This window comes from Streptomyces sp. NPDC056224, assembly GCF_042267665.1.
Lineage (GTDB): Bacteria > Actinomycetota > Actinomycetes > Streptomycetales > Streptomycetaceae > Streptomyces.
In genome coordinates, this window is the sequence record NZ_JBHJTK010000049.1 from 6,055 (window position 1) to 50,701 (window position 44,647).

Below are 44,647 nucleotides of genomic sequence, written 5' to 3' on the forward strand. Positions count from 1 at the left end.
TCCCCCCCAACACTCCCAAACCCAGTCCTGGTGTTTGTGGTGGGTATTTTTTTTTTTTTTACCCCCCCGGTCCCTGGGGGGGGGGTGTTGGTTTTTCCCCCCCCCCCCACTGTCGTATCCGGGTCTTTTAGGCGACCCTAACTTTGGGTACGGTTAGGTAAGCCTCACCGCACCGGGGACGGCTGCAGAACCATCCGCTCAGGAGGTGAACCGCGTGTACGTCTGCTCTTGCTTCGGCATCACCGACAAGCAGGTCAAGGAACACGCGGCCGCCGGGGCCTGTACCCCCCGCCAGATCGCCTCGGCCACCAAGGCCGGCACCGAATGCGGCTCCTGCGTGCGCGCCATCCAGGGCCTCCTCGGCCGCGGGGCGTGCCCGCGCCGGGAGCTGCTGGAGAAGGGCGGCGCGGCGGCCGTGCTCGCCGCCGAACCGCGGCCCGTCCCCGAGCCCGCGCTGGCCGGAGCGGCCTAGCCCTCCGGCTGCTCGATCTGCTGCGCGATGTACAGCGGCTCCCCGATGCTCTCGATGAGCTCCAGCTGGGTGTCGAGGTAGTCGATGTGGTGCTCCTCGTCCGCCAGGATCTCCTCGAAGAGCCGGGCCGAGGTGACGTCGCCCTTGCCGCGCATGACCTCGATGCCGCGCTTGAGCCGGTCGATCGCCTCGACCTCGACCTGCCGGTCCGCCTGGAACATCTCCGTGAGCGTCTGGCCGACGCGCACGTGGAAGAGGCGCTGGTAGTTCGGCAGGCCGTCGAGCATCAGGATGCGCTCGGTGAGCTTGTCCGCGTGCTTCATCTCGTCGATGGACTCTTCACGCGTGTACTTCGCGAGCTTGGTCCAGCCCTTGTTGTCCTGGATGCGGTAGTGCAGCCAGTACTGGTTGACGGCCGTCAGCTCACCGGTCAGCTGCTCGTTCAGAAACTCAAGGACCTCGGGGTCGCCCTGCATCGCAGAGGCTCCTTCCAGGCAATGTCAGCCACGTGACGGGATAGGTGGGCGCATCCTTGCACCGCCGTGAGGGGCAGTCCAGTAAGTGCCTCCTTAGTGGGAGTTACCGTGACTTGCCCGAATCGGCCGGGAGCTGGTCATGACCATCCCGCCACGTCTGTCACCATGGAGTCATGGGTCAGCCGGAAAGCCGGGAATCTCCGGGAGCAGAGCAGCTGGAGCTTCCACCGGGGCAGCGGTTGCAGCGGGGCTGGCCGGTCACCCACTACGGTCCTGTGCCCAAGTTCAAGCCGGACCGCTGGGAGTTCCGCGTCTTCGGCGCGACGGCCGACGGTGAGAAGCACTGCTGGAACCACGAGGAATTCGCGGCCCTGCCGTTCGAGTCGGTCGTGGCGGACCTGCACTGCGTCACGAAGTTCAGCATGACGGGCGCCGAATGGGGCGGTGTGCTCGCTCGTACGGTCCTCGCCCTGGCACCGCCGGCGCCGCAGGTCACGCACGTGATGGTGTGGGCCGAGTACGGCTTCAGCTCCAACATGCGGCTGGCCGACTTCTCCTCCGAGCGGACCGTCTTCGCCACCCACCAGGGCGGTGAACTGCTCACCGCCGAGCACGGTTTCCCGCTGCGGCTCGTGGTGCCGCACCTCTATGCCTGGAAGGGCCCCAAGTGGGTCCGCGGCGTCGAGTACATGACCGCCGACCGCCGGGGCTTCTGGGAGGAGCGGGGCTACCACAACATCGGCGACCCCTGGCGCGAGCAGCGCTACTCGTACCAGGAGGAGCCCGGGGACGGCCCCGAGCTCTGAGGCGCCGGGGCCCCCGGCCGCCGGTGCCTCAGCGGTACTGGTGGTACTAGTGGTACTGGTGGACGACCGCGTGACCCTTGCCGCGGCCGATCATCCACTTGTTGACCGGGGTCGTGATCACGAAGGCGGCCGCCAGCGAGATCGCCAGGACGATCCAGAACAGCGGTTCCGACAGGTGCGCGTCCATCGCGCCCGGCCAGAAGGCGATCACGCTGTTGTCGATCAGCTCCATGACGGCGATCGAAAGGGTGTCCGCGGCGAGGGCCACCCGGACGGCCGGACGGAGGGCGACGCCGGCCGCGAGGAGCCCGCGCAGGGTGAGCGCGTAGCCGAAGAAGAACGCGAGGACGATCGCCGTGATCATCGTCGCGGCGTTCCCCCAGCCCAGCGCGGTGCCGATGACCATGCCGAGCACCTCGCCGATGGCGCATCCGGTGAGGCAGTGGAGGGTGGCCCCGGCCGCCATGGCCCAGCCGGCCCCGCCGCCGTGAGTGTGCTCGTGGTGCTCGCCGCTGTGGTGGTGCTCGTGCGCGTGGTCCATGGCTAACCCCCTGGGAAAACGCCGAGTAACGGTTCCGCCGACATGACGGGAACCGTATACCCCCTAGGGGTATTCCCTCAAGCGCGCAGCCGCTTCAGCAGCGCCACGTCCGCCGCATGTCCTTCCTTGCCGCCGGGCGTCTCGGTGATCAGCGGTACGCCCGCCATCGCCGGATGCGTGAACAGCTCGGCGAAGGCCTCCCGGCCGATGTGACCCCGGCCGATGTTGGCGTGCCGGTCCTTGTGGGCACCGACGCCCTCCTTGGAGTCGTTCGCGTGGACCAGTTTCAGCCGGCCCTCGCCCACCGTGTCCACCAGCAGGTCCAGCGTCAGCTTCGTACCGCCCGGCTCCGCCAGGTCGTGTCCGGCCGCGAAGATGTGGCAGGTGTCCAGGCAGACGCCCAGCTTCGGGTGGTGGTCGAGCGCCTCGAAGTACGGCCCGAAGTCCTCGGCCCGCGAACACAGCGAAGAGCCCTGCCCGGCCGTGGACTCCAGCAGCAGGAAGGGGTCGTCGTCATGCGTCAGCTCGTCCAGCAGGGGCAGCATGTACTGCCTGACCTGCGCGTACGCCGCCTCACGCGGGCGGCCTCCGGTGGCCGATCCGGTGTGCACGACCACCCCGAGCGCGCCGATCTCCCGGCCCCGGCGCAGCGAGTGGCGCAGGGACTCCACCGACTTCTCGACGGTCGCCGCGGTGTGCGAGGCGAAGTTGATCAGGTACGGGGCGTGTACGTAGGCGGGTACGGACCCGGCCGCGCACTGGGCCCGGAAGAGCTCGTCCTGCGCCGGATTGCCCACCGGAGTGGCCCAGCCGCGCGGATTGGCCACGAAGACCTGGACCGCCTCCGCGCCCATCTCCCGGGCGTACGCCAGCCCGACCGAGGCGAGCCCGCCCGCGACGGGGACGTGCCCGCCCACGGGATTGCGCACGGCCCGGGCCGTGCGGTCCTGCTCCACGTGCTCCACGTACTTCTACAGCCCCTTGGTCCTGATGACGATCGTGGTGCCCTCGGGGGCGGTCTGGCCGCCCGGCACCGACTGGAACTCCACGGTCTTGCTGAAGGAGAGGAACGGCCGTTCCGCCTTCACCCTGAAGCCCGCGACTTCCAGCGCCTTGCGGGCCGCGTCCACCTCCTGGCCGGTCACGTCCGGTACCGGAAGCTGGCGGGGGCCCTTGGAGAGGGTCAGCGTGACGGTGTCGCCGGCCGCGGCCTGGGTCCCGGCGCCGAGCGACTGGTTGGCGACCGTACCGGCCGGCGAGGGACTGTTGACCTGCTCGGGGGCCGTGGCCACCTTGAGGCCCAGGCCCTCCAGGGTGGAGCGCGCCTGCTCGAACGCGACCCCGGCCACGCTCGGGACCGGCACCGGGCGGCCCTTGCTCACGACCAGCGCGACCGCCGTGTCGGGGGCCCGCTTCTCGCCGCCGACCGGGTCCGAGACGATCACCGAGCCCTGGGCCACGTCCTGGCTGAAGGCCTGCGTGACGATCCCGGGAGCCAGCCCGGCCTTCGTCAGCTCGGCCTTGGCCTCCTGCAGCGGCCTGCCCTTCAGGTTGGGCACGGCCACGACCTCGGGGCCGCGGGAGATCGTGAGCGTCACCGTGCCGTTTCCGCGGATCCGCCGGCCGCCCGCGGGATCGGTGTTCATCACCGTCCCGCGGTCGAAGGCGTCGCTGAACTTCCGGTCGACCCGCTTCACGCCGAGGCCGGCCGCGGACAGCTGGGACTTGGCCTGCTCCTCGGTCTTGCCGAGGAGGTTGGGCACCTTGGTGAACTGGCCGGAGTTGATGTACCAGACGCCCGTGCCGAGGCCGAGGGCCAGCAGGACGCCGGCGACGGCGAGGAGCGTGCCGCGGCGCGGCCCGCGCGATGCCGGGGCCGGCGCCGGGGCGGGGGGCGGCGGAGGGGGCATCTCCAGCCGGGAGGTGTGCTGCACCGCCTGCTGCGCGCCCACCGGGCGCGGGATCACGCCGGTGCGGTCCTCGGCGGCCGACCGCTCCCCGGCGCGGGCCTGCGGCGGTACGGCGTCCAGCTCGGCGTCGCTGAGCCGCATGCGGGCCTCGAGGGTGAGGCCGAGCAGGGCGGCGGCGTCGGAGGGGCGCAGCTCCGGATTGCGCGCGGCGGCGGTCGCGACCAGCTCGTCGAGACCGACGGGGAGCCCGGGGACGACGGCCGAGGGCGGCGGTACGTCCTCGTGGAGGTGCTGGAAGAGCACCTGGGCGGGGGTGCCGCCGGTGTGGGGCTTGGACCCGGTGAGCATCTCGTACAGGACGACACCGCAGGCGTAGACGTCGACGCGGGTGTCGGTGACGCCGTTGTCGATCTGCTCGGGGGCCAGGTAGGAGACGGTGCCGAGGACGGACCCGGTGGTCTGGGTGACGGAGTCCACCGACCGGACCAGCCCGAAGTCGGCGACCTTGACCCGGCCGTCGTCGCCTATCAGGACGTTCTCGGGCTTCATGTCGCGGTGCACGAAGCCGGCCCGGTGGGCGGCGCCGAGAGCGGCGAGCACCGGCTCCAGGATGTCGAGGGCGGCCCGGGGCTGGAGGGCGCCGCGCTCGCGGAGCACGTCGCGCAGCGTGCAGCCGGAGACGTACTCCATGGCGAGGTAGACGTACGGCCCGTCCGTGCCCTGGTCGAAGACGGCGACGACATTGGGGTGGGCGAGCCGGGCCACGGACTTCGCCTCCCGGATGAACCGGTCGACGAAGGCGGCGTCCGCCGCGAGGGCCGGGTGCATCACCTTCAGGGCCAGGACGCGGTCGAGTCGGGTGTCGACGGCCCGGTAGACCGTGGCCATGCCGCCGGCCGCGATGCGGGCGTCGATGCGGTAGCGGCCGTCGAGCACGCGCCCGACGAGGGGGTCATCCAGGGTCGTATCCACGCCGCGATTCTACGAGGGGCGGGTGCGGGCACGGCCCGCTGCCCGGCGCCTTGCAGCGCAGCTGTGACGTGGCCGCCCGCGGACCGCTGCCGGGGGCCGGCCCCCCGGACCCCCGCGCCCCGGACGCCGGCCGAATCCGGCCCCGCCGGTGTCCGGGGCGCGGGCGCGGGGCGCCGTCCGGGGTCCGGGCCGCAGTCCCGGCAGCGGAGCCGCAGGTCAGAACGCCGGGTGCTCCGGATCGAGGGTGGCGCGGCCGTCCGCGGGAGACGAGGCGTGCGCGAAACGGCGCTGCGGGATGCGCCCCGCGCGACGGGCGAGGCGGCCCGCCGACACGGCGTCGCGCATGGCCGCGGCCATCAGCACCGGCTCCTGCGCCCGCGTCACGGCGGACGCGAGCATCACCGCCGCGCAGCCGAGCTCCATCGCCAGGGCGGCGTCGGACGCCGTGCCCGCACCCGCGTCCAGGATGACGGGGACGGACGCCCGTTCCGCGATCAGTTCGAAGTTGTGCGGATTGCGGATCCCCATCCCCGACCCGATGGGGGACCCGAGCGGCATGATCGCGGCGCAGCCCACGTCCTCCAGCTTCCGCGCCAGCACCGGGTCGTCGTTCGTGTACGGGAGGACCGTGAAGCCCTCGTCCACGAGGGTCTCGGCGGCGTCCAGCAGCTCGACGCCGTCGGGCAGGAGGGTCCGCTCGTCCGCGACCACCTCCAGCTTGATCCAGTCGGTGCCCAGCGCCTCCCGGGCGAGCCGCGCCGTCAGCACGGCCTCGCCCGCCGTGAAGCAGCCGGCCGTGTTCGGCAGGACCGCGATGTCCAGCTTCGCGAGCACGGACAGGACCGAGCCCTGGACCGTCGGGTCCAGCCGGCGCATGGCCACCGTGGTGAGTTCGGTGCCGGACGCGACCAGGGCCCGCTCCAGGACGTCCAGGCTCGGGGCGCCGCCCGTGCCCATGATCAGGCGGGAGGAGAAACTGCGGCCGCCCAGGGTGAAGAGGTCGTCAGCCATGCCGCTCAGCCTCCCTGGACCGCGGTGAGGACCTCGACCCGGTCGCCCTCGCCCACCGGCGTGAGCGGCCACTGCCCGCGCGGGACCACGGTCTCGTTGAGCGCGGCGGCGACTCCGGCCGGGGCCGCGGTCAGGGTGGCGACCACCGCGTCGAGCGTGGTGCCGGCCGCGACCTCGCGCGGCTCGCCGTTGACGGAGATGGTCATGCGTACGACTCCTGACGTGCGGCGGAGAACCGGCGGGGGGTGAAGGGGCGTGCGATCGCGGGCAGTTCGCCGGTGGTCAGCAGCTCCGCCATCACGTCGCCGGTCAGCGGGGTCAGCAGTACCCCGTTGCGGTAGTGCCCGGTGGCCAGGTGCAGGCCCGGCAGGTCGGTCGGGCCGAGCAGCGGGGCGTTGTCCGGGGAGCCCGGCCGCAGCCCCGCGCGGGTCTCGGTGAGCGGGAGTTCGGTGATGCCGGGCACCAGCTCGTGGGCGTCGCGCAGGAGTTCGTAGACCCCGCCCGCGGTGACCGTGGTGTCCCAGCCGAGTTCCTCGCTGGTGGCGCCGATGACGAGTTCGCCGTTCTCGCGCGGGACCAGGTAGACGTGGCTGCCGCGCACGACCGCCCGTACCGTCCGGGACAGGAACGGCGCGTGGGCGGCGGGCACGGCGAGGCGCAGCACCTGCCCCTTCACCGGCCGTACGGGCGCCACCAGCTCCGGCGGCACCCCCGCCAGCCGGCCGCTGAGCGAGCCCGCCGCCAGCACGACCTGGTCCGCGCGCAGTTCCGTACCGTCCTCGAGCCGCGCCCCGGCCGCCCGGTCGGCGGTGACCAGCAGCCGCTCCGCCGCCGACCGGTGGACGGCCACCCCGGACCCCTCGCAGGCGGCCAGCAGGGCGGCCGCCAGCCGCCGCGGGTCGACCTGGTGATCGCCGTCCACCCGCAGGCCGCCCCGGACGCCCGGGGCCAGCATCGGCTCCAGCCGGCGACACTCGCGGCCGGTCAGCCACTCGGACTCCAGCCCGCAGCGGCGCTGCAGGGCGTGCAGCTCCCGCAGGTGGAGCCGGTCGTCGGCGTCCAGGGCGACGGCGAGGGTGCCGCAGGCGCGGTAGCCGACGTCCAGGCCGCCGGCGGCGTCGGCGAGCTCCGCGACGAACTCGGGATAGCGCGCGGCGGAGGCGAGACCCAGCCCCAGCAGGGCCTCCTCGCCGTAGTGCAGCTCCGTCACGGGCGCGAGCATCCCGGCCGCGACCTGGGCGGCGCCGCCGCCGGGGGCGGGGTCGGCCAGTACGGTGCGCAGCCCGCGCCGGGCCGCCCGCCAGGCGGTGACGAGTCCGATGATCCCGCCCCCGATGACGAGGACGTCGGACCCCTTCCGGGACGTCCTGGACGGTCGGGACGTTCGAGATGAGTGCATGGGCGTCCAGCCCCTCCCTTCGCCGGCATGACCCGGATCAGGTTCGTACGGTCGGAGGCCGGCCAGCCTCCCTCTCAGCCCGGTGCGCCCGGACTCCCGCGATAGGTACGGTGGCCAGACTAACCCCGGTGCGCACAGCCGGTAAGGCGGCACCTGTTCCTGGCGGCCCGTCAGATGATTAGGGTGGCCGGGTGAGTGAGCAGACGGAGCAGAACCCGAGCGGCGTCGTGATCGTGGGCGCCGGAATGGCCGGCGTGCAGACCGCGGTCGCCCTGCGGGAGCAGGGCTTCACCGGCACGGTGACCCTGCTGGGCGCCGAGCCCCACCAGCCCTACGACCGGCCTCCGCTGTCCAAGGCGGTGCTGCTCGGCAAGGCCGAGGACTCCGCCTTCGACGTGGACTTCGAAGGCCTCGGCATCGATCTCAGGCTCGGCACGGAGGTCACCGCGCTGCGGGCCGCCGAGCGCGAGGTGGACACCGAGGCGGGACCGGTCCCGTACCGGGTCCTCGTGCTGGCCACCGGCGCGCAGCCGCTGACCCTGCCCGGGACGGAGGGCGTCCCCGGCGTGCACCTGCTGCGCACGCTGGACGACGCGGCGCGGCTGCGCCCCGTCCTGGCCGGGGCGCCCCGGGCGGTGGTCGTCGGCGCGGGCTGGATCGGCGCGGAGTTCGCCACCGCGGCCCGCGAGGCGGGCTGCGAGGTGACCGTGGTCGAGGCCGCGGACCGGGTCCTGGCGGGGGCGCTGCCGCCGCAGGTCGCCGCCCCGATGGCGCGCTGGTACGAGGAGGCGGGCGCCGAGCTGATCACCGGCGCGAAGGTCGCCGGGATCGAGGAGGGCCGGGTGCTGCTCGCGGACGGGCGGGGCCTGCCCGCCGGCGCGGTGGTGGTGGGCATCGGAGCCCGCCCCGCCACCGGATGGCTGACCGGGAGCGGCGTGGACCTCGGCCCCGACGGCTCGGTCACCGCCGACGCGTACCTGCGCACCTCCCTGCCCGGGGTGTACGCGGTCGGCGACTGCGCCTCCTTCCCGTCGGCCCGCTACGGGAAGCGGCTGCTCGTACACCACTGGGACAACGCGCTCCAGGGCCCGCGAACGGTCGCGGCGAACATCCTGGCCGGGGAACCGGCCCAGGTCTACGACCCGGTGCCGTACTTCTGGTCGGAGCAGTTCGGGCGCTTCGTCCAGTACGCCGGCCACCACGGCGGGGCCGACACCCTGCTCTGGCGCGGCGACCCGGCCGACCCCGCCTGGTCGGTGTGCTGGCTGCGCGACGGGGTCCTGGTCGCGGTCCTGGCCGTGGGCCGCCCCCGCGACCTGGCGCAGGGCCGCAGGCTCATCGAGACGGGGGCCGCCGTGGACCCGGCCAAGGTCCGCGACCCGGCGGTCCCCCTGAAGTCGACCACCGTCTAGCGCCGTGCCCGGGGGTACCTCCCAGCGGTAGCTGGGGGAGCGTCGTGACCCGGTGAACCTCTCCGGTCACAGCACTGGCCCGGACGGGACCACGGACGGGCCGCTCCGGTACCGGGTGCCAGCCCGAGATGGCAGGCTTGTACCCGTGACCGAGATTGACGCAAAGATCGATGCCCTTGTCCCCTCATGGCTGTACCTCCCCGACATCGCGGAGATGCTCGACATCGAGGTGACCCGGGTCCGCCAGATGGTCAAGGAAGGGCAGCTGATCGCCGTACGCCGGGGCGAGAACCGCGCCCTGCAGGTGCCGGCCCCCTTCATCGACGGCGACAAGGTCGTCAAGGGCCTGGTCGGTCTGCTGACCGTGCTGCGCGACGACCGCTTCACCGAGGAGGAGATCCTGGAGTGGCTCTTCACCGAGGACCCGACCCTGCCCGGCACCCCCGTGCAGGCACTGAGCGAGAATCGCGGCACGGAGGTGAAGCGCCGCGCTCAGGCGCTCGCCCTCTGAGCTGATCCGCATCCGCTCCACCGCGGTGTGCGGGCCCCACGGGGTCCGTACACCGCCTCCATTCCGGGGGGTACACCCATGCAGCTGTCCGACGCCCGGCTCTACCTCTGTACGGACGCCCGGAAGCGCCAAGGTGACCTCCCCGAGTTCCTGGACGCCGTGCTGTCCGGCGGCGTGGACATCGTCCAGCTCCGCGACAAGGGCATGGAGGCCGGGGAGGAACTCGAACACCTCCAGGTCTTCGCCGAGGCCGCACGGCGCCACGGCAAGCTCCTCGCCGTGAACGACCGCGCCGACGTCGCGCACGCCATCGGCTCCGACGTCCTGCACCTCGGACAGGGCGACATCCCCGTCCCCGCGGCCCGCGCCATCCTCGGCGACCGGGTGCTCGTCGGCCGCTCCTGCCACGCCGAGGCCGAGGTCGACGCGGCCGTCGCCGAGCCCGGCGTGGACTACTTCTGCACCGGCCCCTGCTGGCCCACCCCCACCAAGCCCGGCCGCTTCGCCCCCGGCCTCGGCCTCGTGCGGTACGCGGCCTCCCTGGAGCAGGACCGGCCGTGGTTCGCCATCGGCGGCATCGACAGCGCGAATCTGGACGAGGTGCTGGACGCCGGAGCCACCCGCGTCGTGGTCGTCCGCGCCCTCACCGAGGCCGCCGACCCGGGTGCGGCCGCCGCGGAACTCGCCAAGCGCGTCCGGGCCCGCCTCGGCTAGATCGACCGGAATGCCCCGGCCGGGCCCGCCGGACTGTCCAAAATCGTGTCCAAAAGACGGACAGCGCTTCGGTGTCCGGCGGACCGCGTCTAACCTGCCCGTATGGCCTCTGGTACCGCTTCCACCTGGTCGGATCGTGCGCACACGGTCCGCGACCTCATCGCGTCCGGGCGTTCGTACTCCTTCGAGTTCTGGGCCCCGAAGACCGAGAAGGGCGAACGCAACCTCTGGAACGCCCTGCGCCGGGTGGAAGCGGTGTCGCCGAGCTTCGTCTCCGTGACCTACGGCGCCGGCGGATCGACCCGCGGCGGCACCGTCCGGGCCACCGAGCAGATCGCCTCGGACACCACGCTGACCCCCGTCGCCCACCTCACCGCCGTGGACCACTCGGTGGCCGAGCTGCGCAACGTCATCGGGCAGTTCGCCGACGCGGGCATCCGGAACATGCTCGTCGTGCGCGGAGACCCGCCGGGCGACCCGATGGGCGAGTGGGTGCCGCACCCCGAAGGCGTGCACTACGCCGCCGACCTGGTCCGGCTGGTCAAGGAGTCCGGCGACTTCTGCGTCGGCGTCGCGGCCTTCCCGGAGATGCACCCGCGTTCGACGGAATGGGACACGGACATCCGGCACTTCGTGGACAAGTGCCGCGCGGGCGCCGACTATGCGATCACCCAGATGTTCTTCCACCCGGAGAATTATCTGCGGCTCCGCGACAGCGTCGAGAAGGCGGGCTGTGAGACCCCGATCATCCCCGAGGTCATGCCTGTTGTGGGCATCAAGCAGCTCGACCGGCTGCCCCAACTCAGCAACGCGGTCTTCCCCGAGGCCGTGAAAGAGCGCATGCTCGCGGTCAAGGACGATCCGGCCGCTGTACGCTCCATTGGCATCGAGTTCGCCACGGAGTTCTGCGCGCGGCTGCTGTCCGAGGGTGTCCCAGGGCTGCACTTCATCACGCTGAACAATTCCACGGCGACTCTCGAGATCTACGAGAATCTGGGCCTGCACCAGCGGGCCTGACCGGCTGGCCCCCGTTTCCCACGCGGTCGGCCGCACCGAGAGGGGCCATGCATGGGTATGACGGTCCTCTACATCGCGTTCGGCTTCGTCGCGCTGTGGCTGCTTGCCGAGGTCTTGATGCAGTACAAGGCCCGGCTCCGCTGGCGCCTGCTCGCCTTCGCCGGCTTCCTCGGCGTGGTCGCCGGGGTGGTCCTGCCGTCGGTGCCGGTCATCGGCGCCGGCGCGGCCGCGTTCGCCCTGGGCCAGACCCTGGTGACGCTCTCGTTCCGCAAGGGCTTCGTGGCCGGCTGGGCGGTGCGCCGCGGCGGGGAACCCGTACGGCAGTCGCGGCGGCGCCGGTCCGGCGGTCCGCGCCCGGAACCGGCGCTCCAAGTCAGCGCGCTGGAGTACGAGGACGCCGACGGGGCGCCGCAGGGGCGGCAGTTCGCGGCCGAAGCCCCGGCCGACGAGGTCTACAGCCCGCAGCCGATGCCCGAGGACACCGGTTCCTACGGCATACAGAGCTTCGCGCCCGGCCCCGGCGCGGGCCAGACCGAGGGCTTCGCCTCGCCGTTCACCACGGCCGAGCAGGACTCCCACCAGTACGCGGCGTACTACGACCAGCAGAACCAGGGCGTCGGCGGCGGGTACGACTACTCCGCCGGCTATCCGACGGGCGATCAGCAGCAGGTGTACGCGGCCTACTCGGACCCGTACATCGGCACCGGCGGCGGTGTCGGGCCGCCCGCCGCCTACGACTACTCGGCGTACACCCAGTACCCCGGCTACGGGCAGCAGCAGTACGCCACGGACACCCCGCCCGGCGGGGTCTGGGTCCCGCAGCAGCGGGCCACCGACGGGACCGCCCAGCCGTATCCGGCCGAGGAGCAGGGCGCGCAGCCGCAGCAGTACCCGTACCCCCAGCAGGGCGAGTACGAGCAGTACCGCTACTGAGCGGGCGGCCGGGTCACCGGGAGCCGCGGAACTCCGCGCCCTCCACGATCAGCCCGGCCACCAGGGCCCCGGTCATTCCCGCGTGCGCCAGCCCGCCGCCGGGGTGGGCCCAGCCGCCCGCCAGGTACAGCCCCGGCACGGCCGTGGTGTTGGCGGGGTACAGCAGCCGGCCCCCGGCCCCCGCGAGCGCGGGCGGGGGCACCGCGCCGCCCACCGCGCCGGTCGCCGCCTCGACGTCGGCCGGGGTGCGCACCTCGTGCCACAGCAGCCGCTCCCGCAGCCCCGGTACGGCCTTCGCGGCGAGCTCCAGCAGCTCCTCGGGCTCCGCGGCCCCTGAGGTCCCGGGTCGGCTGACGGCGCTGACCGTGACCGCCTCATGGTCCGCGTCGGGCCGGGTGGCGGGGTCGTCGGGACGCAGGACGGTGACGTCCAGGCCTGGGGAGTGCACCAGCGTGCGGTGGACCGGGGGTCCCTCCGGGCGGAGCCCGGGGGAGTCCGCGGGACGGGCGCCGCGCAGCGCGAGGAAGAGCGTGAGCCTGCTGGGCAGGCCCTCCCCGCGGGCGGGGACCGCCTCGGGCGGCCACGGCAGGGAGGCGGCCGGCAGCAGCCGCGGGTCGATCCCGCAGACGACGGAGTCGGCGGCCACCTCGGTGCCGTCGGCCAGCAGCAGGCCGGCCGCCCGGCCCCGCGGCGCGAGGACCTCCCGGACCTCCGCCCCGAAGACGAACTCCACCTTCCGCTCCCGGCAGCGCTCGTGGACGGCGGTGGCCAGCGCCCGCATCCCGCCGCGGACGTACCAGCTGCCGAAGGTCTGCTCCATGTACGGCAGCACGGCGGCCGAGCCGGGTGCCCGGGCGGGGTCGATCCCGTACGCGCGCACCAGGCCGGTCAGCAGCTCGCCGAGGCTGCCGCCCAGCTCCCGGTCGGCCACCTCCGCGAGGGTCGGCGGGCGGCGGCGCAACAGGCCGCTCCGGCGCCGGGCGGGGTACGGGTCGGCGGACAGCGCCTGCCGGTCCGCGCGCAGCGGCTCCTCCAGCAGCGGGCGGCGGGTGGCGTCCCAGGCGTCCCGGGCGCGGCCGAGCACGGCGTTCCAGCGCTCGCCCGCTCCGTGGCCGAAGGCCTGGTCGAGGGCGGCGGCGACACCGCCGTGGGAGGCGCCGGGGAGGGTGACGTCGACGCCGTGGCGGGGGAGGACGTGCCGGACGGCCGGGTCGGCCTGGACCATGTCGACGCAGGACTCCAGGGGCCGCTTGCCGGTCTTCACGAAGAGGTCGCGGTAGACGGCGGGCAGGTGCAGCAGGCCCGGCCCGGTGTCGAAGGCGAAGCCGTCGCGCTCGTACCGGCCGACCGCGCCGCCGTACGTCGCCGCGCGCTCGTACACCGTCACCTGGTGCCCCGCCACGGCCAGCCGGGCCGCCGTCGCCATCGCGCCCATCCCGGCGCCGATCACCGCAATTCGTGCCATGCGGCTGAGCCTATCGAGGCAGCGGGCGGTGGTCGGCCGGGTGGTCGGCGCTGGTCGTGCCGGGTGGTCGGCGCGCTGGTCGGGCCGGGTGGCCGGGCGGAGTGGCGGGGCGGGTGTCAGCGGGGTGGCGCTCCGGTGGCCTCGCGGGCCACGGTGGCCAGCCGCTTCTCCTCATGGCGCTGCGCCCGGCGGCGCAGGAAACGGCGGATCCGGCTCCAGAGGAAGATCAGTACGGCCAGCCCGGCGGCCAGCAGGACGGCCGCGATGACCGCCGCGGCCACGGGGTTGAACATCGCGAAGGTGATGATCGCGGCCACGCCGAGGTCCTCGGCCATGCTCATCGCGACGTTGCTCAGCGGCTCGGGTGAGGTGTTGATCGCCATCCGGGTGCCGGCCTTGACGAAATGGCTGGCCAGCGCGGTGGAGCCGCCGATCACGCCGGCGGTGATGTCGGAGAGCGAACCGCTCTGGCCGGCCAGCAGCGCGCCGACCACGCCGCCGGCCACCGGGCGGATCACGGTGTGGACGGAGTCCCAGACCGAGTCCACGTACGGGATCTTGTCGGCGACCGCCTCGCAGAGGAACAGCACGGCCGCGACGATCAGCACGTCGGTGCGTTGCAGCGACGCGGGGACGTCGTCGGACAGGCCGGTCGCGCCGAAGACGCCGAGCAGGAGGACCACGGCGTACGCGTTGATCCCGCTGGCCCAGCCGCTGGTGAAGACCAGGGGGAGCACACTCACCTGATCATCATGCCGCAGAAAGGGTGACGGGAAGGCCGGAACGCACAACAGTGAGGGGACGGCCGCACACGGCGGTCGTCCCCTCACTCACGATGTCGTGGGGCTACTGCCCCTGTTCGTCACGGCGGCGCTGCCACCGTTCCTCGATGCGGGTCATCATCGACCGACGCTGCCGGTTGCGGCCACTGGCCGAACCGCCTGCACTTCCGGAGACGGGCTGTTCGCCAGGCTTGGGTGCCTTGCGCCAACCGGTGACCACGAGGACCGTACATCCCAGCATGACGAGGAAACCCACCACGCTGATCCACAGTACGTTCGGCACGATCACACCGGTCATGAGGAGCGCGATACCCACCAGAATGCCTACGACTGCCTGGTAGACCCGTCGCCGGGTGTACGTGCGCAGTCCGCTGCCCTCAAGCGCTGTCGCGAACTTGGGATCTTCGGCGTACAGCGCTCGCTCCATCTGCTCGAGCATTCGCTGCTCGTGCTCCGAGAGCGGCACGGGAGTCCTCCTCATCCGTCGGTCGCGGGGGGTAGCGACCAGGGGTCCCCTTCAGGATAGGCGGGGAATCGCCCCCGTGATACCCGCCCTCTACGCCGGGCTGTGAATAAGGCCCACAGCCCGAAAACCCGTACCGCCGCGGTGGCGGTCACTGAGGCGTTCTTTCCCCAATGGTTCGTCCACCATGCCGGTCACTGCCCCGATCATACGGGGCCGACCGCCCGTTCGGAGGGCGTCTGCCCGACTCCGTGCGCGGAAGATCGCAGATCAGGACTGCTTCTCGCCCAGCACGTGCAACTGCGTGGCCACCGCGTGGAAGGCCGGCAGCTCCGCGGCGGCCTCCTCCAGGCGCAGCAGAGCCTCCACCGCGCCCGGCTCGGTGTCCACCAGGACCCCCGGAACGAGGTCGGCGAAGATCCGCACGCCGTGGACGGCGCCGACCGCCAGCCCGGCCCCGCCGACCAGCTCGGAGAGCTGCTCGGCGGTGAAGCGGCGGGGCACCGGATCGCCGGATCCCCAGCGGCCGGCCGGGTCGGTGAGGGCGGTACGGGCCTCCGTGAAGTGCCCGGCCAGGGCGCGGGCGAGCACGGCCCCGCCGAGGCCGGCGGCCAGCAGGCTGAGCGTGCCGCCGGGGCGTAGGGCGGCCACCGCGTTGGCCACTCCCTCCGCCGGGTCGTCCACGTACTCCAGCACGCCGTGGCAGAGCACCGCGTCGTACGCGTCCCGCTCGACGACGTCCAGCAGGCCCTGGGCGTCGCCCTGCACGCCGCGGACCAGGTCGGCGACGCCGGCCTCGGCCACCCGGCGCTCCAGCCCGAACAGCGCGTTCGGGCTGGGGTCGACCACGGTGACCCGGTGGCCCAGCCGGGCCACCGGCACGGCGAACTTGCCGGTGCCGCCGCCTGTGTCCAGCACGTCCAGCACATCCCGCCCGGTCGCCTTCACCCGGCGGTCGAGCGCCTCCTTGAGGACCTCCCACACCACAGCGGTGCGAAGGGAGGCGCGGGGGCGGGAAGTGTCCGACACGACTGATGGCTCCTCGGCGCGGTGGTGAAGGGGGGAGCGGTCAGTGCCCCACCCCGCCCCACCCTATTGCCTCCCGCCGCCGGGCAGCTCATCCCGCGTCCGGACGCTCCGGGCGCGGCTGCGGCACGGCCTGCGGCAGCGCCTGCTGCGGTGGCTGGATCGCGAGCATCCGCTCCACCAGGCGAAGGAACATCGCCACGGCGCGCACCAGATCGTCCGCGTCCCGGCCGGTCGCCGCGTCCGCTATGCCCGCCTCGGCCCGGGCCCGGCGAGCGGCGCCGGAGGCGAAGAGCGCGCTCCACTCGGCCAACTCCGGCGCTATCTCCGGCAGCACCTCCCACGCACTGCGGATCCGCGGCCGCCGCCGCGGGTGGACCGGCTCGGGCCGCCCGCGCGCGGCGAGCACGGCCGCGGCGGTCCGCAGCGCGGCGAGGTGGGCGGTGGCGTACCGCTCGTTGGGCCGGGTCAGCCGGGCGGCCTCGACCAGGCCGGCGCGGGCCTTGGCGAGCAGGTCGAGGGCGGCCGGGGGAGCCGAGGACCGGCGCAGGACGGGGTGGACAGGGGACGGGGACGGTGTGGCCATGACGAACCTCCTGTCGTTGCGTTCCCACCATCGTGACGGGCGCCACTGACAATCGCTCTGACCTGCGCTTACGCGGCCGTTCTCCGGACAACTGCCCCTATCTGCACCCCAGGTGCGCCCGAAGGTGATAGTTTTTGAACTGACTGGTCAGTTCAAAAGAAGGGGGAGGGCGTGGACAGCCCGCACGGCGCGGCCGTCAAAGCCGAGGACTTCGGACTCAAGGGCCCGCGCGGCTGGGTCTTCCGGGGGGTCGGCATCGACGCGGCGCCCGGCTCGCTCATCGCGGTCGAAGGCCCTTCGGGCACCGGCCGGACCTGTCTGCTCCTGGCCCTCACCGGACGGATGAAGCCCACCGCGGGTCACGCGGAGATCGCCGGCCACCGGCTGCCGAAGCACATGGCCGCCGTCCGCCGGATCGCCGCACTCGGCCCGGTCGCCGGCATCACCGACCTCGACCAGGCCCTCACCGTCGCCGAACAGCTGCGCGAGGGGGCCATGCTCCACCGCCACTACGACGGCCCGGTGCGCGCCCTGCTGCGTTCCCCGGCCGAGCGCCGGGCGGACGCCCGGGCCCGGATCGAGGCCGCCCTGGACGCCGCGGGGCTGGACCTCACCACGCTGCCCAAGGGTCCGCGCACCTCCGTACGGGACCTGGAGCGCCTGGAGTCCGTACGGCTGTCCGTGGCCATCGCCCTGCTGGGCTCGCCGGGACTGCTGGCCCTGGACGACCTCGACCTGAAGCTCTCGGACACCGAGCGCACCGCGGCCTGGGAGCTGCTGCGCTCGATCGCCGCCGGCGGGACCACCGTCCTCGCGGTGTGCAGCGAGGCTCCCGACGACGCGATCGTCCTGCGGACCGGCCCGCAGGCACCGCCCGCGGACGCGGACGCGGCCCCGGCCCCGGCCGCTGATACCGGCACCGGCACCGGCACCGGCACGGACACCGAGAACGACACCGCGAACGACACCGAAGAAACGAAGGGGGCGGACGATGCGCTCGCCGAAGCTGGCCGCGCTTGAGCTCAAGCGGTTCGGGCGGGGGAAGCTGCCCCGGGCCGCTCTCGTGGCGCTGCTCCTGCTGCCGCTGCTCTACGGCGCCCTGTACCTCTGGTCCTTCTGGGACCCGTACAGCCGCCTCGACAAGGTGCCCGTCGCCCTCGTCAACGCCGACGAGGGCACGACCGTGGGCGGCGAGCGCCTCGACGCGGGCGGCGCGATCACCAAGAAGCTCCACGACAGCAAGACCTTCGACTGGCGCGAGGTCAGCGCCGAGGAGGCCGCGAAGGGGCTGGAGAACGGGACGTACTACCTGTCCCTCACCATGCCCGCCGACTTCAGCGCGAAGATCGCCTCCAGCTCCGGCGAGGACCCCACCACCGGGGCCCTCCAGGTGCGCACCAACGACGCCAACAACTACATCGTCGGCTCGATCTCGCGCACCGTCTTCTCCGAGGTCCGCTCGGCGGCGTCCACCAACGCCTCCCGCGGATTCCTCGACAAGATCTTCGTCAACTTCTCCGACCTGCACGACAAGACCGCCGAGGCCGCCGACGGCGCCGACAAGCTCAAGGACGGCGCGGGCAAGGCGCAGCAGGGCGCCAAGGAACTCGCCGACGGCCTCGACACGGCCGAGGAGAAGACCGGCGAGCTCAACAGCGGCCTGAAGAAGCTCAACTCGGGCGCGGCCAAGCTGGAGACCGGCTCCAAGGACGTCGCGGCCGGCACCCAGCGGCTCGCCGACAAGGTCAACGGGGCCGCCGACAAGGCCCGCCCGTTCGTCCAGGACCCCAAGAACCTGGCGGACACCGCCGAGCTGGTCGCCGACACCGCCAAGGTGGTCAAGAACCACCTCGACACCTTCGCCGACAAGGCCCCGGCCGCCGCCTCCGCCGCCGAGAAGGCCTCCACCGGCGCGGACGCGTACTACACCAAGCACTGCGTCACCCCGGGCAAGGAACCGCACCTGGCCTCCTGCCCCGACCTGAAGAGGATCAAGGACGACGCCGCCGAGGCCGCCGAACTCACCGGCGACGTCAGCACCCTGGTCAAGAACGCGAACGGTGACGTCGCCAAGCTCCGCACCCAGCTGACCGACCTGGAGAACAAGGCCCGCAAGCTCGTCGACAGGGCCCCCGGCCTCGCCTCCGACCTCGACGCGGCCGTCGCCCAGGTCAACGCCCTCAACACCGGCGCCCACCAGGTCGCCACCGGCATGGCCCAGCTGCACACCGGCCTCGGCTCCGCCACCGAGGGCTCCGGCGCCATCAACGAGGGCGTCGGCAAGCTCGGCGACGGCGCGCACACCCTCGACGGCGGCATGTACAAGCTGGTCGACGGCAACCGCGACCTCGCCGACGGCCTCCACAAGGGCGCCGGCCAGATCCCCGACTACGACCAGCAGCAGCGCGACGCCCGTACCGAGGTCATGGCCGACCCGGTCCGGCTCGCCAACCAGTCCCTGCACAAGGCGCCCAACTACGGCACCGGCTTCGCCCCCTACTTCATCCCGCTCTCCCTCTGGGTCGGCGCGATGGTCGCCTACATGCTCATCGCCCCCCTCAACAAGCGGGCCCTGGCCGCGGGCGCCTCGCCCTGGCGGATCGCCCTCGCGGGCTGGCTGCCCGTGGCGGGCATCGGCGCCGCGCAGGTCGGCCTGCTCATGTCCGTGCTCCACTGGGCCCCCGGCCTGGGCCTGCAGATGGCCCACCCGGCCCTCACCATCGGCTTCCTGCTGCTGGTCACCGGCTGCTTCGCGGCGATCGTCCAGTGGCTCAACGCCAAGTTCGGCGCCGCCGGGCGGATCCTGGTACTCGCCGTCCTGATGCTCCAGCTGACCTCGGCGGGCGGCACGTACCCCGTGCAGACCAGCCCGGGCTTCTTCAACGCCATCCACCCGTACCTGCCGATGTCGTACGTCGTCGAGAGCCTGCGCCACCTCATCACCGGCGGCGACCTGACCTCCGTCTGGAAGGGCTGCGCGGTCCTGGTTGCCTTCACCGCGGGCGCCCTCGCCCTCACCGCGCTGGCCGCCCGCGGCAAGCAGGTGTGGACGATGGACCGGCTCCACCCGGAACTGAGTCTGTAAGGAGCCGTTGACCTGTGAGAATCAGCGCCATGGAAAGCAAGCCCGGGACGGGCACCGGCGGCGGCCGCCGCCAGGCCACCCGCCAGAAGCTCTACGAGGCGGCCGTCACGCTCATCGCCGAGCAGGGGTTCTCCGCGACCACGGTCGAGGAGATCGCCGAGCGCGCGGGCGTGGCCAAAGGCACCGTCTACTACAACTTCGCGAGCAAGAACGACCTCTTCGAGGAGCTGCTCCGGCACGGCGTCGGGCTGCTGACCGCCTCGCTGCGCACAGCAGCCGAGGAGACCGAGGCGCGGGGCGGCAGCCGCGTCGAGGCGCTCGACGCGATGATCCGGGCCGGCCTCGTCTTCATCGACCGGTACCCCGCCTTCACCCAGCTCTACGTCGCCGAGCTGTGGCGGACCAACCGGGCGTGGCAGTCCACGCTGATGGTCGTCCGTCAGGAGGCCGTCGCCGTGGTGGAGACGGTGCTGCGGGAGGGCGTCGAGCGGGGGGAGCTGAGCGCGGAGATCGACGTTCCGCTGACCGCCGCCGCCATGGTCGGCATGGTGCTGGTGGCGGCCCTGGACTGGCAGTCCTTCCAGAGCGAGCGGTCCCTCGACGACGTGCACTCGGCGCTGTCGCTGCTGCTGCGCGGCCGGGTCAGCGGCAACCGCTGAAGCCGGGCCGCCGACCCCCCGGTCGGCGGTGCCGCCGCGGCGGCGCAGCCCGTAGAACTGGTGGGGCCTGCCGCGGCGACTGAGTATCCGTACCTAGGCACGGAGATGAGTACGCGCGCGGATGGGCCCCCGCCTGCGCGGACGCCAGACTGGGGGCAACGGACAGGAGACCCGGTCCGCACCGCCGGCACGGGGCTGCGGAGCGGGCCGGGTACCTCCTCCGTGACGCGGTACGCGGACGCGGCGGGGCTCGGGGGGATCGAGCCTCGCCGCGTTCGGGCGTTCGGGCGTTCGGGCGTCCGTGGGTCCGTGCGTCCGCAGGTGTCGGGGTTCGGCCCCGCGCCCCCGGTGGGGTCGAGCCGCTCCGGCGCCCCCGCCCCGCCGCTGCCGGGCCCCGCCGCAGACCCCTCCCCGGCCTTCGCCCGGGGAGGTGGGGGAGAGTCCCGCAGGGACCCGCCCCCACCCCTTCAGCCGCGGCCCCGCAGCGGCAGGCGCAGCCGCAGGGCGGTCAGGCGGGCGGAGCCCGCCGAGGTCAGGGCCGACCAGCGCTGGGCCAGGGCCCAGGAGAGCCGGGCCGCCGAGCGCGGCAGGAGCAGCGCCCGCAGCCGGGCGCGCCGGCCGACGCCGGCCAGCAGGCCCGCACGGGCCAGCAGGACGTCGTCCGCCAGCCCCGGATACGAGACCTCCGAGCCCGGCGGCGCGTACAGGGCCCGTTCCAGCGCACCCGCGACCCGGTGGACCGCGCCCGCAGCCTCCGGCTCCAGACGGCCGAGCTCCACGACGCGAGCCGCCGCCCGGCGGGGCGACAGGGCCTCGTCCGGGACCACGCCCATGTCCCACGCGGCGTCACCCAGCTCCCGCCAGGCCGCCGGTACCTCACCGGTCCCCAGCCGGCGGGCCCGCAGCCGGCTCCGCCACAGCAACGGCAGCAGCGGCAGGCCGAGCAGCGCCACCCCGCCCGCCGTCCAGCCCAGTACCGCCGTCGCCGACGGGCCGCCGCCACCGGTCGCGCTCTGCTTCGGCGCGGCCGCACCGCACTCGCCGAGCTTCCTCGCCTCCGGCGGGCAGTCGTCCGACTTCGACGGTGCGGCGGGCGGTGCCGCCGCACTCGTCGAGGGCAGCGGCGCCGGCGCGGACGGCTGCGCCGCCGGCGCCTGCGGCCGGGAGTAGTCCGGCACCGTGATGCCCGACCGGGGCGTCGGCTCGAACCGCGTCCACCCCACCCCCTCGAAGTACAGCTCCGGCCAGGCGTGCGCGTCCCGCATGGACACGTTGACGCTGCCGTCGGACTGCGCCTCACCCGGGGTGAAGCCGACCGCCACCCGCGCCGGAATGCCCAGCGACCGCGACATGGCCGCCATCGAGAACGCGAAGTGGATGCAGAAGCCCTCCTTCTCGGCCAGGAAACGGGCGACCGCCTGCGGACCGGTGCCCGAGGCCGTCCTCGTGTTGTAGCGGAATCCGCCGTTCACGGCGAAGAAGTCCTGGAGCTTCACCGCCCGCGTGTAGTCGTCCTTCGCCCCCTGGGTCACCGAGCGGGCCGTGTCGGCGACCACCGGCGGCAGGTTGTCCGGCAGCTTCGTGTACTCGGCCCGGACGACCGGGTCCGGCGCCGGGGCCTTCTGCAGCTGCTGCGCCGTCGGCTGCAGCAGCAGGCTGCGCACCGTGTACATCGCGCCCTGGACGTTCTGGAACCTGTCCTTGCCCAGCTGGTCCCCGACCAGGGTCCGGCCGACCGGCTCGAACCGCCACTTCCCGCCGATGTCCACCGAGGTCGCCGGGTACGGCATGGGCAGGTAACGCTGGGTGTAGGTGTCCGCCGCCGAGACGCTGGTCCGCACCTCGGTCGCGGACTGCAGGACGCTGCCGCCGAGCCCGGGCGGATTCGGCATCCGCTCCGGGACATCGGTCAGGGTCCGCCCGGAAGCCTCCCACTTGACCCCGTTGAACTCGTCCAGGGCCAGGATGCGCAGGTACTGGTCGCCCTGCTGCGGGCTGTCCGTGCGGTACTTCAGCACGACCCGGTTGTCCTGCGCGTTCAGGCTGCTCTGCAGGGAGACCAGGGGGTTCACCGCCGAGATCGTCCCGCCCGGCCCGCTGCCGGACCCCTCGCCGTCGCCCGCCGCGCCGAGCATCCCGCCGCCGAGCGAGGGCAGCGCCGCCGGCACCACCAGCGCCAGGCCCAGGGCCACCGCGCCGATCCGCCGGCCGGTCCGTACGGGGGCCGTCACCTGGCCGCCCGCACCGGCGCCCAGGCCGGACGCGGCCGTGGTGCGGTCGCGCGCGCCCCCGCCGAAGACCCGGCCCCACTGGGCGAGCCGGTCACGGCCCTCGGCCAGCAGCAGCATCAGGTACCCGCAGCCCGCCAGCAGGAAGGAGATCCAGGACGCGCCCCCGCCTCCCGACAGGCCCGCGGCCACCGAGTACAGCGCCAGCAGCGGCAGCCCCGACGCGGCGGCCGTCCGTGCGGTCACCGCCAGCAGGTCCACCAGCAGCCCGATCAGCAGTACCCCGGTCACCAGCAGCAGCCGGATGCCGTCCGTCAGCGGGGCCGGCATCGCGAACGTGCCCACGTCCTGCACGCCCTGCCGGAACAGCGCGCCGAAGTCCGACACCAGGTAGGCCATCGGACCGGTCCCGGTGGACCCGCCCTTGCCGCCGAAGAGGATCGCGAGCAGCAGCAGGGACACCAGCACCTGCGCGGCCACGGTCAGCGACCGCGCGAGCGGCACCCGCCGGGCCCCGGCGCCCACGACGCACTGCACGCCCAGCAGCAGGGCCGCCTGGAGCAGCCAGCCCGCCGATTCGACCAGTGGAACCAGAGACCATGAGGTGAGCAGCGTCGCCAGTGCCGCGAACAACGTCACTCTCGCCCGCCCGCTCATGCCCGGCCTCCTGAGGTTCCCGGGGCGAACGCGGTGGTCCCGGCGTGCCGCCACAGCTCGGCGAAGGCCACTCCGGGCGGGGCGGCCAGCGCGGTCCAGCCCGCGTCGCGCAGTCTGCGCAGCCGCTCCTCCACAGGCGGCACGGTCTGCCCCGGCGCGGGCTGCCCGCCCCAGGCCTCGCAGTCCAGCAGGAAGGCCACCGCACCCGAGGCCCGCTGGCGCATCTTGGCCGCCAGCTCCGTCTGTGCGTCGTCCAGGTCGCCGAAGAAGGCGATGAGGAGCCCGTCACCGCCGGCTCCGCCGAAGCCGCCACCGCCGCCGCGCACCGCGTCGTACGCCCGGGAGAGCCCGGCGCCGTCCGAGTGCCCGACCACCGCGAGGGTGTCCATCATCAGCCCGGCGGCCTCCGCGGACTCGTCCCTGCCGGAGGAGAAGCCACCGCTGCCCTCACCGGGCACCGAGTCACCGGTGTCCGTCAGCAGCCGGACCGAGAAGCCCTGCTCCAGGAGGTGCACCAGGGCCGAGGCGGCCCCGGAGACGGCCCATTCGAAGGCGGAGTCGGGACCGGCCCCGTCGAAGGCGATCTGCCGGGTGTCCAGCAGGACGGTGGCCCGGCTGCGCTGCGGCTGCTCCTCGCGGCGGACCATCAGCTCGCCGTAGCGGGCCGTGGAGCGCCAGTGGACCCGGCGCAGGTCGTCGCCGCGCCGGTAGGTGCGCGGGATGACGTCGTCGTCGCCGGCCAGGGCCAGCGAGCGGCGGCTGCCGTCGCCGTAGCCGGAGGACTCGCCGGTCAGGCGCACCGGCGGCAGCGGCTCGGTGCGCGGTATGACGGTGAGGACGTCGTAGGTGCTGAAGGAGCGGGTCAGCTCGACCAGCCCGAAGGGGTCGGTCAGCCGCAGCTGGAGCGGGCCCAGCGGGTAGCGGCCGCGCAGGTCGGAGCGGACCCGGTAGGACACCTCGCGGCGTCCGCCGGGCTCGACCCGGTCCAGCACGAACCGCGGGCGCGGGCCGAGGACGTAGGGCACGCGGTCCTGGAGCATCAGGAGGCCGGTGGGCAGCCGGGAGACGTTGTCCATGCGCAGCTGCACCCGAGCCTCGGCGCCCGCCGGGACCCGCCCCGGCGACAGCCGGCGGCTGCCGGAGACCCGGTGGCGGGTGCGGTGCAGGGCGTAGACGCAGATCAGCGGCAGTACGGCGAGCAGCAGGCCGACCCGGAGCAGCTCGCCCTGGCCCAGGACGTACGCGCACGCGGCGGCGGCGACCCCGGCGGCCAGGAAGGACCGGCCGCGGGTCGTCAGACCGGACAGTGACGTGCGCAGTCCGCCGCCGGCGCCGCGCGGGGCACCGGCGCTCATCAAAAGCCCCGGATGCCGGCGCCGGGCGGCATTTCGCCGCGGGCGTGCGCGGCCGGGACGGGGGTGCGCTGCAGGATCTCGCCCACGACCTGCTCGGCGGTGCGCCGGTTCAGCTGGGCCTGGGCGGTGGGCAGCAGCCGGTGCGCGAGGACCGGACCGGCCAGCGCCTGGACGTCGTCGGGCAGGACGTAGTCGCGGCCGGCGAGCGCGGCGGAGGCCTTCACGGCGCGCAGCAGGTGCAGGGTGGCCCGGGGCGAGGCCCCCAGGCGCAGGTCCGGGTGGCTGCGGGTCGCGGAGACCAGGTCGACGACGTACCGCTTGACGGGCTCGGCCACGTACACCTCGCGGACGGCCTCGATGAGCTTGACGATCTCGTGGGCGTGCGCGACGGCCGTGAGGTCGTCGAGCGGGGAGAGCCCGCCGTGCACGTCGAGCATCTGCAGCTCGGCCTCGGGGCCGGGGTAGCCGACGGAGACCCGGGCCATGAAGCGGTCGCGCTGGGCCTCGGGCAGCGGGTAGGTGCCCTCCATCTCCACCGGGTTCTGGGTGGCGACGACCATGAAGGGGCTCGGCAGCGTGTAGGTCGTGCCGTCGATGGTGACCTGACGCTCCTCCATCGACTCCAGCAGCGCCGACTGGGTCTTCGGCGAGGCGCGGTTGATCTCGTCGCCGATGACGATCTGCGCGAAGATCGCGCCCGGCTTGAACTCGAACTCGCGGCGCTGCTGGTCGTAGATGCTGACGCCGGTGATGTCGGAGGGCAGCAGGTCCGGGGTGAACTGGATGCGCTGCACCGAGCAGTCGATGGACTTCGCGAGCGTCTTGGCGAGCATGGTCTTGCCGACGCCGGGGACGTCCTCGATGAGCAGGTGCCCCTCGGCGAGCAGCACCGTCAGCGCGAGGCGTACGACCTCGGGCTTGCCCTCGATCACGCTCTCGACCGACTGGCGCACCCGCTCCGCCGTGCTGGTCAGATCCGCGAGGCTCGCTCGGTCGTCATACGTCGTCACCTGGTTCTCCTCGGCCCAATTCCAGGGCCGACGCCCTTGGCGCATGACCGGCCCACCCCGAAAACACGGACACCGGATCCGGTGGTTCCCGGGGGGTGTCTCCCCGCATTGTTGACGGCGCTACGGCCTTGTGTCACTCAGGAGCTGGGATCGATCTCCCGCAGGAGACCGGTGTGCACATCGAAGACGAAGCCTCGCACATCGTCCCGGTGGGGCAGGAAGGGGTTCGTCCGGACCCGCTGCATGGACTGGCGGACGTCCTGGTCCACGTCGCGGAAGGCCTCCACGGCCCAGGCGGGGCGCTGCCCGACCTCGTCCTCCAGCTCGTGGCGGAAGTCCTCGGTGAGGGCTTCGAGACCACAGCCGGTGTGATGGATGAGTATCACCGCGCGGGTGCCCAGCGCCCGCTGGCTGATGGTGAGGGAGCGGATGGTGTCGTCGGTGACCACGCCGCCCGCATTGCGGATGGTGTGGCAGTCGCCGAGTTCCAGACCGAGGGCGGCGTGCAGGTCGAGGCGGGCGTCCATGCAGGCCACCACGGCGACCTGGAGGACGGGGTGGGCGTCCATGCCGGGATCGATGAAGTCCGCGGCGTACCGCCGGTTCGCCGCGACCAGCCGGTCGGTGACCGAACCGTCGCCGGGAACCTGGTGTGCCGAGTCGGCGGGCAGGGATGCGGAAGTCGTCATGGGTACGACGTTAGTGGTCACAGCTTGCGCGGGCATTGGGTGAGGAGGGACAAAGAAGGTCAACAAGCTTTGTTGTGAGCTAATCCACAGGAGTGAGGCGGGGGCCGCCGTCCGGGTGATTCGCGGCTTTCGCCGGTTCACGGGGAGAGACGGGCACGGCGCGCGAGGCGGTTCGTTGACCGCGGCGACCGTTGCACTAAAGTGACGCGAACCGGCCGGAGCCCGGCCCTGACCGGCCGCCCGGCCCCCTGGTAACACTCCGCGTGCGCGGCGCGGCGTATGCCTGCCGCGCCGTTATCTGAGAGGGCGCTTTGACTAGCGAGTCCCGACACGTCCCGGTAATGCTCCAGCGGTGCCTGGACCTGTTGGCCCCGGCGCTGGAGAGGCCCGGGGCCGTCGTCGTCGACTGCACCCTCGGCCTCGGCGGCCACAGCGAGGCCCTGCTGACCCGGTTCCCCGAGGCCCACCTGATCGGCCTCGACCGCGACAAGGAAGCCCTGCGGCTCTCCGGCGAGCGCCTCGCGCCCTTCGGCGACCGGGCCACCCTCGTCCACGCGATCTACGCCGACCTCGCCGAGGTCCTCGACGGCCTGGGGATCCCGTCCGTGCAGGGCATCCTCTTCGACCTGGGCGTCTCCTCCATGCAGCTGGACGAGGCCGACCGCGGGTTCGCGTACGCGCAGGACGCGCCGCTGGACATGCGGATGGACCAGACGACGGGCATCAGCGCCGCCGAGGTGCTCAACACCTACGCGCCGGGCGAGCTCGTCCGCATCCTGCGCCAGTACGGCGAGGAGAAGCAGGCCAAGCGGATCGTGTCCGCGATCGTCCGGGAGCGGGAGAAGGAGCCCTTCACCAACAGCGCCCGGCTGGTCGAACTGATCCGCGACGCCCTGCCGCAGGCCGCCAAGCGGACCGGAGGCAACCCCGCCAAGCGGACCTTCCAGGCGCTGCGGATCGAGGTCAACGGAGAGCTGTCGGGGCTGGAGAAGGCCATTCCGGCGGCCGTGGACCGGATCGCGGTCGGCGGCCGGATCGCGGTGCTCTCCTACCACTCGCTGGAGGACCGGCTCGTGAAGCAGGTCTTCGCGGCGGGCGCGGCCTCCACGGCGCCGCCCGGGCTGCCGGTGGTCCCGGAGAAGTACCAGCCGAAGCTGAAGCTGCTCACGCGCGGCGCGGAGCTGCCCACCGAGGAGGAGATCGCCGAGAACCGGCGGGCCGCCCCGGCGAGGTTCCGCGGGGTCGAACGCATCCGGGAGGCGCGGCTGTGACCAAGGCCGGGAAGGTCGCCACGCTGACGCGCGGGCAGGCGGCCCGCCTCGGCCGGGCACTCGGCGGCCGCCCCGTACGCCCTGCCCGGACCGCCCGGCCGGGGTCCGGCGGGCAGGCGGCGCGGATGCCGTTCGTCCTGCTGGTCGTGGCGCTCCTCGCCGGCGGCCTGATCAGCCTGCTGCTGCTGAACTCGGCCCTGAACGAGGGCTCCTTCCAGCTGAGCAAGCTGAAGAAGGAGACCACCGCCCTCACGGACGAGGAGCAGGCCCTGCAGCGCGACGTCGACGGGTACTCGGCTCCCGACGCACTGCAGCGGCGGGCGCAGGAGCTGGGCCTGGTCCCGGGCGGCAGCCCGGTGTTCATCGGCCCGGACGGCAAGGTCACCGGCACCGCGGCGGCTGCCGAACCCCCGCCGCCGCCGAGTCCGCCGCCCTCGGCCGCTCCTTCGGCCACGGCGACCCCCGGGGGAGCCGCCCCGTCACAGCTTCCGCAGCAGCCCACCCCCAACCCAGGCAGGTGACGTCGTGACGCCGATGGCCGCGGTGCCGTTGCGCAGCCCTGCGGGGCTTTCCCCCGCCCCGCCCTTCCCCCCGGGCCCCGCCCGGACCCGGTCCGGGAACGCCGGACGGGCCGGACGGTGTGACGGGGGCTCGCGCCCCTGCCCGGCGCCTCCGGCACGGCGTCCGGGGCGGATCCCCGTGGAGCGCAGCCGCACCGGCGGGCCGGCGGCGCAGCCGACGGCGGCGGGCGCATGAGCCCGCAGGAGCCGCCGCGGCGGCGGGTGCCCGGACCGGGGAGGCCCCGCGGCGGTGCCACGGCCCGCCCGGCGGCCTCGCGCCCGGCGACCCGGCGGCCCGCGGCCCCCAGACGCCCCCACACCATTCGGCTCGGCAGTCCCCGGCCCCGGCTGCGCCTCGTCAGCGTCGGCCTGACCCTCGTCATGCTCGCCTTCGTCGTGCGCCTGCTCCAGGTCCAGGCCGTCGACGCCTCCGCCTTCTCGGCCGAGGCCTCCAAGAACCGCTACACCAGCGTCAAGCTGGCCGCCGAGCGCGGCGAGATCACCGACCGCAAGGGCGTGGCCCTGGCCACCAGCGTCGACGCGTACGACATCACCGCCGACCCGAAGATGTTCACCGCGCAGGACAGCAAGGCCCCGGACGCCCCCGAGCAGGCCGCGGCCCTCCTCGCGCCCATCCTCGGCAAGGACGCCAAGGAACTCACCGAGCGGCTGAAGACCAAGAACACCCGGTACGTCGTCCTCGCCCAGCGCCAGACCCCCCAGGTCTGGAACCAGATCAAGGACCTCAAGCGGGTCTTCGCGGAGAAGGCGGCGGCCGACAAGAAGAACAACGGCCCCGGCGCCAACGTCCTCGCCGGCGTGTTCAACGAGGACAGCAGCAAGCGCGTGTACCCGGGCGGCGACCTGGCCGCCGGGATACTGGGCTACGTCAACGCCGAGGGCAAGGGCGCCGGCGGTCTGGAGTCCTCCCTCGACAAGAAGCTGTCCGGCAAGGACGGCGAGGTCACCTACGCCCAGTCCGGCGGCCGCCGGGTCCCCACCGCGGGGTCCAGCGAGAAGCCCGCCGTGCCCGGCGAGGACATCGAGCTGACCATCGACCGCGACATCCAGTGGGCGGCGCAGAGCGCCATCACCGAGCAGGTCCAGAAGTCCGAGGCCGACCGCGGCTACGTCATCGTCCAGGACACCCGCACCGGTGAGGTGCTGGCCATGGCCAACGCCCCCGGCTTCGACCCCAACGACCTGAGCAGGGCCCGCTCCGCCGCCATGGGGAACGCGGCGCTCCAGGACGTGTACGAGCCCGGCTCCACCGCCAAGGTGATGTCGATGGCCGCCGTACTGGAGGAGAAGAAGGCCACCCCCGAGACCCATGTCGAGGTCCCCAACCGGCTGCACCGCGGCGACCGGCTGTTCAAGGACGACATCGACCACCCGACCTGGTACCTGACCCTCAACGGGGTCCTCGCCAAGTCCTCCAACATCGGCACCATCCTGGCCACCGGCCAGCTCGGGGCCACCCAGCCCGAGTCCAACAAGGTCCTGCACTCCTACCTGACCAAGTTCGGCATCGGACGGCCCACCGGCCTGAACTACCCGGGCGAGTCCCGCGGCATCCTCGCCGAGCCCGAAGCCTGGTCCACCTCCCAGCAGTACACGATTCCTTTCGGCCAGGGCCTGTCCCTCAACGCCATGCAGGCGGCCTCCGTGTACTCGACCATCGCCAACGGCGGGGTCCGCATCGAACCGACGCTGGTCCGCGGCACCAAGGGGCCCGACGGCCGCTTCACCCCGGCCCCGGCGCCCGAACGCAGCCGCGTGATCAGCCACGAGACCGCCAGGACCCTCGCCGAGATGCTGGAGTCCGTGGTCGACGACCAGGAGGGCACCGGCACCAGGGCCCGCATCCCCGGCTACCGCGTCGGCGGCAAGACCGGCACCTCGAACCGAGTGGATCCGGCCACCGGCCGCTACAAGGGCTACACGGCCTCCTTCGCCGGGTTCGCGCCCGCCGACAACCCGCGCATCACCGTCTACTGCGCCATCCAGAACCCCACGAAGGGCAGCTACTTCGGCGGCCAGATCTGCGGCCCGATCTACAAGAAGGTCATGGAGTTCGCCCTGAAGACCCTCCAGATCGCCCCCACCGGGACCGCCCCCGCCGGGCTTCCGGTCACCTACGAATCCGGCATGCAGGCCGCCCAGCCGGCCGCCCCGCAGCCGAGTACGCAGCCCAGTCCGCAGCCCGGTCAGTGACCCACAGCCCCGGCCGGCCCGCCAGAAACGCGTGAGGCACCATCAGTGACAACGATCACTCCCGAACCCGGGAACCAAGCGCCCGTCGCCCCCGAGGCCGGGCCCTCACTTCGCGGGCGGCCCACCGCGCCCGGTACGCTCACCGCCGTGTCCCACGCTGATCAGCCCAGAACCGCCCAGAAAGACGCCCCGGCAGCGCCGCCCGGAGCGCCCCGGCCCGTGTCCGCCCGCCCGACCCCTCTGGGTGAGCTGGCCACGCTGCTGGGCGTCCCGGCGCCAGGTGCCGCGCAGATCACCGGCATCACGCACGACTCCCGTGCGGTCCGGCCCGGAGACCTGTACGCGGCCCTGGCGGGAGCCAGGACGCACGGCGCCGACTTCGCCGCCCAGGCCGCCGGCCTCGGCGCCGCCGCCGTGCTGACCGATCCCGCCGGGGCCGAGCGCGCCGCCGCGACCGGCCTGCCCGTCCTCACCGTCGCCGACCCGCGCGGCCGGATGGGCGAACTCGCCGCCGCGATCTACGGCCGCCCGGGCGAGAACCTGCTCCAGATCGGCATCACCGGCACCTCCGGCAAGACCACCACGGCGTACCTCGTCGAAGGCGGACTGCGCGCGGCGGGCCGCAGCACCGGACTCGTCGGCACCGTCGAGATGCGCATCGGCGACGAGCGCATCAAGTCCGAGCGGACCACCCCCGAGGCGACCGACCTCCAGGCCCTCTTCGCGGTCATGCGCGAACGCGGGGTCGAGGCCGTCGCCATGGAGGTCTCCAGCCACGCCCTGGTGCTCGGCCGCGTCGACGGCTGCGTCTTCGACGTCGCCGTCTTCAACAACCTGAGCCCGGAGCACATGGAGTTCCACACGGACATGGAGGACTACTACCAGGCGAAGGCGGGGCTCTTCACCGAGCGCCGGGCCCGCCGGGGCGTGGTCAACCTCGACGACGAGTACGGCCGCCGCCTGGCCCAGGAGGCGCCGATCCCGGTCGTCACCTTCTCCGCCGCGGGCGACGCGGCCGCCGACTGGCGCGCCGAGGACGTCGTGTCCGGACCCGCGAGCTCCACCCTGACCCTGGTGGGCCCGGGGGGACAGCGCGTACGGGCGACCGCGCCGCTGCCCGGCCCGTTCAACGTGGCCAACACCGTCGCCGCGATCGTCACCCTCGCCGCCGCCGGCCTCGATCCGCAGACCGCCGCCGACGGCGTCGCCGCGGTCCCCGGGGTCCCCGGCCGGCTGGAGCGGGTCGACGCGGGACAGCCGTACCTGGCCGTCGTCGACTACGCGCACAAGACGGACGCCGTCGAATCGGTCCTGCGCGCCCTGCGCGAGGTCACCGAGGGCGCGTTGCACATCGTGCTCGGCTGCGGCGGCGACCGCGACACCACCAAGCGCGCCCCGATGGGCGCCGCGGCCGCCCGCTTCGCCGACGTGGCCGTCCTGACCTCCGACAATCCACGCTCCGAGGACCCCCTCGCGATCCTCGCCGCGATGTTCGAAGGGGCCGTGTCCGTACCGCCCGCCGAGCGCGGCGCCGTCCTCGTCGACGCCGACCGGGCCGCGGCCATCGCCGCCGCCGTCGCGCGCGCCCGGCCCGGGGACACCGTGCTGGTGGCGGGCAAGGGCCACGAGCAGGGCCAGGACACCGCGGGCGTCGTACGCCCCTTCGACGACCGCGAGGTGCTCCGCGCGGCCATCGAGACACAGCAGCGCAATGCCCGACAGGCCGAGGTGAACCAGTGATCGACCTTTCCCTCGCCGAGATCGCCGACATCACCGGCGGGCGGCCCCACGACATACCGGATCCGTCCGTGCGGATCAGCGGTCCCGTCGTCATCGACTCCCGTCAGGTGGAGGCCGGCAGCCTGTTCGCCGCCTTCGACGGCGAGCACGTCGACGGCCACGACTACGCCGGGCGCGCCGTCGCCGCCGGAGCCGCAGCCGTCCTCGCGGCCCGGCCGGTCGGCGTACCCGCCATCGTGGTCCCCGACGTGGAGAAGGCGCTCGGCGCCCTCGCACGGGCCGTCGTCGGGCGCCTCGGCACCGACGTGGTGGCCCTGACCGGCTCCGCGGGGAAGACCTCCACCAAGGACCTCATCGCGCAGGTGCTCCAGGCCCACGCGCCCACCGTGTGGACCCCGGGCTCCCTCAACAACGAGATCGGCCTGCCGCTCACCGCGCTGAAGGCCACCGCCGAAACCCGGCACCTGGTACTGGAGATGGGGGCCCGCGGGATCGGCCACATCGCGTACCTCACCGGTCTGACCCCGCCGCGCATCGGGCTCGTCCTCAACGTCGGCACCGCCCACATCGGCGAGTTCGGCGGCCGCGAGCAGATCGCCCGGGCCAAGGGCGAACTGGTCGAGGCCCTGCCGGCGCAGAGCGAGGGCGGAGTCGCCGTCCTCAACGCCGACGACCCGCTGGTGCGCGCCATGTCCGCCCGTACGAAGGCCCGTACGGTCCTGTTCGGCGAGGCCGACGACGCCGACGTCCGGGCCACCGACGTACGGATGACCCCCGGGGGACAGCCCGCCTTCACACTCCACACACCGACCGGGTGCAGTGATGTGACCTTGCGCCTGTACGGTGAGCACCACGTGTCGAACGCGCTCGCCGCGGCCGCCGTGGCCCATGTACTGGGCATGTCCACCTCGGAGATCGCCACCGCGCTCTCCGGAGCGGGCACCTTGTCCCGGTGGCGGATGGAGGTCACCGAGCGGGCCGACGGCGTGACGATCGTCAACGACGCCTACAACGCGAACCCCGAGTCCATGCGGGCCGCTCTGCGCGCGCTAGCCGCGATGGGCGGCGCCGCCAGGGCGAACGGGGGGCGCACGTGGGCGGTGCTCGGCCCCATGGCCGAACTCGGTGACGCATCGCTGGCCGAGCACGACGCGGTGGGACGGCTTGCCGTCCGGCTCAACGTGAGCAAGCTCGTGGCAGTCGGGGGCCGGGAAGCGTCCTGGCTGCAACTGGGCGCATATAACGAGGGTTCGTGGGGTGAGGAGTCGGTGGTCGTGTCCGACGCGCAGGCGGCGGTGGACCTGTTGCGCAGTGAACTGCGCCCGGGGGACGTCGTGCTGGTGAAGGCTTCCAGGTCGATCGGCCTGGAGCGGGTCGCGCTGGCGCTCCTTGAGCGCGAGGGCGAGGTCGCCGACCGATGAGGCAGATCCTGTTCGCCGGTGTCATCGGCATGTTCCTGACCGTTGTCGGAACACCGCTGCTGATCAAGCTGCTGGCCCGCAAGGGCTACGGCCAGTTCATCCGTGACGACGGCCCCCGCGGCCACGCCGCGAAGAAGGGCACGCCCACCATGGGCGGTATCTCCTTCATCCTGGCCACGCTCATCGCGTACGCCCTGACGAAGGTGATCACCTCCAGCGAGCCCACGTTCTCGGGTCTGCTCGTCCTCTTCCTGATGGCGGGCATGGGGCTGGTCGGCTACCTGGACGACTACATCAAGATCGTCAAGCGGCGTTCGCTGGGTCTGCGGGCCAAGGCCAAGATGGCCGGCCAGCTGATCGTCGGCATCGCCTTCGCGGTGCTCGCGCTCCAGTTCTCCGACTCGCGCGGGCTGACCCCGGCCTCCACCAGGCTCTCGTTCGTCACGGACTTCGGCTGGTCGATCGGCCCGGTGCTGTTCGTCGTCTGGGCGCTGTTCATGATCCTGGCGATGTCCAACGGCGTGAACCTGACCGACGGTCTGGACGGCCTGGCCACCGGCGCCGCGGTGATGGTCTTCGGCGCCTACACCTTCATCGGCGTGTGGCAGTACCAGGAGTCCTGCGTGAACGCGCAGGACCTGACCAACCCGGGCGCCTGCTTCGAGGTGCGCGACCCGCTGGACCTCGCGGTCGTCGCCTCCGCCCTGATGGGCGCCTGCTTCGGCTTCCTGTGGTGGAACACCTCGCCGGCCAAGATCTTCATGGGTGACACCGGTTCGCTGGCCCTCGGCGGCGCGCTCGCCGGTCTGGCGATCTGCTCCCGCACGGAGTTCCTGATCGCCCTGCTCGGCGGCCTCTTCGTCCTCATCACCATGTCGGTCGTCATCCAGGTCGGCTTCTTCAAGCTGACCAGGAAGCGCGTCTTCCGGATGGCGCCGCTGCAGCACCACTTCGAACTCAAGGGGTGGTCCGAAGTCCTTATCGTGGTCCGCTTCTGGATCATCCAGGGCATGTGCGTGATCGTGGGTCTCGGTCTCTTCTACGCGGGATGGGCAGCCGACAAGTGACCTCCTGGCACGGCAAGAACATCACCGTCGCCGGCCTCGGCGTGAGCGGCGTCAGCGCCGCCCGCGCCCTGGCCGGCCTCGGCGCCGTCGTGACCGTCGTCGACGGCGGCGACAGCGAGGGCCACCGGGCCCGCGCCGCCGAACTCGGCGGGCAGGGGATCTCCGTACGCCTCGGCGACGCGGAAACCCTCCCCGAGGGCACCGACCTCATCGTCACCTCGCCCGGCTGGAAGCCCGACAGCCCGCTGTTCGCGGCCGCCGCGAAGGCCGGCGTCGACGTGGTCGGGGACGTGGAGATCGCCTGGCAGCTGCGCGGCCCCGACGCGGCCCCCTGGCTGGCGATCACCGGGACCAACGGCAAGACCACCACCACCCAGATGCTCGCGTCGATCCTGAAGTCGGCCGGTCTGCGGACGGCGGCCGTCGGCAACATCGGCACCCCGATCGTCGACGTGGTGCTCGGCGAGGAGAAGTACGACGTGCTCGCCGTCGAACTCTCCAGCTACCAGCTGCACTGGGCGCCCTCGCTGCGCGCCCACTCGGCGGCCGTCCTCAACCTGGCCCCGGACCACCTCGACTGGCACGGCTCCATGGAGGCGTACGCCGCCGACAAGGGCCGCATCTACGAGGGCAACACCGTGGCCTGCGTCTACAACGTCGCCGACCCGGCCACCGAGGAACTGGTCGAGAACGCCGACGTCGAAGAGGGCTGCCGGGCGATCGGCTTCACCCTCGGCGCCCCCGGTCCCTCCATGCTCGGCGTCGTCGACGGCATCCTCGTCGACCGGGCCTTCGTGGAGAACCGGCAGAAGAACGCGCAGGAACTCGCGCACGTCTCGGACGTCAACCCGCCCGCCCCGCACAACATCGCCAACGCGCTCGCCGCGGCGGCCCTGGCCCGTGCCTTCGGCGTGCCACCGCGCGCGGTCCGCGACGGGCTGCGCGACTTCCGCCCCGACGCCCACCGGGTCGCGCACGTGGAGGCGGTGCACGGGGTCACGTACATCGACGACTCCAAGGCCACCAACACGCACGCGGCGGAGGCCTCCCTGGCCGCCTTCGAGCCGGTCGTCTGGATCGCCGGCGGCCTCGCCAAGGGTGCGACCTTCGACGAACTGGTCCGCAAGTCGGCGAAGCGGCTGCGCGGCGTGGTGCTGATCGGCGCCGACCGGGCGCTGATCGCCGACGCGCTGGCGCGACACGCCCCCGAGGTCCCGGTCGTCGACCTCGCCCGGACCGACACTGGGGCGATGCTCGCAGCGGTCCGGGAAGCGGCCCGGCTCGCCGAGCCCGGCGACACGGTCCTGCTGGCACCTGCCTGTGCCTCGATGGACATGTTCGCGAACTACAACAAGCGTGGGGACGCGTTCGCCGACGCGGTGCGCGAACTGGCAGGCGAGAGCGCCTAGGTCGAACAGGCCGACGGGTCCCTCCGGCCGACCGCTCGCCGCGTACGAGTGGAGGGGAAGATCACAGATGCCGGCCAAGCAGATGCTGCCGGGGCGGCGGCCGTCCGCCGTCAGGGCGCAGGGCCGCAAGCGCCCCGCGGTGAGTGTGCGGCGGCCCGCCGGGCGCGGGCCGCTGGCCGGGCTGCGGCGTACGCAGGCGCGGTTGCGCAAGGCCTGGGACCGCCCGCTCACGGCGTATTACCTGATCTTCGGCAGCTCGCTGCTCATCACCGTGCTCGGCCTCGTGATGGTCTACTCGGCCTCCATGATCAAGGCGCTCCAGCTCGGCCTGGGGGACGCGTACTTCTTCAAGAAGCAGTTCCTGGCGGCCCTGATCGGCACCGGACTCCTGCTGGTGGCCTCCCGGATGCCGGTCAAACTGCACCGGGCGCTGTCCTATCCCGTGCTCGCCGGCACCCTGTTCCTGATGGTCCTGGTCCAGGTCCCCGGGATAGGGGTCTCGATCAACGGCAACCAGAATTGGATCTCCCTTGGCGGTCCGTTCATGTTGCAGCCCAGTGAGTTCGGCAAACTGGCCCTGATCCTGTGGGGCGCCGACCTGTTGGCGCGCAAGGGCGACAAGGGGCTGCTCAGCCAGTGGAAGCACCTGCTGGTGCCGCTGGTCCCGGTGGCCTTCCTGCTGCTCGGGCTGATCATGCTGGGCGGTGACATGGGCACCGCGATGATCCTCGGCGCCGTCCTGTTCGGCCTGCTCTGGCTGGCGGGCGCGCCGACGCGGCTGTTCGTCGCGGTGCTGGCGTTCACTGGTGTGATCGTCGCACTGCTCATCAAGACGAGCCCGCACCGGATGGACCGGCTGGAGTGCCTCGGCGCGACGGATCCGGGCAAGAACGACCTTTGCTGGCAGGCCGTGCATGGGATCTACGCCCTCGCTTCGGGCGGATGGTTCGGTTCCGGGCTGGGTGCCAGTGTGGAAAAATGGGGACAACTACCCGAAGCCCACACAGACTTCATCTTCGCCATCACAGGGGAGGAACTGGGTCTGGCGGGGACGCTGTCGGTGCTCGCCCTCTTCGCGGCTCTAGGCTATGCGGGTATCCGCGTGGCCGGACGCACGGAGGACTCCTTCGTACGGTTTGCCGCGGGAGGCGTGACCACCTGGATCACGGCCCAGGCCGTGATCAACATCGGTGCGGTGCTCGGCCTGCTGCCGATCGCCGGAGTCCCGCTCCCGCTGTTCTCCTACGGGGGGTCGGCCCTGCTGCCGACCATGTTCGCGGTCGGACTGCTCATCGCCTTCGCGCGGGAGGAGCCGGCGGCGCGCGCGGCCCTCGCGATGCGGCAGCCGAAGACCGGCTGGAGGCGGACCGGGGTGAGATGGAAATCGATGAGACGGCGCGTCAAGAAGCGTCCGTCCGGAGAGCGGTGAATTTCGGTGCATGTCGTACTCGCCGGTGGGGGGACCGCCGGCCACATCGAGCCGGCGCTCGCCCTCGCGGACGCCCTGCGCAGGCAGGACCCTTCAGTGGGCATCACCGCCCTCGGGACCGAGCGCGGACTTGAGACCCGCCTCGTGCCGGAACGCGGTTACGAGCTGGGCCTGATCCCCGCGGTGCCCCTGCCCCGCAAGCCCACCCCGGAGCTGATCACCGTTCCCGGGCGGCTGCGCGGCACGATCAAGGCCGCCGAGGAGATCCTGCTGCGCACCAAGGCCGACTGCGTCGTCGGCTTCGGCGGCTACGTGGCCCTGCCCGGCTACCTCGCGGCCAAGCGGCTCGGGGTGCCGATCATCGTCCACGAGGCCAACGCGCGGCCGGGACTGGCCAACAAGATCGGCTCCCGGTACGCGCACGCCGTCGCGGTCTCGACCCCCGACAGCAAGCTGCGCGGCGCCCGCTACGTGGGCATCCCGCTGCGCCGCTCCATCTCCACCCTCGACCGGGCCGCGGTCCGCCCGGAGGCGCGCGCCGCCTTCGGCCTGGACCCCAACCTGCCGACGCTGCTGGTCTCCGGCGGCTCGCAGGGCGCCCGCCGGCTCAACGAGACGATCCAGCAGGTCGCCCCGACCCTCCAGCGCTCCGGGATCCAGATCCTGCACGCCGTCGGGCCGAAGAACGAACTGCCGCGTGTCGACAACATGCCCGGGATGCCGCCGTATGTGCCGGTACCGTACGTGGACCGGATGGATCTCGCGTACGCCGCCGCCGACATGATGCTGTGCCGTGCGGGCGCGATGACCGTGGCTGAACTGTCCGCCGTCGGGCTCCCCGCCGCCTACGTCCCGCTGCCGATCGGCAACGGCGAACAGCGGCTCAACGCCCAGCCGGTGGTCAAGGCGGGCGGCGGCCTGCTCGTGGACGACGCGGAACTGACGCCCGAGTGGGTACTCAGCCAGGTCGTACCGGTGTTGTCCGACCCGCACCGTCTGTACGAGATGTCCCGGGCCGCAGGTGAGTTCGGCCGCCGGGACGCCGACGACCTGCTGGTCGGCATGGTGTACGAGGCGATCGCGGCCCACCGGTCCCGCTGAGGCGGGAAGCACAGACGCAGGAGGCGCAGGAGTGGCCGGAGCGACGACCGCACGACGTGGGGACCGGGGCTCCGGCCCGTCCGCCCGCAAGGGCAGCGGCACTCCCAAGCCGCCCAAACCCCCGAAGCCGTCGAAGGGATCCGGCCCCCAGGGCCCCGGCGGGCGCCTGCGCCGGGGTCCTGTGCTCGCCTCGCTGGCCGCGGCGGTGCTCCTCGCCGCGGGCGGCGCCTGGGCGCTCTACGGCTCCTCCTGGCTCCGCGTCGAGAAGGTCACCGCGACCGGCACCGAGGTGCTCACCCCCGAGCAGGTGCTGGCCGCGGCGGCCGTCCCGGTCGGCGCCCCCCTGGTGGGCGTCGACACCGACGAGATCGAGGACCGGGTCCGCAGCCGCCTGCCCCGCATCGATTCGGTCGACGTGGTGCGGGCCTGGCCGCACGGAATCGGGCTGAAAGTGACGGAACGCAAACCCGTCCTGCTCATCAAAAAGGACGCCAACTTCGTAGAAGTGGACGCTTCGGGTGTGCGATTCGACACGGTTCCGAAAGCGCCCGCGGGCGTTCCGGTCCTCGAATTGAACGCGAAGCAGTCCCCGAGCGCCCGCCGCTTCGACGAGGAACGACTGCTGCACGAGGCCGTACTCGTGGCCGGCTCCCTCCCGGAACCGGTCGCCAAGGAGACGTTGCAGGTCAAGGTGGGTTCGTACGATTCGGTGGTGCTGGAGCTCACCCGGGGCCGGACCGTGGCGTGGGGGAGTGGCGAACAGAGCGACGCGAAGGGGCGGGCGCTGACCGCTTTGCTGAAAGCCGCACCGAAGGCCGGTCACTTCGACGTGAGCGTCCCCACCGCCCCTGCGGTGTCCGGGAGTTGACGCCCGGTCCAACAGCGGAGCACCCTGGTTGGCCAGCGATACGGGTGATCACATAGGGTGAAAAGAAAAACGGGAGGTTCGGCGTGTTCGTTGAACACGCGCTACTTGTCGACTTAGTGTCCTGTTCGGAAGAGTCCAAGGAACAGACATACCCCTAACCCTAAACTTCAGGGTGAGGGTTCGGGTCGGCGCGTTCGGACCGTCCCCATTTCGGCATCAGTCGTCGCAACGCAGGCCGCGAGGCGACGACACGTAATCGAGGCGAGAGGCCTTCGACGTGGCAGCACCGCAGAACTACCTCGCAGTCATCAAGGTCATCGGTGTCGGCGGCGGTGGTGTCAATGCCATCAACCGAATGATCGAGGTCGGCCTCAAGGGCGTCGAGTTCATCGCCATCAACACGGACGCCCAGGCGCTGTTGATGAGCGACGCCGACGTCAAGCTCGACGTCGGCCGTGAACTCACCCGGGGCCTCGGCGCCGGCGCCAATCCGGCCGTCGGTCGCAAGGCGGCAGAGGACCACCGCGAGGAGATCGAGGAGGTCCTCAAGGGGGCCGACATGGTCTTCGTCACCGCCGGCGAGGGCGGCGGCACCGGCACCGGCGGCGCACCCGTCGTCGCCAACATCGCGCGCTCGCTCGGCGCCCTGACGATCGGTGTGGTCACCCGGCCGTTCACCTTCGAGGGCCGGCGCCGCGCGAACCAGGCGGAGGACGGCATCGCCGAGCTCCGCGAAGAGGTCGACACCCTCATCGTCATCCCCAACGACCGGCTGCTGTCCATCTCGGACCGCCAGGTCAGCGTGCTCGACGCCTTCAAGTCGGCCGACCAGGTCCTGCTCTCGGGTGTCCAGGGCATCACCGACCTCATCACCACCCCGGGTCTGATCAACCTCGACTTCGCCGACGTCAAGTCCGTGATGTCCGAGGCCGGCTCGGCCCTGATGGGCATCGGCTCGGCCCGCGGCGACGACCGCGCGGTGGCCGCGGCCGAGATGGCGATCTCCTCCCCGCTGCTGGAGGCGTCCATCGACGGCGCCCGCGGCGTGCTGCTCTCCATCTCCGGCGGCTCGGACCTCGGTCTCTTCGAGATCAACGAGGCCGCGCAGCTGGTGAGCGAGGCGGCGCACCCCGAGGCGAACATCATCTTCGGCGCCGTCATCGACGACGCGCTCGGCGACGAGGTACGGGTCACCGTCATCGCCGCCGGCTTCGACGGCGGACAGCCCCCGGCCCGCCGGGACAACGTCATCGGCGCCGCGTCCACGAAGCGCGAGGAGCCGGCCCCGGCGCCGGTCCGCGTGGCCGAGCCGGTCCGTCCGGCCTTCGGCGGCCTCGGCACGGTCACCCCGCGCGAGGACCCTCCGGCCCCGGCCGAGGTTCCGGCCGAGCCCCAGGCCCCCGCGCCGCAGGTCCCGACGGCCCGGCCGTACCAGGACAGCCCGGCCGAGGAACTGGATGTCCCGGACTTCTTGAAGTGACACCGGAGCAGCACCACGTGGGCGGCGCCCACTTCGCCTTCACCGACCGGTGGGGCGGGGTGAGCGCCGTTCCGTACGAAGAGCTCAACCTCGGCGGCGCGGTCGGAGACGACCCGGCCGCCGTTCTCGCGAACCGGGCGCGCGCGGCCCGGTCCCTGGGGCTCGACCCGGACCTGGTGGTCTGGATGAACCAGGTGCACGGCCGGGACGTGGCGGTGGTCGACGGTCCGTGGAACGCGGAGGCCGGGATCCCGTCGGTGGACGCGGTGGTGACCGCCCGCCGGGGCCTGGCCCTCGCCGTGCTCACCGCGGACTGCACGCCGGTCCTGCTGGCCGACCCCGTCGCCGGGGTCGCGGGCGCCGCCCACGCGGGCCGGCCCGGACTGGTCGCGGGGGTGGTCCCCGCCGCGGTCGAGGCGATGGTCGCCCTCGGGGCCGAGCCGGGGCGGATCGTCGCCCGAACCGGACCGGCCGTCTGCGGGCGGTGTTACGAGGTGCCCGCCGAGATGCGGGACGCGGTGTCGGAAGTGGTTCCGGCCGCCCGGGCCGAGACGAGCTGGGGGACACCGGCGGTCGACGTGGTCGCCGGGGTGCACGCCCAGCTCGCGGAGGCGGGGGTGACCGGCGGGCTGCGATCGGCGGTCTGCACACTGGAGTCGCGGGACCACTTCTCGTACCGCCGCGACCGGGTGACCGGGCGGCTTGCCGGATATGTCTGGTTGGAATAGGAAATGACGGACCGTAAGTCGGAACTCGCGGAGAACCTGGCGCGGGTGGAGGAACGCATCGCGTCCGCCTGCGCGGCCGCGGGGCGCGAGCGGGAAGGGGTGACGCTCATCGTGGTCACCAAGACCTATCCTGCGAGCGACGTACGACTGCTGGCGGAGTTGGGTGTCCGTCATGTTGCGGAGAATCGTGACCAGGATGCCGCCCCCAAGGCGGCGGCCTGTGCGGATCTGCCACTCAGCTGGCACTTCGTCGGCCAGTTGCAGACGAACAAAGTCCGTTCCGTGGCGGGATACGCGCATGTGGTGCAGTCCGTCGACCGTCCGAAGCTCGTGACGGCCCTCTCCGCGGCCGCTACGGGCGCCGGCCGGGAACTCGGGTGCCTCGTGCAGATCGCCCTCGACGCCGAGTCGGGCGAGCGGGGGGCCCGGGGCGGCGCGGCGCCGGAGCAGCTGGCGGAGTTGGCGGACCTCGTCGCGGGGGCGCCGGGACTGCGGATCGACGGCCTCATGACCGTCGCCCCGCTGTCCGGGCCGTACGCGGGGCGCGAACAGGCGGCTTTCGAGCGGCTGGTGGAATTGTCATCCCGCCTGCGCGCGGACCATCCGGCTGCCACGATGGTGTCGGCCGGGATGAGCGCGGATCTGGAACAGGCCGTTGCGGCCGGTGCGACACATGTACGCGTCGGCACTGCGGTACTCGGCGCGAGACCCCGGCTCGGGTAACGTCGCCAAGAAAGTCGGACCACAGCAGAAAATATGGTCATTACCGCTGATGGGCGGGCAGACCACGTGGATCGCGGGCAGTTGGTGACATTCGTGACACAGCGGCACCTGCGACAGGGCGATCCACCACAGAGCGGAGGACTCGGAGAATGGCCGGCGCGATGCGCAAGATGGCGGTCTACCTCGGCCTCGTGGAGGACGACCGGTACGACAACCCGGGGTACGACCCCGATGACGAGTTCGAGCCCGAGCCGGAGCCGGAGCGGGCCCGGGATCGCCGGCAACCCGTGCATCAAGCGCCTGAAACGGACGAACCGGTACGAATCGCACAGCCGCCGGCGCAGCGGGAACCCACCCCAATCCCGGTGGAAAACGGACGTCCTGCGCGAATTGCCCCCGTGGCATCCATCACACCTGACCGCACCAACCTGGAGAAGAACGCCCCCGTGATCATGCCCAAGGTCGTCTCCGAGCGGGAGCCGTACCGCATCACGACGCTGCACCCCCGGACCTACAACGAGGCCCGTACCATCGGGGAACACTTCCGTGAGGGCACTCCGGTGATCATGAATCTCACGGAGATGGACGACACGGATGCGAAGCGTCTCGTGGACTTCGCCGCCGGCCTCGTCTTCGGCCTGCACGGCAGTATTGAACGCGTGACACAGAAGGTGTTCCTGCTGTCGCCTGCTAACGTCGATGTCACGGCGGAGGACAAGGCCCGCATCGCGGAGGGCGGGTTCTTCAACCAAAGCTAGACCGATCCGTCAGACACGGGGCCGGGAACAGAGCGAGGAACGGGGAGAGGGAAGCGCGGGATGGGCGTCGCACTGCAAGTGGTCTACATCGCGCTGATGTGCTTCCTGATCGTGCTGATCTTCCGACTGGTCATGGACTACGTGTTCCAGTTCGCACGTTCATGGACGCCCGGCAAGGCGATGGTGGTCGTTCTGGAGGCCACCTACACTGTCACCGATCCACCGCTCAAGCTTCTCCGGCGTTTCATTCCGCCGTTGCGTCTCGGGGGCGTGGCACTCGACCTGTCCTTCTTCGTTCTGATGATCATCGTTTACATCCTCATCAGTTTCGTGAGCACCGCTGCGAGAAGCGTGTGAACGATGAGCTTCTCCGCGCTCGCGGGGACAGTCCCGATACGGTCTTGCCGACTGCCGACGACTACGTAGAGGTGAAGAAGACATGCCGCTGACTCCCGAGGACGTGCGGAACAAGCAGTTCACGACCGTCCGCCTGCGAGAAGGCTATGACGAGGACGAGGTCGATGCCTTCCTCGACGAGGTCGAGTCCGAGCTGACGCGCCTGCTGCGCGAGAACGAGGACCTGCGCGCCAAGCTGGCCGCCGCCACGCGTGCCGCCGCGCAGAACCAGCAGCAGCAGGGCATGCGCAAGCCGGAGCCCCAGGACCAGCGAGGCCCGGGTGCCCCCGTGCCCGCGGCCATATCCGGCCCGCCGCAGCAGCAGCAGCCGCAGATGGGCCCGCCCCAGCTGCCGGGCGGCCAGCCGCAGCTCCCGCCGGGCCCCGGCGGTCAGGGCCAGCAGGGCCCCGGCCCGATGGGCGGCCCCATGGGCGGTCCCATGCAGCAGCACCCCATGGGTGGCCCGCAGGGCATGGGTCAGCAGTCCATGGGCGGCCAGAACCCGCTCGGCCAGCAGATGCAGCCCATGGGCCAGCAGATGCAGCCGATGGGCCAGCAGATGCAGCCGATGGGCCAGCAGATGCACCAGCAGCAGCCGCAGCAGCTTCCCCAGCAGGGCCCCGGTGGCGACAGCGCCGCCCGTGTCCTGTCGCTGGCGCAGCAGACCGCCGACCAGGCGATCGCGGAGGCCCGCTCCGAGGCCAACAAGATCGTCGGCGAGGCCCGTTCGCGCGCCGAGGGCCTGGAGCGGGACGCCCGTGCCAAGGCCGACGCGCTGGAGCGGGACGCGCAGGAGAAGCACCGCGTCGCGATGGGCTCCCTGGAGTCCGCCCGCGCCACGCTGGAGCGCAAGGTCGAGGACCTGCGGGGCTTCGAGCGTGAGTACCGTACGCGTCTGAAGTCCTACCTGGAGTCGCAGCTGCGTCAGCTGGAGACCCAGGCCGACGACTCCCTCGCCCCGCCGCGTGGGCCCGCCGGTCCGGCGCTGCCGCCTTCGCCGTCGCCTTCGATGGCTCCGGCCGGTGCCATGGGCCACTCCATGGGCGGTCCCTCGATGGGTGGCCCGTCCCCCATGGGCGGTCCCTCCCCGATGGGCGCGGGCCCGTCGTACGGCGGCCAGCAGCAGATGTCCCCGGCGATGACCCAGCCGATGGCTCCGGTGCGGCCGGCTGCGCCGCAGCCGATGCAGCAGGCGCCGTCTCCGATGCGGGGCTTCCTGATCGACGAGGACGACAACTAGGCGCCGCCGCGCCTGTCGGCAGTCGCTTTACGGGCCGGGCCCGGGTTCCGATAGGAACCCGGG

Annotated in this window: 42 protein-coding genes and 1 riboswitch; of the genes, 26 read left to right on the plus strand and 16 right to left on the minus strand. The window is 72.5% G+C overall.

Features of this window, described 5'->3' with window-relative positions:
• Window positions 1-205 precede the first annotated feature (205 nt).
• A complete protein-coding gene (locus ACFCZ1_RS33400; RefSeq protein WP_376682026.1) occupies window positions 206-472 on the plus strand; it encodes a bacterioferritin-associated ferredoxin in 267 nt (88 codons plus the stop codon).
• On the opposite strand, the gene bfr is transcribed toward ACFCZ1_RS33400, so the two are convergent.
• The gene (bfr, locus tag ACFCZ1_RS33405) at window positions 469-948 is read right to left on the minus strand and encodes a bacterioferritin (RefSeq protein WP_376682027.1); all 480 of its coding nucleotides are present in this window, start codon (window positions 946-948) and stop codon (window positions 469-471) included. The genes ACFCZ1_RS33400 and bfr overlap by 4 nt on opposite strands.
• 173 nt (window positions 949-1,121) lie before the next feature.
• Here bfr and ACFCZ1_RS33410 point away from each other — a divergent pair, with 173 nt between their 5' ends.
• A complete protein-coding gene (locus ACFCZ1_RS33410) occupies window positions 1,122-1,754 on the plus strand; it encodes a sulfite oxidase-like oxidoreductase (RefSeq protein ID WP_376682028.1) in 633 nt (210 codons plus the stop codon).
• 46 nt (window positions 1,755-1,800) lie between these two features.
• Here ACFCZ1_RS33410 and ACFCZ1_RS33415 read toward each other — a convergent pair whose 3' ends face one another.
• From ACFCZ1_RS33415 to thiO, 6 genes are all read right to left on the minus strand, one after another.
• Window positions 1,801-2,295, minus strand: coding sequence for a DUF4396 domain-containing protein (locus ACFCZ1_RS33415; RefSeq protein WP_376682029.1), 495 nt, complete (start codon window positions 2,293-2,295; stop codon window positions 1,801-1,803).
• Window positions 2,296-2,372: 77 nt separating this feature from the next.
• The gene (locus tag ACFCZ1_RS33420; protein WP_376682065.1) at window positions 2,373-3,224 is read right to left on the minus strand and encodes a deoxyribonuclease IV; all 852 of its coding nucleotides are present in this window, start codon (window positions 3,222-3,224) and stop codon (window positions 2,373-2,375) included.
• A gap of 42 nt (window positions 3,225-3,266) precedes the next feature.
• The gene (pknB, locus tag ACFCZ1_RS33425; protein WP_376682030.1) at window positions 3,267-5,177 is read right to left on the minus strand and encodes a Stk1 family PASTA domain-containing Ser/Thr kinase; all 1,911 of its coding nucleotides are present in this window, start codon (window positions 5,175-5,177) and stop codon (window positions 3,267-3,269) included.
• A 216-nt stretch (window positions 5,178-5,393) separates the two neighbouring features.
• Entirely contained in the window at window positions 5,394-6,188 is a 795-nt protein-coding gene (locus ACFCZ1_RS33430; protein ID WP_376682031.1) for a thiazole synthase, read from the minus strand.
• 5 nt (window positions 6,189-6,193) lie between these two features.
• Window positions 6,194-6,394: a sulfur carrier protein ThiS gene (thiS, locus tag ACFCZ1_RS33435; RefSeq protein ID WP_376682032.1), complete on the minus strand. Its 201-nt coding sequence runs from the start codon at window positions 6,392-6,394 to the stop codon at window positions 6,194-6,196.
• A complete protein-coding gene (gene thiO, locus ACFCZ1_RS33440; protein WP_376682033.1) occupies window positions 6,391-7,587 on the minus strand; it encodes a glycine oxidase ThiO in 1,197 nt (398 codons plus the stop codon). Before thiO ends, thiS begins: the two co-directional genes overlap by 4 nt.
• Window positions 7,585-7,697: riboswitch (TPP riboswitch) on the minus strand. It overlaps the preceding gene by 3 nt.
• Before the next feature lie 81 nt (window positions 7,698-7,778).
• Between thiO and ACFCZ1_RS33445 the strand changes: the two genes are divergently transcribed.
• From ACFCZ1_RS33445 to ACFCZ1_RS33465, 5 genes are all read left to right on the plus strand, one after another.
• Window positions 7,779-8,999, plus strand: coding sequence for an NAD(P)/FAD-dependent oxidoreductase (locus ACFCZ1_RS33445; RefSeq protein WP_376682034.1), 1,221 nt, complete (start codon window positions 7,779-7,781; stop codon window positions 8,997-8,999).
• Between the two features lie 145 nt (window positions 9,000-9,144).
• Entirely contained in the window at window positions 9,145-9,510 is a 366-nt protein-coding gene (locus tag ACFCZ1_RS33450; protein ID WP_328925255.1) for an Rv2175c family DNA-binding protein, read from the plus strand.
• A gap of 78 nt (window positions 9,511-9,588) precedes the next feature.
• Window positions 9,589-10,224 (plus strand): thiamine phosphate synthase, encoded by a 636-nt coding sequence (gene thiE, locus ACFCZ1_RS33455; protein WP_376682035.1) that lies wholly within the window; start codon window positions 9,589-9,591, stop codon window positions 10,222-10,224.
• A 102-nt stretch (window positions 10,225-10,326) separates the two neighbouring features.
• Window positions 10,327-11,241, plus strand: coding sequence for a methylenetetrahydrofolate reductase [NAD(P)H] (gene metF / locus ACFCZ1_RS33460; RefSeq protein ID WP_376682036.1), 915 nt, complete (start codon window positions 10,327-10,329; stop codon window positions 11,239-11,241).
• A gap of 51 nt (window positions 11,242-11,292) precedes the next feature.
• The gene (locus ACFCZ1_RS33465) at window positions 11,293-12,174 is read left to right on the plus strand and encodes a hypothetical protein (protein WP_376682037.1); all 882 of its coding nucleotides are present in this window, start codon (window positions 11,293-11,295) and stop codon (window positions 12,172-12,174) included.
• Window positions 12,175-12,187: 13 nt separating this feature from the next.
• Here ACFCZ1_RS33465 and ACFCZ1_RS33470 read toward each other — a convergent pair whose 3' ends face one another.
• The 5 genes from ACFCZ1_RS33470 to ACFCZ1_RS33490 form a co-directional block, all read right to left on the minus strand.
• Window positions 12,188-13,639 carry a phytoene desaturase family protein gene (locus tag ACFCZ1_RS33470; protein ID WP_376682038.1) on the minus strand — a complete coding sequence of 484 codons (1,452 nt, stop codon included), beginning with the start codon at window positions 13,637-13,639 and terminating at the stop codon, window positions 12,188-12,190.
• 116 nt (window positions 13,640-13,755) lie between these two features.
• On the minus strand, window positions 13,756-14,382 hold the full coding sequence (locus ACFCZ1_RS33475) for a DUF4126 domain-containing protein (RefSeq protein ID WP_376682039.1): 627 nt from the start codon (window positions 14,380-14,382) through the stop codon (window positions 13,756-13,758).
• Window positions 14,383-14,485: 103 nt separating this feature from the next.
• On the minus strand, window positions 14,486-14,887 hold the full coding sequence (locus ACFCZ1_RS33480; RefSeq protein ID WP_376682040.1) for a DUF3040 domain-containing protein: 402 nt from the start codon (window positions 14,885-14,887) through the stop codon (window positions 14,486-14,488).
• A 267-nt stretch (window positions 14,888-15,154) separates the two neighbouring features.
• Window positions 15,155-15,913: a class I SAM-dependent methyltransferase gene (locus tag ACFCZ1_RS33485; protein ID WP_376682041.1), complete on the minus strand. Its 759-nt coding sequence runs from the start codon at window positions 15,911-15,913 to the stop codon at window positions 15,155-15,157.
• An 88-nt stretch (window positions 15,914-16,001) separates the two neighbouring features.
• Complete coding sequence (locus tag ACFCZ1_RS33490; RefSeq protein ID WP_376682042.1) at window positions 16,002-16,496, minus strand: SAV_6107 family HEPN domain-containing protein; 495 nt, start codon at window positions 16,494-16,496, stop codon at window positions 16,002-16,004.
• A gap of 171 nt (window positions 16,497-16,667) precedes the next feature.
• Here ACFCZ1_RS33490 and ACFCZ1_RS33495 point away from each other — a divergent pair, with 171 nt between their 5' ends.
• Genes ACFCZ1_RS33495 through ACFCZ1_RS33505 form a run of 3 tightly spaced genes read left to right on the plus strand, consistent with a single transcriptional unit; the run spans window position 16,668 to window position 20,240 of the window.
• On the plus strand, window positions 16,668-17,516 hold the full coding sequence (locus tag ACFCZ1_RS33495; RefSeq protein WP_376682043.1) for an ATP-binding cassette domain-containing protein: 849 nt from the start codon (window positions 16,668-16,670) through the stop codon (window positions 17,514-17,516).
• A complete protein-coding gene (locus ACFCZ1_RS33500; RefSeq protein WP_376682044.1) occupies window positions 17,488-19,581 on the plus strand; it encodes a YhgE/Pip family protein in 2,094 nt (697 codons plus the stop codon). The genes ACFCZ1_RS33495 and ACFCZ1_RS33500 overlap by 29 nt, the downstream gene beginning before the upstream one ends.
• 29 nt (window positions 19,582-19,610) lie before the next feature.
• A complete protein-coding gene (locus tag ACFCZ1_RS33505; RefSeq protein ID WP_376682045.1) occupies window positions 19,611-20,240 on the plus strand; it encodes a TetR/AcrR family transcriptional regulator in 630 nt (209 codons plus the stop codon).
• 467 nt (window positions 20,241-20,707) lie between these two features.
• Here ACFCZ1_RS33505 and ACFCZ1_RS33510 read toward each other — a convergent pair whose 3' ends face one another.
• From ACFCZ1_RS33510 to ACFCZ1_RS33525, 4 genes are all read right to left on the minus strand, one after another.
• Window positions 20,708-23,125 (minus strand): transglutaminaseTgpA domain-containing protein, encoded by a 2,418-nt coding sequence (locus ACFCZ1_RS33510; protein WP_376682046.1) that lies wholly within the window; start codon window positions 23,123-23,125, stop codon window positions 20,708-20,710.
• Window positions 23,122-24,480, minus strand: a complete 1,359-nt coding sequence (locus ACFCZ1_RS33515) for a DUF58 domain-containing protein (protein WP_376682047.1) — start codon at window positions 24,478-24,480, stop codon at window positions 23,122-23,124. Before ACFCZ1_RS33515 ends, ACFCZ1_RS33510 begins: the two co-directional genes overlap by 4 nt.
• Window positions 24,480-25,490 (minus strand): AAA family ATPase, encoded by a 1,011-nt coding sequence (locus tag ACFCZ1_RS33520; RefSeq protein ID WP_376682048.1) that lies wholly within the window; start codon window positions 25,488-25,490, stop codon window positions 24,480-24,482. Before ACFCZ1_RS33520 ends, ACFCZ1_RS33515 begins: the two co-directional genes overlap by 1 nt.
• A 137-nt stretch (window positions 25,491-25,627) precedes the next feature.
• Window positions 25,628-26,179: a beta-class carbonic anhydrase gene (locus ACFCZ1_RS33525; RefSeq protein ID WP_376682049.1), complete on the minus strand. Its 552-nt coding sequence runs from the start codon at window positions 26,177-26,179 to the stop codon at window positions 25,628-25,630.
• Between the two features lie 341 nt (window positions 26,180-26,520).
• On the opposite strand from ACFCZ1_RS33525, the gene rsmH reads away from it, so the two are divergent.
• The 16 genes from rsmH to ACFCZ1_RS33605 all read left to right on the plus strand — a co-directional run bounded on the left by rsmH (window position 26,521) and on the right by ACFCZ1_RS33605 (window position 44,584).
• Window positions 26,521-27,450: a 16S rRNA (cytosine(1402)-N(4))-methyltransferase RsmH gene (gene rsmH / locus ACFCZ1_RS33530; RefSeq protein ID WP_376682050.1), complete on the plus strand. Its 930-nt coding sequence runs from the start codon at window positions 26,521-26,523 to the stop codon at window positions 27,448-27,450.
• A complete protein-coding gene (locus ACFCZ1_RS33535) occupies window positions 27,447-27,971 on the plus strand; it encodes a hypothetical protein (RefSeq protein WP_376682051.1) in 525 nt (174 codons plus the stop codon). Before rsmH ends, ACFCZ1_RS33535 begins: the two co-directional genes overlap by 4 nt.
• A 231-nt stretch (window positions 27,972-28,202) precedes the next feature.
• Entirely contained in the window at window positions 28,203-30,224 is a 2,022-nt protein-coding gene (locus ACFCZ1_RS33540; RefSeq protein ID WP_376682052.1) for a penicillin-binding transpeptidase domain-containing protein, read from the plus strand.
• Window positions 30,225-30,269: 45 nt separating this feature from the next.
• A complete protein-coding gene (locus ACFCZ1_RS33545; RefSeq protein WP_376682053.1) occupies window positions 30,270-31,964 on the plus strand; it encodes a UDP-N-acetylmuramoyl-L-alanyl-D-glutamate--2,6-diaminopimelate ligase in 1,695 nt (564 codons plus the stop codon).
• The gene (gene murF, locus ACFCZ1_RS33550; RefSeq protein ID WP_376682054.1) at window positions 31,961-33,385 is read left to right on the plus strand and encodes a UDP-N-acetylmuramoyl-tripeptide--D-alanyl-D-alanine ligase; all 1,425 of its coding nucleotides are present in this window, start codon (window positions 31,961-31,963) and stop codon (window positions 33,383-33,385) included. The genes ACFCZ1_RS33545 and murF overlap by 4 nt, the downstream gene beginning before the upstream one ends.
• On the plus strand, window positions 33,382-34,452 hold the full coding sequence (gene mraY / locus ACFCZ1_RS33555) for a phospho-N-acetylmuramoyl-pentapeptide-transferase (RefSeq protein ID WP_376682055.1): 1,071 nt from the start codon (window positions 33,382-33,384) through the stop codon (window positions 34,450-34,452). The genes murF and mraY overlap by 4 nt, the downstream gene beginning before the upstream one ends.
• Complete coding sequence (gene murD, locus ACFCZ1_RS33560; RefSeq protein ID WP_376682056.1) at window positions 34,434-35,861, plus strand: UDP-N-acetylmuramoyl-L-alanine--D-glutamate ligase; 1,428 nt, start codon at window positions 34,434-34,436, stop codon at window positions 35,859-35,861. Before mraY ends, murD begins: the two co-directional genes overlap by 19 nt.
• A gap of 67 nt (window positions 35,862-35,928) precedes the next feature.
• Window positions 35,929-37,290: a putative lipid II flippase FtsW gene (ftsW, locus tag ACFCZ1_RS33565; protein WP_376682057.1), complete on the plus strand. Its 1,362-nt coding sequence runs from the start codon at window positions 35,929-35,931 to the stop codon at window positions 37,288-37,290.
• 6 nt (window positions 37,291-37,296) lie between these two features.
• Window positions 37,297-38,391 (plus strand): undecaprenyldiphospho-muramoylpentapeptide beta-N-acetylglucosaminyltransferase, encoded by a 1,095-nt coding sequence (murG, locus tag ACFCZ1_RS33570; RefSeq protein WP_376682058.1) that lies wholly within the window; start codon window positions 37,297-37,299, stop codon window positions 38,389-38,391.
• Between the two features lie 31 nt (window positions 38,392-38,422).
• Window positions 38,423-39,259 (plus strand): cell division protein FtsQ/DivIB, encoded by an 837-nt coding sequence (locus ACFCZ1_RS33575; RefSeq protein ID WP_376682059.1) that lies wholly within the window; start codon window positions 38,423-38,425, stop codon window positions 39,257-39,259.
• A 277-nt stretch (window positions 39,260-39,536) separates the two neighbouring features.
• Window positions 39,537-40,739 (plus strand): cell division protein FtsZ, encoded by a 1,203-nt coding sequence (gene ftsZ / locus ACFCZ1_RS33580; protein WP_376682060.1) that lies wholly within the window; start codon window positions 39,537-39,539, stop codon window positions 40,737-40,739.
• On the plus strand, window positions 40,736-41,467 hold the full coding sequence (gene pgeF / locus ACFCZ1_RS33585; protein ID WP_376682061.1) for a peptidoglycan editing factor PgeF: 732 nt from the start codon (window positions 40,736-40,738) through the stop codon (window positions 41,465-41,467). Before ftsZ ends, pgeF begins: the two co-directional genes overlap by 4 nt.
• 3 nt (window positions 41,468-41,470) lie before the next feature.
• Window positions 41,471-42,190 carry a YggS family pyridoxal phosphate-dependent enzyme gene (locus ACFCZ1_RS33590; protein ID WP_376682062.1) on the plus strand — a complete coding sequence of 240 codons (720 nt, stop codon included), beginning with the start codon at window positions 41,471-41,473 and terminating at the stop codon, window positions 42,188-42,190.
• Window positions 42,191-42,339: 149 nt separating this feature from the next.
• Complete coding sequence (locus tag ACFCZ1_RS33595; protein WP_376682063.1) at window positions 42,340-42,948, plus strand: cell division protein SepF; 609 nt, start codon at window positions 42,340-42,342, stop codon at window positions 42,946-42,948.
• Between the two features lie 60 nt (window positions 42,949-43,008).
• The gene (locus tag ACFCZ1_RS33600; protein WP_030155988.1) at window positions 43,009-43,305 is read left to right on the plus strand and encodes a YggT family protein; all 297 of its coding nucleotides are present in this window, start codon (window positions 43,009-43,011) and stop codon (window positions 43,303-43,305) included.
• 82 nt (window positions 43,306-43,387) lie between these two features.
• Window positions 43,388-44,584 (plus strand): DivIVA domain-containing protein, encoded by a 1,197-nt coding sequence (locus ACFCZ1_RS33605; RefSeq protein WP_328925227.1) that lies wholly within the window; start codon window positions 43,388-43,390, stop codon window positions 44,582-44,584.
• The last annotated feature ends 63 nt before the right edge of the window (window positions 44,585-44,647 follow it).

Coding starts and splice junctions, on each gene's coding strand:
- ACFCZ1_RS33590 (WP_376682062.1), top strand. CDS start 41,471: ATGACGGACCGTAAGTCGGAACTCGCGGAGAACCTGGCGCGGGTGGAG.
- murD (WP_376682056.1), top strand. CDS start 34,434: ATGGGCAGCCGACAAGTGACCTCCTGGCACGGCAAGAACATCACCGTC.
- ACFCZ1_RS33500 (WP_376682044.1), top strand. CDS start 17,488: ATGCGCTCGCCGAAGCTGGCCGCGCTTGAGCTCAAGCGGTTCGGGCGG.
- ACFCZ1_RS33600 (WP_030155988.1), top strand. CDS start 43,009: ATGGGCGTCGCACTGCAAGTGGTCTACATCGCGCTGATGTGCTTCCTG.
- ftsW (WP_376682057.1), top strand. CDS start 35,929: ATGCCGGCCAAGCAGATGCTGCCGGGGCGGCGGCCGTCCGCCGTCAGG.
- ACFCZ1_RS33465 (WP_376682037.1), top strand. CDS start 11,293: ATGGGTATGACGGTCCTCTACATCGCGTTCGGCTTCGTCGCGCTGTGG.
- thiE (WP_376682035.1), top strand. CDS start 9,589: ATGCAGCTGTCCGACGCCCGGCTCTACCTCTGTACGGACGCCCGGAAG.
- metF (WP_376682036.1), top strand. CDS start 10,327: ATGGCCTCTGGTACCGCTTCCACCTGGTCGGATCGTGCGCACACGGTC.
- thiS (WP_376682032.1), bottom strand. CDS start 6,394: ATGACCATCTCCGTCAACGGCGAGCCGCGCGAGGTCGCGGCCGGCACC.
- ACFCZ1_RS33410 (WP_376682028.1), top strand. CDS start 1,122: ATGGGTCAGCCGGAAAGCCGGGAATCTCCGGGAGCAGAGCAGCTGGAG.
- ACFCZ1_RS33415 (WP_376682029.1), bottom strand. CDS start 2,295: ATGGACCACGCGCACGAGCACCACCACAGCGGCGAGCACCACGAGCAC.
- ACFCZ1_RS33605 (WP_328925227.1), top strand. CDS start 43,388: ATGCCGCTGACTCCCGAGGACGTGCGGAACAAGCAGTTCACGACCGTC.
- ACFCZ1_RS33430 (WP_376682031.1), bottom strand. CDS start 6,188: ATGGCTGACGACCTCTTCACCCTGGGCGGCCGCAGTTTCTCCTCCCGC.
- ACFCZ1_RS33525 (WP_376682049.1), bottom strand. CDS start 26,179: ATGACGACTTCCGCATCCCTGCCCGCCGACTCGGCACACCAGGTTCCC.
- ACFCZ1_RS33515 (WP_376682047.1), bottom strand. CDS start 24,480: ATGAGCGCCGGTGCCCCGCGCGGCGCCGGCGGCGGACTGCGCACGTCA.
- mraY (WP_376682055.1), top strand. CDS start 33,382: ATGAGGCAGATCCTGTTCGCCGGTGTCATCGGCATGTTCCTGACCGTT.
- ACFCZ1_RS33470 (WP_376682038.1), bottom strand. CDS start 13,639: ATGGCACGAATTGCGGTGATCGGCGCCGGGATGGGCGCGATGGCGACG.
- ACFCZ1_RS33505 (WP_376682045.1), top strand. CDS start 19,611: ATGGAAAGCAAGCCCGGGACGGGCACCGGCGGCGGCCGCCGCCAGGCC.
- thiO (WP_376682033.1), bottom strand. CDS start 7,587: ATGCACTCATCTCGAACGTCCCGACCGTCCAGGACGTCCCGGAAGGGG.
- bfr (WP_376682027.1), bottom strand. CDS start 948: ATGCAGGGCGACCCCGAGGTCCTTGAGTTTCTGAACGAGCAGCTGACC.
- ACFCZ1_RS33540 (WP_376682052.1), top strand. CDS start 28,203: ATGAGCCCGCAGGAGCCGCCGCGGCGGCGGGTGCCCGGACCGGGGAGG.
- ACFCZ1_RS33595 (WP_376682063.1), top strand. CDS start 42,340: ATGGCCGGCGCGATGCGCAAGATGGCGGTCTACCTCGGCCTCGTGGAG.
- ACFCZ1_RS33490 (WP_376682042.1), bottom strand. CDS start 16,496: ATGGCCACACCGTCCCCGTCCCCTGTCCACCCCGTCCTGCGCCGGTCC.
- ACFCZ1_RS33510 (WP_376682046.1), bottom strand. CDS start 23,125: ATGAGCGGGCGGGCGAGAGTGACGTTGTTCGCGGCACTGGCGACGCTG.
- rsmH (WP_376682050.1), top strand. CDS start 26,521: ATGCTCCAGCGGTGCCTGGACCTGTTGGCCCCGGCGCTGGAGAGGCCC.